This is a genomic window from Micromonospora sp. CA-248089 (assembly GCF_050948515.1).
Lineage (GTDB): Bacteria > Actinomycetota > Actinomycetes > Mycobacteriales > Micromonosporaceae > Micromonospora.
Genome location: NZ_CP192016.1, coordinates 5,953,255 through 6,008,657, shown reverse-complemented (window position 1 = coordinate 6,008,657; position 55,403 = coordinate 5,953,255). Strand labels below are relative to the sequence as shown.

General features: G+C 73.1%; 57 protein-coding genes and 1 riboswitch (2 of these 58 only partly in view). Of the genes, 31 read left to right on the top strand and 26 right to left on the bottom strand.

Annotated features, from left to right (window positions below):
- Window positions 1-1,202 carry the 3' portion of a hypothetical protein gene (locus ACQP26_RS28180; protein ID WP_433494418.1) on the top strand. It extends 220 nt beyond the left edge of the window, so the window shows 1,202 of its 1,422 coding nt (coding positions 221-1,422); its start codon lies beyond the left edge, outside the window; its stop codon occupies window positions 1,200-1,202.
- 275 nt (window positions 1,203-1,477) lie between these two features.
- The gene (gene groL, locus ACQP26_RS28175; protein ID WP_018787968.1) at window positions 1,478-3,100 is read left to right on the top strand and encodes a chaperonin GroEL; all 1,623 of its coding nucleotides are present in this window, start codon (window positions 1,478-1,480) and stop codon (window positions 3,098-3,100) included.
- 69 nt (window positions 3,101-3,169) lie between these two features.
- Here groL and ACQP26_RS28170 read toward each other — a convergent pair whose 3' ends face one another.
- Window positions 3,170-3,412, bottom strand: coding sequence for a hypothetical protein (locus tag ACQP26_RS28170; RefSeq protein WP_433494417.1), 243 nt, complete (start codon window positions 3,410-3,412; stop codon window positions 3,170-3,172).
- Between the two features lie 70 nt (window positions 3,413-3,482).
- Complete coding sequence (locus ACQP26_RS28165; RefSeq protein ID WP_433494416.1) at window positions 3,483-4,409, bottom strand: GNAT family N-acetyltransferase; 927 nt, start codon at window positions 4,407-4,409, stop codon at window positions 3,483-3,485.
- 71 nt (window positions 4,410-4,480) lie between these two features.
- Here ACQP26_RS28165 and ACQP26_RS28160 point away from each other — a divergent pair, with 71 nt between their 5' ends.
- Window positions 4,481-4,999 (top strand): DUF1877 family protein, encoded by a 519-nt coding sequence (locus ACQP26_RS28160; protein WP_433496214.1) that lies wholly within the window; start codon window positions 4,481-4,483, stop codon window positions 4,997-4,999.
- 58 nt (window positions 5,000-5,057) lie between these two features.
- Here the strand turns inward: ACQP26_RS28160 and ACQP26_RS28155 are convergent, their stop codons facing one another.
- Both ACQP26_RS28155 and ACQP26_RS28150 read right to left on the bottom strand, forming a co-directional pair.
- Window positions 5,058-6,389, bottom strand: a complete 1,332-nt coding sequence (locus ACQP26_RS28155; protein ID WP_433494415.1) for a hypothetical protein — start codon at window positions 6,387-6,389, stop codon at window positions 5,058-5,060.
- A gap of 751 nt (window positions 6,390-7,140) precedes the next feature.
- Window positions 7,141-9,546, bottom strand: coding sequence for a S8 family serine peptidase (locus ACQP26_RS28150; protein WP_433494414.1), 2,406 nt, complete (start codon window positions 9,544-9,546; stop codon window positions 7,141-7,143).
- A gap of 68 nt (window positions 9,547-9,614) precedes the next feature.
- Between ACQP26_RS28150 and ACQP26_RS28145 the strand changes: the two genes are divergently transcribed.
- Entirely contained in the window at window positions 9,615-11,432 is a 1,818-nt protein-coding gene (locus ACQP26_RS28145; RefSeq protein ID WP_433496213.1) for a glycerol-3-phosphate dehydrogenase/oxidase, read from the top strand.
- A gap of 66 nt (window positions 11,433-11,498) precedes the next feature.
- Window positions 11,499-11,996 carry a hypothetical protein gene (locus ACQP26_RS28140; RefSeq protein ID WP_433494413.1) on the top strand — a complete coding sequence of 166 codons (498 nt, stop codon included), beginning with the start codon at window positions 11,499-11,501 and terminating at the stop codon, window positions 11,994-11,996.
- Here ACQP26_RS28140 and ACQP26_RS28135 read toward each other — a convergent pair.
- Window positions 11,993-13,393: an FAD-binding oxidoreductase gene (locus ACQP26_RS28135; RefSeq protein WP_281579640.1), complete on the bottom strand. Its 1,401-nt coding sequence runs from the start codon at window positions 13,391-13,393 to the stop codon at window positions 11,993-11,995. The genes ACQP26_RS28140 and ACQP26_RS28135 overlap by 4 nt on opposite strands.
- 33 nt (window positions 13,394-13,426) lie before the next feature.
- Between ACQP26_RS28135 and ACQP26_RS28130 the strand changes: the two genes are divergently transcribed.
- Window positions 13,427-13,759 (top strand): DUF4031 domain-containing protein, encoded by a 333-nt coding sequence (locus ACQP26_RS28130; protein ID WP_433494412.1) that lies wholly within the window; start codon window positions 13,427-13,429, stop codon window positions 13,757-13,759.
- Here ACQP26_RS28130 and ACQP26_RS28125 read toward each other — a convergent pair.
- Window positions 13,685-14,320 (bottom strand): HD domain-containing protein, encoded by a 636-nt coding sequence (locus ACQP26_RS28125; protein WP_433494411.1) that lies wholly within the window; start codon window positions 14,318-14,320, stop codon window positions 13,685-13,687. The two genes, ACQP26_RS28130 and ACQP26_RS28125, sit on opposite strands and share 75 nt — an antisense overlap.
- A 69-nt stretch (window positions 14,321-14,389) precedes the next feature.
- Between ACQP26_RS28125 and ACQP26_RS28120 the strand changes: the two genes are divergently transcribed.
- Window positions 14,390-15,643, top strand: a complete 1,254-nt coding sequence (locus ACQP26_RS28120) for an FUSC family protein (protein ID WP_281579954.1) — start codon at window positions 14,390-14,392, stop codon at window positions 15,641-15,643.
- A 136-nt stretch (window positions 15,644-15,779) separates the two neighbouring features.
- On the opposite strand, the gene ACQP26_RS28115 is transcribed toward ACQP26_RS28120, so the two are convergent.
- Window positions 15,780-17,042 (bottom strand): aminotransferase class V-fold PLP-dependent enzyme, encoded by a 1,263-nt coding sequence (locus ACQP26_RS28115; protein ID WP_433494410.1) that lies wholly within the window; start codon window positions 17,040-17,042, stop codon window positions 15,780-15,782.
- Window positions 17,043-17,087: 45 nt separating this feature from the next.
- A riboswitch (SAM riboswitch) is annotated at window positions 17,088-17,210 on the bottom strand.
- A 23-nt stretch (window positions 17,211-17,233) separates the two neighbouring features.
- On the opposite strand from ACQP26_RS28115, the gene ACQP26_RS28110 reads away from it, so the two are divergent.
- Window positions 17,234-18,757 carry a PrsW family intramembrane metalloprotease gene (locus ACQP26_RS28110; RefSeq protein ID WP_433494409.1) on the top strand — a complete coding sequence of 508 codons (1,524 nt, stop codon included), beginning with the start codon at window positions 17,234-17,236 and terminating at the stop codon, window positions 18,755-18,757.
- 18 nt (window positions 18,758-18,775) lie between these two features.
- On the opposite strand, the gene ACQP26_RS28105 is transcribed toward ACQP26_RS28110, so the two are convergent.
- Both ACQP26_RS28105 and ACQP26_RS28100 read right to left on the bottom strand, forming a co-directional pair.
- A complete protein-coding gene (locus tag ACQP26_RS28105) occupies window positions 18,776-18,943 on the bottom strand; it encodes a hypothetical protein (protein ID WP_013288841.1) in 168 nt (55 codons plus the stop codon).
- Window positions 18,944-19,038: 95 nt separating this feature from the next.
- Complete coding sequence (locus tag ACQP26_RS28100; protein WP_013288840.1) at window positions 19,039-19,386, bottom strand: GroES family chaperonin; 348 nt, start codon at window positions 19,384-19,386, stop codon at window positions 19,039-19,041.
- A 127-nt stretch (window positions 19,387-19,513) separates the two neighbouring features.
- Here ACQP26_RS28100 and ACQP26_RS28095 point away from each other — a divergent pair, with 127 nt between their 5' ends.
- Entirely contained in the window at window positions 19,514-20,842 is a 1,329-nt protein-coding gene (locus ACQP26_RS28095; RefSeq protein ID WP_269703814.1) for an AI-2E family transporter, read from the top strand.
- A gap of 52 nt (window positions 20,843-20,894) precedes the next feature.
- On the opposite strand, the gene ACQP26_RS28090 is transcribed toward ACQP26_RS28095, so the two are convergent.
- Window positions 20,895-23,039, bottom strand: a complete 2,145-nt coding sequence (locus ACQP26_RS28090; RefSeq protein WP_281579644.1) for an ATP-dependent DNA helicase — start codon at window positions 23,037-23,039, stop codon at window positions 20,895-20,897.
- Between the two features lie 124 nt (window positions 23,040-23,163).
- Here ACQP26_RS28090 and ACQP26_RS28085 point away from each other — a divergent pair, with 124 nt between their 5' ends.
- The gene (locus ACQP26_RS28085) at window positions 23,164-23,670 is read left to right on the top strand and encodes a DUF402 domain-containing protein (RefSeq protein WP_269703816.1); all 507 of its coding nucleotides are present in this window, start codon (window positions 23,164-23,166) and stop codon (window positions 23,668-23,670) included.
- A gap of 6 nt (window positions 23,671-23,676) precedes the next feature.
- Here the strand turns inward: ACQP26_RS28085 and sigJ are convergent, their stop codons facing one another.
- Entirely contained in the window at window positions 23,677-24,630 is a 954-nt protein-coding gene (gene sigJ / locus ACQP26_RS28080; RefSeq protein ID WP_433494408.1) for an RNA polymerase sigma factor SigJ, read from the bottom strand.
- Window positions 24,631-24,819: 189 nt separating this feature from the next.
- Between sigJ and ACQP26_RS28075 the strand changes: the two genes are divergently transcribed.
- The 3 genes from ACQP26_RS28075 to ACQP26_RS28065 all read left to right on the top strand — a co-directional run bounded on the left by ACQP26_RS28075 (window position 24,820) and on the right by ACQP26_RS28065 (window position 27,555).
- Window positions 24,820-25,770, top strand: a complete 951-nt coding sequence (locus ACQP26_RS28075; protein WP_433494407.1) for a PPK2 family polyphosphate kinase — start codon at window positions 24,820-24,822, stop codon at window positions 25,768-25,770.
- Between the two features lie 149 nt (window positions 25,771-25,919).
- The gene (locus ACQP26_RS28070; RefSeq protein ID WP_030504473.1) at window positions 25,920-26,546 is read left to right on the top strand and encodes a DUF47 domain-containing protein; all 627 of its coding nucleotides are present in this window, start codon (window positions 25,920-25,922) and stop codon (window positions 26,544-26,546) included.
- Between the two features lie 4 nt (window positions 26,547-26,550).
- Window positions 26,551-27,555 (top strand): inorganic phosphate transporter, encoded by a 1,005-nt coding sequence (locus ACQP26_RS28065; protein WP_269703819.1) that lies wholly within the window; start codon window positions 26,551-26,553, stop codon window positions 27,553-27,555.
- 60 nt (window positions 27,556-27,615) lie between these two features.
- On the opposite strand, the gene ACQP26_RS28060 is transcribed toward ACQP26_RS28065, so the two are convergent.
- The 3 genes from ACQP26_RS28060 to ACQP26_RS28050 form a co-directional block, all read right to left on the bottom strand.
- Entirely contained in the window at window positions 27,616-28,584 is a 969-nt protein-coding gene (locus ACQP26_RS28060) for a Gfo/Idh/MocA family protein (RefSeq protein ID WP_433494406.1), read from the bottom strand.
- 61 nt (window positions 28,585-28,645) lie between these two features.
- Window positions 28,646-29,233, bottom strand: coding sequence for a DinB family protein (locus ACQP26_RS28055; RefSeq protein ID WP_433494405.1), 588 nt, complete (start codon window positions 29,231-29,233; stop codon window positions 28,646-28,648).
- Window positions 29,234-29,734: 501 nt separating this feature from the next.
- Window positions 29,735-30,424 carry a class I SAM-dependent methyltransferase gene (locus ACQP26_RS28050; protein WP_433494404.1) on the bottom strand — a complete coding sequence of 230 codons (690 nt, stop codon included), beginning with the start codon at window positions 30,422-30,424 and terminating at the stop codon, window positions 29,735-29,737.
- Window positions 30,425-30,506: 82 nt separating this feature from the next.
- On the opposite strand from ACQP26_RS28050, the gene ACQP26_RS28045 reads away from it, so the two are divergent.
- Entirely contained in the window at window positions 30,507-31,346 is an 840-nt protein-coding gene (locus ACQP26_RS28045; RefSeq protein WP_269703823.1) for an NUDIX hydrolase, read from the top strand.
- Here the strand turns inward: ACQP26_RS28045 and pstB are convergent.
- The 7 genes from pstB to ACQP26_RS28010 form a co-directional block, all read right to left on the bottom strand.
- A complete protein-coding gene (gene pstB / locus ACQP26_RS28040; protein ID WP_269703824.1) occupies window positions 31,327-32,103 on the bottom strand; it encodes a phosphate ABC transporter ATP-binding protein PstB in 777 nt (258 codons plus the stop codon). The two genes, ACQP26_RS28045 and pstB, sit on opposite strands and share 20 nt — an antisense overlap.
- Window positions 32,104-32,123: 20 nt before the next feature.
- Complete coding sequence (gene pstA / locus ACQP26_RS28035) at window positions 32,124-33,212, bottom strand: phosphate ABC transporter permease PstA (RefSeq protein WP_269703825.1); 1,089 nt, start codon at window positions 33,210-33,212, stop codon at window positions 32,124-32,126.
- A complete protein-coding gene (gene pstC, locus ACQP26_RS28030; protein WP_281579648.1) occupies window positions 33,209-34,294 on the bottom strand; it encodes a phosphate ABC transporter permease subunit PstC in 1,086 nt (361 codons plus the stop codon). Before pstC ends, pstA begins: the two co-directional genes overlap by 4 nt.
- Before the next feature lie 41 nt (window positions 34,295-34,335).
- Window positions 34,336-35,433 carry a phosphate ABC transporter substrate-binding protein PstS gene (pstS, locus tag ACQP26_RS28025; protein ID WP_269703827.1) on the bottom strand — a complete coding sequence of 366 codons (1,098 nt, stop codon included), beginning with the start codon at window positions 35,431-35,433 and terminating at the stop codon, window positions 34,336-34,338.
- Window positions 35,434-35,666: 233 nt separating this feature from the next.
- Window positions 35,667-36,599: a mycothiol synthase gene (gene mshD, locus ACQP26_RS28020; RefSeq protein WP_433494403.1), complete on the bottom strand. Its 933-nt coding sequence runs from the start codon at window positions 36,597-36,599 to the stop codon at window positions 35,667-35,669.
- A 67-nt stretch (window positions 36,600-36,666) separates the two neighbouring features.
- Entirely contained in the window at window positions 36,667-37,521 is an 855-nt protein-coding gene (locus tag ACQP26_RS28015) for a polysaccharide deacetylase family protein (protein ID WP_433496212.1), read from the bottom strand.
- Between the two features lie 150 nt (window positions 37,522-37,671).
- A complete protein-coding gene (locus ACQP26_RS28010) occupies window positions 37,672-38,391 on the bottom strand; it encodes a winged helix-turn-helix transcriptional regulator (RefSeq protein ID WP_176722767.1) in 720 nt (239 codons plus the stop codon).
- A gap of 245 nt (window positions 38,392-38,636) precedes the next feature.
- On the opposite strand from ACQP26_RS28010, the gene ACQP26_RS28005 reads away from it, so the two are divergent.
- The 6 genes from ACQP26_RS28005 (at window position 38,637) to ACQP26_RS27980 (ending at window position 43,080) form a co-directional block, all read left to right on the top strand.
- Window positions 38,637-39,686: a hypothetical protein gene (locus ACQP26_RS28005; RefSeq protein WP_269703829.1), complete on the top strand. Its 1,050-nt coding sequence runs from the start codon at window positions 38,637-38,639 to the stop codon at window positions 39,684-39,686.
- 79 nt (window positions 39,687-39,765) lie between these two features.
- Window positions 39,766-40,548, top strand: coding sequence for an LmeA family phospholipid-binding protein (locus ACQP26_RS28000; protein WP_433494402.1), 783 nt, complete (start codon window positions 39,766-39,768; stop codon window positions 40,546-40,548).
- Window positions 40,549-40,643: 95 nt separating this feature from the next.
- Window positions 40,644-40,721, top strand: coding sequence for an Ms5788A family Cys-rich leader peptide (locus tag ACQP26_RS27995; RefSeq protein ID WP_311202345.1), 78 nt, complete (start codon window positions 40,644-40,646; stop codon window positions 40,719-40,721).
- Window positions 40,722-40,927: 206 nt separating this feature from the next.
- Entirely contained in the window at window positions 40,928-41,776 is an 849-nt protein-coding gene (locus ACQP26_RS27990) for a sulfurtransferase (protein ID WP_433494401.1), read from the top strand.
- Entirely contained in the window at window positions 41,776-42,114 is a 339-nt protein-coding gene (locus ACQP26_RS27985; RefSeq protein ID WP_269703832.1) for a DUF1416 domain-containing protein, read from the top strand. The genes ACQP26_RS27990 and ACQP26_RS27985 overlap by 1 nt, the downstream gene beginning before the upstream one ends.
- Window positions 42,115-42,228: 114 nt before the next feature.
- The gene (locus ACQP26_RS27980) at window positions 42,229-43,080 is read left to right on the top strand and encodes a hypothetical protein (RefSeq protein ID WP_269703833.1); all 852 of its coding nucleotides are present in this window, start codon (window positions 42,229-42,231) and stop codon (window positions 43,078-43,080) included.
- A 2-nt stretch (window positions 43,081-43,082) separates the two neighbouring features.
- Here ACQP26_RS27980 and ACQP26_RS27975 read toward each other — a convergent pair whose 3' ends face one another.
- The 3 genes from ACQP26_RS27975 to ACQP26_RS27965 all read right to left on the bottom strand — a co-directional run bounded on the left by ACQP26_RS27975 (window position 43,083) and on the right by ACQP26_RS27965 (window position 45,983).
- Window positions 43,083-45,161: an amylo-alpha-1,6-glucosidase gene (locus tag ACQP26_RS27975; RefSeq protein WP_281579651.1), complete on the bottom strand. Its 2,079-nt coding sequence runs from the start codon at window positions 45,159-45,161 to the stop codon at window positions 43,083-43,085.
- The gene (locus ACQP26_RS27970) at window positions 45,158-45,547 is read right to left on the bottom strand and encodes an SCP2 sterol-binding domain-containing protein (protein WP_269703835.1); all 390 of its coding nucleotides are present in this window, start codon (window positions 45,545-45,547) and stop codon (window positions 45,158-45,160) included. Before ACQP26_RS27970 ends, ACQP26_RS27975 begins: the two co-directional genes overlap by 4 nt.
- A 73-nt stretch (window positions 45,548-45,620) precedes the next feature.
- Complete coding sequence (locus ACQP26_RS27965; RefSeq protein WP_121686554.1) at window positions 45,621-45,983, bottom strand: DsrE family protein; 363 nt, start codon at window positions 45,981-45,983, stop codon at window positions 45,621-45,623.
- 23 nt (window positions 45,984-46,006) lie between these two features.
- Here ACQP26_RS27965 and mtfM point away from each other — a divergent pair, with 23 nt between their 5' ends.
- Both mtfM and ACQP26_RS27955 read left to right on the top strand, forming a co-directional pair.
- Window positions 46,007-46,111 (top strand): small membrane protein MtfM, encoded by a 105-nt coding sequence (gene mtfM, locus ACQP26_RS27960; RefSeq protein WP_013288813.1) that lies wholly within the window; start codon window positions 46,007-46,009, stop codon window positions 46,109-46,111.
- A gap of 55 nt (window positions 46,112-46,166) precedes the next feature.
- Window positions 46,167-46,757 (top strand): FABP family protein, encoded by a 591-nt coding sequence (locus ACQP26_RS27955; protein ID WP_026268511.1) that lies wholly within the window; start codon window positions 46,167-46,169, stop codon window positions 46,755-46,757.
- Window positions 46,758-46,836: 79 nt separating this feature from the next.
- Here the strand turns inward: ACQP26_RS27955 and ACQP26_RS27950 are convergent, their stop codons facing one another.
- Complete coding sequence (locus ACQP26_RS27950; RefSeq protein WP_433494400.1) at window positions 46,837-47,688, bottom strand: aminotransferase class IV; 852 nt, start codon at window positions 47,686-47,688, stop codon at window positions 46,837-46,839.
- Window positions 47,689-47,779: 91 nt separating this feature from the next.
- Between ACQP26_RS27950 and ACQP26_RS27945 the strand changes: the two genes are divergently transcribed.
- The 4 genes from ACQP26_RS27945 to ACQP26_RS27930 all read left to right on the top strand — a co-directional run bounded on the left by ACQP26_RS27945 (window position 47,780) and on the right by ACQP26_RS27930 (window position 51,300).
- On the top strand, window positions 47,780-48,187 hold the full coding sequence (locus ACQP26_RS27945) for a Fur family transcriptional regulator (RefSeq protein WP_269706987.1): 408 nt from the start codon (window positions 47,780-47,782) through the stop codon (window positions 48,185-48,187).
- The gene (locus ACQP26_RS27940; protein WP_433494399.1) at window positions 48,184-49,293 is read left to right on the top strand and encodes a YgfZ/GcvT domain-containing protein; all 1,110 of its coding nucleotides are present in this window, start codon (window positions 48,184-48,186) and stop codon (window positions 49,291-49,293) included. The genes ACQP26_RS27945 and ACQP26_RS27940 overlap by 4 nt, the downstream gene beginning before the upstream one ends.
- Window positions 49,294-49,403: 110 nt before the next feature.
- Window positions 49,404-50,246 carry a 3-keto-5-aminohexanoate cleavage protein gene (locus ACQP26_RS27935; protein ID WP_433494398.1) on the top strand — a complete coding sequence of 281 codons (843 nt, stop codon included), beginning with the start codon at window positions 49,404-49,406 and terminating at the stop codon, window positions 50,244-50,246.
- Between the two features lie 94 nt (window positions 50,247-50,340).
- A complete protein-coding gene (locus ACQP26_RS27930) occupies window positions 50,341-51,300 on the top strand; it encodes an asparaginase (protein ID WP_433494397.1) in 960 nt (319 codons plus the stop codon).
- A 172-nt stretch (window positions 51,301-51,472) separates the two neighbouring features.
- Here ACQP26_RS27930 and ACQP26_RS27925 read toward each other — a convergent pair whose 3' ends face one another.
- Window positions 51,473-52,270 carry an alpha/beta fold hydrolase gene (locus ACQP26_RS27925; protein WP_433494396.1) on the bottom strand — a complete coding sequence of 266 codons (798 nt, stop codon included), beginning with the start codon at window positions 52,268-52,270 and terminating at the stop codon, window positions 51,473-51,475.
- Between the two features lie 114 nt (window positions 52,271-52,384).
- Between ACQP26_RS27925 and ACQP26_RS27920 the strand changes: the two genes are divergently transcribed.
- The 5 genes from ACQP26_RS27920 to ACQP26_RS27900 form a co-directional block, all read left to right on the top strand.
- Window positions 52,385-53,011: a helix-turn-helix domain-containing protein gene (locus tag ACQP26_RS27920; protein ID WP_433494395.1), complete on the top strand. Its 627-nt coding sequence runs from the start codon at window positions 52,385-52,387 to the stop codon at window positions 53,009-53,011.
- Window positions 53,008-53,808 carry a hypothetical protein gene (locus tag ACQP26_RS27915; RefSeq protein ID WP_433494394.1) on the top strand — a complete coding sequence of 267 codons (801 nt, stop codon included), beginning with the start codon at window positions 53,008-53,010 and terminating at the stop codon, window positions 53,806-53,808. The genes ACQP26_RS27920 and ACQP26_RS27915 overlap by 4 nt, the downstream gene beginning before the upstream one ends.
- 72 nt (window positions 53,809-53,880) lie before the next feature.
- On the top strand, window positions 53,881-54,195 hold the full coding sequence (locus tag ACQP26_RS27910) for a DUF2516 family protein (RefSeq protein ID WP_262013214.1): 315 nt from the start codon (window positions 53,881-53,883) through the stop codon (window positions 54,193-54,195).
- Window positions 54,192-55,079, top strand: coding sequence for an alpha/beta fold hydrolase (locus ACQP26_RS27905; RefSeq protein ID WP_433494393.1), 888 nt, complete (start codon window positions 54,192-54,194; stop codon window positions 55,077-55,079). Before ACQP26_RS27910 ends, ACQP26_RS27905 begins: the two co-directional genes overlap by 4 nt.
- Window positions 55,080-55,090: 11 nt before the next feature.
- Window positions 55,091-55,403, top strand: partial view of an alanyl-tRNA editing protein gene (locus ACQP26_RS27900; protein WP_433494392.1) — the start only. It continues 425 nt past the right edge of the window; 313 of the gene's 738 nt are visible here — the first part of the coding sequence; it begins with the start codon at window positions 55,091-55,093; its stop codon lies off the right edge, out of view.

The following is a 55,403-nucleotide window of genomic DNA, read 5'->3' as shown; positions in this document are numbered from 1 at the left end:
AGCCCGGCGCCCCGAACCCGGCCGGCCAGCCCGCCTGGGGCGCCCCGCCCGGCTCGTACGCGCCGGGCCCCCCGCCGCCCGGCTCGAACGCCCCGGGCACGCCAGCACAGGGCTGGACCGCGCCCGGTACTCCGCCGCAGGGCTGGACCGCGCCGGGCACCCCACCGCACGGCTCGAGCGCGCCGGGTACTCCGCCGCACGGCTGGAACACGCCGGGAACCCCACCGCAGGGCTGGAATGCGCCGCCGGGCACCCCGCCCCCGGGCTGGGGCGGCCCCGCGTACCCGGCCTATCCGATGCCTGGCGCGGCGTACCCGATGCAGGCCGGTCCCGGCGCGTACGCCGGCTGGTTCCCCGGCATCGACCCGCAGGATCCGCTCGTCAACCCGCCGCACGCGGGCATCGGTCCCTGGTTCGCCCGCTGTACCGCCGCGCTGCGGCGCGGCTGGCGGCAGCTGCTGCCGATCGTGCTGCTCACCCAGGTGCTCCCGGCTTCGGTGATCGGAGTCCTCACGCTCGTCTTCAGCCCGGAGGGCGAGCTGGCGACCGCACCGGACGGCGCACCGGCGCTGCCGGCCGGCTTCTGGGGGCAGATGTTCGCCTTCTACGGCGTGCTCCTGGCCGCCGGGCTGGTCTTCGGCCTGCTCCAGGCGACGGGCTGGGCCGCCGGCACCTGGGTGGTCGCCCGTCAGGCGGCCGGTGAGCCGACCGGACTCGGCGCCGCCTTCCGGTACGGGATGCGCCGTGCCCTCGGCCTGTGGGGCTGGACCCTCCTGGTCTCGCTGCTGGCCATGCTCGGCACCTGTTTGTGCCTGCTGCCCGGCATCTACGTCACGTTCGCGCTGGCCCTGTTCGGCCCGGTCTACCTGTTCGAGCGGCGGGAGCCCATCGGGCGGGCGTGGCGGATGTTCCACAACCGGTTCGGCATGGTGCTGGGCCGGGTCGCGCTGGTGATCGCGGTGCTCCTCGCGGCGACGGTGCTCGACGCCGTGGTGGGCGCTATCAGCGGGGCGGCGTTCGGTGTCGAGCCGATGAACGCCGTCGGCACCGCGATCGGCGCCGTGGTGCTGGCCGTGTTCGGCGCCCTGCTGGCCACTCCGGCCTACCTGGCGCAGCAGGTCGGGCTGGTCGTCACGTACGCCGAACAGCGGGCTCAGGAAGGCCCGGTGAACGCGGCCCGGCTGGCGGCGGAACTCGGCTGAGCGGGGCTGTCGTGCTTGCACTCGGCTAGGGAGAGTGCTAAACAAGTCATTGGCACTCGCGTACGGTGAGTGCCAGAAGGTCGGGGCGGTAGGGCCACGGCCGCGCCGGTGTCCGAAGGGGCGCCGGAGCGGTACGAGGCCGGTCGTCGCGGGCTGTCCGGCCCGACCGAGGAGACGTCGTCGTCGCCAGGTGGCGACGTCCCCAAGGTGCGTACACCAGACGGCCCATCCGGGCATCCCGGGTGGCCCGTGAGTGTCCAGGAGGACAACGCCGTATGGCCAAGATGATCGCGTTCGACGAAGAGGCGCGCCGCGGCCTCGAGCGGGGCATGAACCAGCTCGCCGACGCCGTGAAGGTGACCCTCGGCCCCAAGGGCCGCAACGTCGTGCTCGAGAAGAAGTGGGGTGCCCCCACCATCACCAACGATGGTGTGAGCATCGCCAAGGAGATCGAGCTCGAGGACCCGTACGAGAAGATCGGCGCCGAGCTGGTCAAGGAGGTCGCGAAGAAGACCGACGACGTCGCCGGTGACGGCACGACGACGGCGACCGTCCTGGCCCAGGCCCTGGTTCGTGAGGGTCTGCGCAACGTGGCCGCCGGCGCCAACCCGATGGCCCTGAAGCGGGGCATCGAGGCGGCCGTGGCCAACGTCTCGGAGGAGCTGCTCAAGCTCGCCAAGGACGTGGAGACCAAGGAGCAGATCGCCTCCACCGCCTCCATCTCCGCCGCCGACCCCAGCGTCGGCGAGATCATCGCCGAGGCGATGGACAAGGTGGGCAAGGAAGGTGTCATCACCGTCGAGGAGAGCAACACCTTCGGCCTGGAGCTCGAGCTCACCGAGGGCATGCGCTTCGACAAGGGCTACATCTCCGCCTACTTCATGACCGACCCGGAGCGTATGGAGGCCGTCTTCGACGACCCGTACATCCTGATCGTCAACAGCAAGATCTCGTCGGTGAAGGACCTGCTCCCGATCCTGGAGAAGGTCATGCAGTCGGGCAAGCCGCTGCTGATCATCGCCGAGGACCTGGAGGGCGAGGCCCTCGCCACCCTGGTGGTCAACAAGGTCCGTGGCACCTTCAAGTCGGTCGCCGTCAAGGCGCCGGGCTTCGGTGACCGCCGCAAGGCCATGCTGACCGACATCGCCATCCTCACCGGTGGCCAGGTCATCAGCGAGGAGGTCGGCCTCAAGCTGGACGCGACCGGCCTCGAGATGCTGGGCCGCGCCCGCAAGGTCGTGGTGACCAAGGACGAGACCACCATCGTCGACGGTGCCGGTGACGCCGAGCAGATCCAGGGCCGGGTGAACCAGATCCGGGCCGAGATCGACAAGAGCGACTCCGACTACGACCGGGAGAAGCTGCAGGAGCGTCTGGCCAAGCTGGCCGGCGGTGTTGCGGTGATCAAGGTCGGCGCGGCCACCGAGGTCGAGCTGAAGGAGCGCAAGCACCGCATCGAGGACGCCGTCCGCAACGCGAAGGCCGCCGTCGAGGAGGGCATCGTCCCGGGTGGTGGCGTCGCGCTGGTGCAGGCCGGCAAGACCGCCTTCGACAAGCTGGACCTGGCCGGTGACGAGGCGACCGGCGCGCAGATCGTCAAGATCGCGCTGGACGCCCCGCTGCGGCAGATCGCCGTCAACGCCGGCATGGAGGGTGGCGTCGTCGTCGAGCGGGTCCGCAACCTCGACCCGGGTCACGGCCTCAACGCCGCGACCGGCGAGTACGTGGACCTGCTGGCCGCGGGCATCATCGACCCGGCCAAGGTGACGCGTTCCGCGCTGCAGAACGCCGCCTCGATCGCCGCGCTGTTCCTCACCACCGAGGCCGTCGTGGCGGACAAGCCGGAGAAGACCCCGGCCGCCCCGGCGGGCCCGGGTGGCGGGGAGATGGACTTCTGAGTCCAGCTCCATCCAGTACGCCGAAGGGGGCGGGCCGCGTCAGCGGTCCGCCCCCTTTCCGCGTACGCGTCAGGTGGGCAGCGGGCGCTGGTTGCGCCGCTTGTGCGCCCTGTCGTACGGCGGTGGCAGCCGCCTCGGCTCGTCCACCGGTTGCCGTGGCTCCTCAATTGTTGGCCCGTCGGCGCCGGTCAGCTCGGCGAGCTGTTCGGCGTCGCCGATGTCGAGCCGGTCGAACGGGAGCTGGCCGGGAAGCTCGTCGGCCGGGCGCCGGCCCGCCGTGGGATCCTCGGCCCGTTCGTCATTCGTGGTCATGCACCGCCTCCTCTGCTCCGACCGTAGAGCCCGGTCGATGGCGAAGGAGGCCGAATGGCGCTATTGACGTTTATGCCCTGTTAATGGCTTTCCGGTAGAGGAAGAACACCCGCTCGATCCGGGCCCCCGCCGCGTTCGAGTAGAACGGCACCGGCCCCACCCAGCCGATCTGTGCCGCGGTGATCCCGGCGGCCGCCTGGTCGCGCAGGCAGCGCCGCAACAGCACGCCGCCGATCCCGGAGCCCTCCGCCGCCGGTGCGGTGCCCATCGGCCCGAACCAGCTCGGCCGCGCCGACCCGTACGCGGCGAACCCGAGGATCTCGCCGTCCCGCTCGGCGACGTGCACTCCCGCGTCCGGCCGCCCCACCGAACCGGCCAGCTCACCGTCCCAGGTGCCGCCGAACGTGGACCGGGCGAACGCGGCGAGCGCCGGCAGGTCGTCGGAGGTGCCACGGCGTACGGTCACGCCCCGCCCGGCCAGCCGCTGCTCGGCGGCCTCGGTGGAGCGCAGCGCCGCCGACCCCTCGGCCAGCTCGGCGGTCATGTTCCAGGCGGTACGGTCCTGCCGGTAGCCGAGCCGCTGCGCGGCGCAGACCGCCGGGGTGTAGCGCACGTCGATGCCGGGCCAGACGTAGTGCGGCGGGTTGCCGGCGAGCAGCACCTCGGCGGCGCCGAGCGCGCCGAGGCGGCTCTCCGCCTCGCTCAGCAGTGCCCCGCCCACGCCCTGGCGGCGCTCCGTCGGCGCGACCGCGACCAGGTCGACGTGGCCGAGGCGCGGATCGGCCGCCGACAGCGACCCGACGAGGACGCCGACAAGCGCGCCGTGGCGGACCGCGCCGAGCATCACGACCGGGCGGTGCGCCGCCGCCCGCCCGGTGAGCGTGTCCACGATGCTCGGTGCCTCGGCCGCGTCCTCGGGCAGGTCGAGCGCTCGCCGGCACAGGTCGACGACCGCAGGCGACGGCTCGGGCGGCAGCTCGGTGATCTCCACGTTCATGGCTGCCGACGGTAGCGCCCCCGGCCGGTCGGCGGTGTCGCACCCGGCCCCTAAGCTGCGCGCTCGTGAGCATGAACGGGAACTGGCTGCGGGTGACGCCTGACGAACTGACCCGGGCCAGAGCAGACCACGACTGGGCGTACGAGTCGGCGCAGGCGGCGGCCGACGCCGAGGACGAACGGTACGCCGGCACCGGAAAGGCGTGGCAGGCGCTGGAGTTCCTGCTGGAGCGGCTCGGCGTCACGGTGCCGGTGATCACCGGGGGAGACCTGCTCGTCGCGCTGCCCGACGCGCTCCCGGAGGGCACGGACTGGGCGGAGTTCCTCGACGCCTACGACTGGGGCTACGGCCCGCCCTCCTTTCTGACCCCGGAGCAGGTGGCCCAGGCGGCGACCGAGCTGGCCGGGATCACTGAGGAGGATCTGGTGCGCGGCGTCGACCTGGCCGAGCTGACCGCGGCGAACATCTACCCGCTGATCTGGGACCGCGACGGTGAGCTGAGCTGGGTCACCCATCACCTGCCGTACGCGCGGGACTTCTTCGCCGCCGCCGCGAAGGCCGGCGACGCGGTCATCTGCTGGCTCGACTGACCGGCGGGGCACCGGGGTGGCCGGCGTGACGATCACGCCGGCCACCACCGGGTCAGGTTCAGCGCAACGTGCCGCTGACGTGCGCGGCCCACTGCCGCTCGAACTCCTGGTACGAGACGCCGAACAGTTCCTGGGTCAGGTCCTCGACCGATTTGCCCCGGTAGTTCCCGGCGACGAACTGGAAGAGCTTCTGCTCGCCGTACTTCCCGGCGATGTAGTCCATCGCCGAATGGCCCAGCAGGTAGTGGTAGTTCAACCGGCCCGCGGACGACGAATCCCAGACCCGGTTGTCGGGCAACGACACCTCGCCGCGGTCGGCGCGCAGTTGTCGCCTGCCTTCCGGAATGCTCTTGCTCGCGGTCCACGGCTTGGGCGAATAGGCCATGTACTCGGCGAATCCCTCGACCGTCCACATGGTCCGCCCAGGGTGTCCGGTTCCGGTCCTGTCGACGGCGGTGAGGGTCGCCATCATCGAGTGGGCGAGCTCGTGCCGGAAGATGATCGGCGGGCCGTCGGGGTGCGCGGCAGTGAAGTATGAGGTGTTGAGGTCGATCACCACCCGGCTGCCGGCGACGAGCGGGCCGTCCAGCCGCTCCATCTTCGCGTCGTACTCCGCGGTGGCCATGCCGATGGAAATGCCTGCCTCCGTGGGCGGCTCATCGGCCACACGCCACAATGTCCCCTGTTCCTTCCTGCCCTTCACGAGTGAGACGACGAAGCCCGACGGGACGTCACCCTCCACTCCTGCGGCCTTCCACGCGGCGATGTTCTTGACGGCCGCCGCCTCGAGGCTCGGCGCGTGACGCCGGGCCTGGGCGCGCAGTGAACCGTCGACGATCAGCAGGGTGTGTGCGGTCTTCTCGACGTGGACGTTGTCCCACTTGTCCCAGGGGGTGGGGTAGAAATCGTCGTCCGACGCCTTGAACCCGGCCGGGATCTTGTCGATCGCAGTGACCTTGAGCGGGCCGTTCCTCTCGTTCTGCACGACCTTCCAGAAGTACCTCCGCTCGATCGGCGCGCGGTCGTACTCACCGATCCGGTGGAGGAACCCCACCATCAGGTCGAAGGTGAACCCCGCGCCGAGCGGCGTGACGTCACCCATGGTCCGGTTGGCGAAGGTCGCCTCGCCGAAGGGGATCTTGGTGAGGTTGTGGAAGACCCGGGTCTGGTCGGCGACCAGCAACTTGTCGGCCGGGTCGAAGGGTGCCAGGAACGCCTTCAGATCCCGGTCCTTGAGCGCCCGGGTGTGCTCGGCCAGCAGGCGGTCGACAAGCTCCCGCTTGACCGGGTTGTTCTTCTCCTCGTAGGCGGCGGCCCGGTCGGCGGACCGTTCCAGGTTGTAGTTGCGCAGGGCGAAGGCGCCGCCCACGCAGAGCAGGACGACCGCCATGAGGGAACTCAGGGTGATCCAGATCCAGCGCTTCGACTTCTTCCGTTGCGGCGGTCCGGGGTGGTACCTACCGGGCGGGCCGTACCCGCCAGGGCCGGGCATGGCCGGCGGCGGGCCGTACGGCCCACCCGGACCGGGAGGCGGGTACGCCCCCGGCGGAGGATGGGCGCCCGGCGCCGGGTACGCGCCAGCAGGCGGATACGGGCCAGGGTGCGCGTACGCGCCGCCCGGCGGCGGATGGGCAGCCGGGCCGTGCGGGGCGGCCGGATTCGGTGGGGTCGGTATGTGTCCCTCGGTCATTCGCTCAGTCCTTGTTCGTCTCCGTACCGGCGAGGGACGCGCGAAGACACAGGCCGTCCCCCGATCGGCTGCTTCAGATCGCACCTGTTGTTCCGCCCGGTGCCAGGCGGTGGCGTCGGACGCCGTGATCCACAGGAGCCGGCCGACCGCGCAGCGCGCGGCCGGCTGATGCCGTGCCGATCTAGTGGCGCCGGCCGTCGCGCTCGGTCCGAGCGCGTGCACCGGGGTGCCTCGCGACGGTGCCCGTCGTCAAAGTCGTGCCGAGCCGGGCGAACATCGCCTGCTCAAGGTGCCCGGTATCGGTTGTCGTCGCTGGAACCGCCACACGTCTCCCCCGTTTTCGTGGATGCCGGCCCCGGCCGATCGGACTTACGGCCGGGTGCTGGAGTGCCCACATGATCAGCGGGGCACCGTCCACTGTCAAGAGTCATGCGGTGATGACGGCGCGTACTCACCGGGCCCGGGCCGCGCGCACGGCTGCGTACGCGTCGACCAGCCCGGCGCCGGAGACGTCCTGCGGTCCGCCACAGGCACCGGCTCCGGTGGGCGGCACGACCGGCTCGGCGGTGTCGCGCAGGATCGCCCGGGTCCGCTCCAGGTCACCGATCAGCGCCGGGTTCGCCGACCACATCAGCGCCACCACGCCCGCCACCTGCGGGGTGGCCATCGAGGTGCCGTCCAGGGTGGCGTACCCGCCGCCGGGCATCGCGGAGAGCACCGCGGCACCCGGGGCGACCAGGTCGGGCTTGGCCTGACCGTCCGGCGCCGGGCCGCGGCTGGAGAACTGCGTGACGCGGCGCTGCCGGTCCACCGCCCCGACGGTCAGCACGTCCGGGTACGGCGCGGGCGGGTCCGCGATCGAGCCGCACGACGGGCCGGTGTTCCCGGCCGCGGCCACCACCAGGATGCCGGCCGCGGTCAGCGCGGCGGTCGCCGGTCGCAGTGCCCCCGGATCGCACCCCTCCACCGGCGGGCAGCCCCACGAGTTGGTGAGCACGTCCGGGGCGCGCGCGGGACGGCCGTCGGTCAGCGGGTTACCGCCCGGCGGGAACGGGGCCAGCATGAACTGGAGGCAGTCGAGGTAGCGGGCCGGGCTGCCCATGTTGCGGTCGAGGTTGACGCAGCCGACCCAACTCGCACCCGGCGCCACGCCGATCCCGTCCCGGCCCACCGCGCTGCCCAGCGTGTGGGTGCCGTGGCCACCCCGGTCGGCCGGGGTGCGGCGGCCCTCCCACGGGTCGTACCAGGAGTCCTCGCCGCCCCGGAAGCCGTCCGCGAGCGCCGGGTGCCGGCCGTCCACCCCGGAGTCGGAGCTGCCCACCACCACGCCGGACCCGGTGACCCCCAGCTCCGACCAGACCCGGTCCGCGCCGATCAGGGAGACGTTCCAGGCCGGGCCGCCCGGCGCCGGCTGGTCGCCCCGCGCCTCCGGTGCGAGTGCGGGCAGCGGGCGCACCCGTTGGCTCACCAGAACCCGGGCCACCTCGGGACGGCTGGACAGCCAGGCCCGTACCGCCGGGCCGCCGTCCGTCTCGATGGCGTTGACCAGGTAGTACGGCGTCGGGTTCAGCCGCATCCGGGTCAGCGTGCCGCGCAGGTCGCCCTGCGTGCGGTCGGCGGTGGCCACCAGCCGCCGGTAGACCTCCGTCGCCCGGGCGTCGCGCCCGGCCCGGCCCGGCGTCCCGGCCGGCAGGCCGGTCAGGTCGGCCTGTTCGCGCAGCACCACGAGGAGCCGCTCGCCGTACAGCCCGGGCTGGCCGGGGACGACGTACACCACGGCGACGGCGGCGAGCAGCGCGGCGGCGGCCAGCGCGGCCGGACCGCGCCGGGGCGCGCGGGCGCGGGACCGGGCGAGCAGCACGCCGTACCCGACGGCGAGGACGACCGCGACGGCGAACGCCACGCCGGTGCCCACCGCGACCCAGAACGGCACGTCGCGGGTGGCGGCGAGCAGGATGCTGATCTCCTCCGGATCGGTGAAGGCGAGCGGCCCCAGCAGGGCGAGCCCGACCAGCAGGCGCACCGGTGCGGGCCCGGCCGGCCGGCCGGCGTGCCGCGCCGCCGCCTCCAGGGCGGCCGGCACGAAACCGAGCGGCGGCAGCAGGACCAGCGCCGGCAACTGCACGCCCGACTGCCCGGCACCGGCCGCGAGCGGTGTCAGCGCGACGCCCGCGACCAGGCCGCCGACGAGCACCAGCCGGGCCGGTCCGGGCCCGAAGGCGGCCCAGAAACCGGTGCCGAGCAGCGCCCCGGCGAGCGCACCCAGCGCGGCGGCGGCCAGGCCGGCGAGCAGCGTCTCCAGCGCTCCGCCCAGCGCGCCCACCCACGCCCAGGGCAGCAGCACCGCCAGACCGGCCGCGATCGCCAGCAGCGACACCGTCCCGAACCGGCCGTCCGGGACCGCGTCCACGACGACCGGCGGCCGGACGCGGCCGAGACGGACGGCGACGAGCGCGAGCACCGCGGCGGTCAGCGCGAGCGCGCCCAGGTACGCCTCGTGGTGCACCGGCGGCACCGTTCGCAGCAGCGTGGTCGCGCCGAGCGCGACCACGGCGGCGGTCCAGGCCCGGCCGGTGACCCGCAGCGCGGGGGACCGGGGCGCGAGCGCCAGCGTCAGCGCCGGGGCACCGGCCAGCAGGACGGTGGCCACCGCGACCACCGGCCAGGCCGCCACCGGGCGGTTCGCGCCGATGACCAGCGCCACCTGGTCGACCAGCCAGCCGGTGATCTGGCCGGGCACGGTGAGAAGCACGATCCACACCCCGGTCGCCACCGCCGCGACGACCGGCCACGGCCCGGTCTCGCGCGGTGCCGACGGCGGTACGGGGGCGGGCGGCGGACCGGTCAGCATGGTCATCACGGTACGGGCGGGCCGTGTCGCCGCGCGTCCAGGACGGTTACCGTGGACTGGTGCGTGACCCGAGTGTGTCCCGATCCACGGCCGGCCAGCTCTCCGCCGAGCGCCGCGCCGACGACCTGCGCCGTCTCCGGGCCGAGCGGTTCGACGTGCTGGTCATCGGCGGTGGCGTGACCGGAGCGGGCGCGGCACTCGACGCCGCCTCCCGTGGGCTCAAGGTCGCCCTGGTCGAGGCGCGTGACTACGCCGCCGGCACGTCCAGCCGGTCCAGCAAGCTGATCCACGGCGGCCTGCGCTACCTGGAGCAGCTGGAGTTCCACCTGGTCCACGAGGCGCTGACCGAGCGCGGCCTGCTCGCCACCCGGCTCGCGCCGCACCTCGTCCGGCCGGTGCCGATCCTGGTGCCGCTGCCCGCCGAGGGCGGTGCGCGTGACCTGCCCCGGCGGATCTTCCGCCGCTCCTACTACGGCCTCGGCGTGGCCGCGTACGACGCGTTCGCCGGGATCTTCGGCGGCGGGCGTGGCATGCCGCTGCACCGGCACCTCACCCGCGAGGGCACCCGCCGGATCTTCCCCAGCCTTCGGCCGGACAAGCTGGCCGGCGCGATCCGCTACTACGACGGCCAGGTCGACGACGCCCGCCTGGTGGTGACGCTGGCACGGACCGCGGCGAGCCTCGGCGCGACAGTGGTGACCAGCGCCCGCGCGGTCGGCCTGACCCGGCAGGCCCGGGAGGTCACCGGCGTGCGGGTCCGCGACCTGGAGGCGCCCGCCGGCTCGCCGGACGCCGAGTTCGAGGTACGCGCCCGCACCGTGATCGCCGCCACCGGCGTGTGGAGCGACGACATGTCGCGGATGCTCAACGACGTCGGGCTGCGCCCGAAGCTGCGGGTCCGGGCCTCCAAGGGGGTGCACCTGGTGGTGCCCCGCTCGGCGATCGTGGGCGAGACCGGCCTGATCCTGCGTACCGCGACGAGCGTGCTGTTCGTGATCCCCTGGGGCGGGCACTGGATCATCGGCACCACCGACACGGACTGGCAACTCGACAGGTCCCACCCGGCCGCCACCGCGAGCGACATCGACTACCTGCTGTCGCAGGTCAACATGGTGCTGGACCGGCCGCTGACCACCGCCGACATCGAGGGCGTCTACGCCGGGCTGCGTCCGCTGCTCGCCGGCGAGGCGGACTCCACCTCCAAGCTCTCCCGGGAGCACGCGGTGGTGGAGCCGATGCTCGGCCTGCTGCTGGTGGCGGGCGGGAAATACACCACATACCGGGTGATGGCCTCCGACGTGGTCGACCGCGCGATGCACCGGCTCGGCCGGACCCGCCCCTCGCGTACCGCCGACCTGCCGCTGCTCGGCGCCGACGGGTACGCGGCCATGTGGCGGGACCGGGCCGACCTGGCCCGCCGGCACGGGGTGGCGGTCGGGGTGGTCGAGCACCTGCTGGAGCGCTACGGCACCCTCACCCTGGACCTGCTCGCCCTGGTCGACGCCGATCCGCTGCTCGGCTCGCCGCTGGCCGGCGCACCGGAATACCTGGCCGCCGAGGTGACGTACGCGGCCCGCGCCGAGGGCGCGCTGCACCTGGAGGACGTGCTCACCCGGCGTACCCGGATCTCGATCGAGACCAGCCACCGCGGCCTGGAGTCGGCGGAGCACGCCGCCGAGCTGATGGGCGCGGTGCTCGGCTGGGACGAGGCGACCCGGGACCGGGAGGTCGCCCACTACCGGGCGCGGGTGCTGGCCGAGCGGGAGTCGCAGCTCATGCCGGACGACATCGCGGCCGACGCGGCCCGCCTCGGCGCGCCCGATGTGCGTGGATTCGCAGCAGACCGTGGGACCGACGGCCCGGGCGTTGAACTTCCGGCCTCCCCCAGGTAGTGGATCCCCGACCCGGGCCACTCGGCCGGTAGTGCGCGCTACCTACGGAAGTGTAGGTTTCCCCGCGTGGTTCGCCCGTCCTGGTTGCGCGTCCCCGCTCTGTCCGTCGTCGTCCTGCTGGCGCTGACCGGCTGTTCCTTCGGCCGGGCCGAGGGTGCCACCACGCCCGGAGCGGCCGGCACGGCCGGCCCGACACCCGCGGGTAAGCGCGTCTCCCTGGTGCAGCGGCTCGGCGACGGCCCGGTCCGCAACCTCGACGTCGACCCGTCCGGCCGCTGGCAGTGCCGCGACTGCGCCGGTGACGGCGTGGACGCCACCGGCACGCTGACCCCGGAGCAGACGAAGCGGCTCCAGCGGATGCTCGCGGACCCGGCGATCGCGAAGGAGACCGACCAGGCCCGCAGCTACAAACAGGGCTGCATCGGTGTGCTGACGTCGACGCTGCTCGTGCCTCCGGACCTCACAGTCACGATCCAGGACTGCCCGGGCGAGCCCAAGCCGAAGGTGGCCTACGACGTGCTGCTGCTCGTCACCCAGGCCACACCGGCGGTGGACAAGAGCTAGAACACCTTGCCGGGGTTGAGCAGCCCGGCCGGGTCCAGCGCCGCCTTGATCGCCTGGTGCACGCGTACGCCCACCGGGCCGATCTCGCGGGCCAGCCAGTCCCGCTTGAGCAGCCCGACGCCGTGCTCCCCGGTGCAGGTGCCGCCCAGGTCCAGCCCCAGCCGCATGATCTCGTCGAAGGCCCGCCGCCCCCGGGCCAGGCTCGCCGGATCGGCCCGGTCGACCACGATGTTCGGGTGCATGTTGCCGTCGCCCGCGTGGCCGACCACTCCGATCGGCACCTGGCACGCCTCGGCGATCCGGGCCACCCCGTCGAGCAGCTCCGCCAGCCGGCCGCGCGGCACGGCCACGTCGTCGATGACCAGGCCGCCGTTGCCACCCGGGAACGTCTCGGCCGCGAACCGCTCCATCGCCGGGTGGGCCAGCCGCCGCGCCTGAAGCAGGGCCGCGGCCTCGGTCGCGTCGGTCGCCGCGTAGACCTCGTCGGCGCCCGCCGCGGTGCACACCTCGGCCAGCCGGGCCAGGTCGTCGGCGGCCCGGGCGCCGGTGTCCACCGCCGCGAGCAGCAGCGCCTCGGCGTCGGTACGCAGACCCATCGGCCGGTACGCCTCGATCGCGCGCAGATGGGTCCGATCCAGCAGTTCCAGCAGGCTCGGGGTGAGCCCGCGCTCGGCGATCCCGGCCACCGCGCCGCCGGCCGTCGCCACGGTGGGGAAGACCGCTACCAGCGTCAGGGACTCCTCCGGGGCCGGGCGCAACGCCACGGTCACCTCGGTGATCACGCCGAGCGTGCCCTCCGAGCCCACGAACAGGCGGGTCAGGTCGTACCCGGCGACGCCCTTGGCGGTGCGCCGCCCGGTGCGCAGCACCTCGCCGGAGGCGAGCACCACCTCCAGGCCCAGTACGTACTCGCTGGTCACGCCGTACTTCACGCAGCACATGCCACCGGCGTTCGTGGCCACGTTGCCGCCGATCGTGGACGACTCCCAGGAGCCGGGGTCCGGCGGATACCAGAGGCCGTGCTCCCGTACCGCGCGGGCGAGCGCCGCGTTCACCACGCCCGGCTGCACCACAGCGATCCGGCCGACCGGGTCGATCTCCCGGACCGCGTCCATCGCCACGGTGCTCACCACCACCGCACCGGCGACCGCGTTCGCCGCGCCGGCCAGCCCGGTCCGTGCGCCCTGCGGCACCACCGGTACGCCGTGCCGCCCGGCCGCCCGGACCACCGCCACCACCTCGTCGGTGTCGCGGGGACGCACCACCGCCAGCGGGGTGCCGGAGTCGCACAGGTCGGCCTCGTCGCGCTCGTGCCCGGCCAGCAGGTCCGGGTCGGTCAGCACGGCGGCGTCACCGAGCGCGGCCCGCAGGTCGTCGAGGAGGGGATGGGCGGCCATGCGGGGAAGGCTACCGGCGTACCGTCTGTTGCCGTGCTCTACCTGGACCCGCCCGCCGTGCCCTGGCGCGGCCGGCTCTGGTCGCACCTGATCAGCGACGTCTCGTACGCCGAGCTGCACGCGTTCGCCGAGATGCTCGGCGCGCCCCGGCGCGGCTTCGACCGGGACCACTACGACGTGCCCGCCGAGCGGTTCCGGACGGCGGTCTGGCTCGGCGCCACTGTCGTGTCCTCGCGGGAGATCGTCCGGCTGCTGCGGGACGCCGGTCTGCGCCGCCCGAAGCACCGCGTCTCAGGCGAGACCGGCCAGCTCCCGGGACAGGTTGGCCCGCGCCCGGGCCTCCCAACGGGCGTGCGGCTCGGGTAGGCGGTAGAGCGCCGGCAGGGCGAGCAGGTGCCGCAGCACCGCGGCCCGTCCGGCACGGAAGTCCGGTTCGGGCACGTGCGCGTACTCGGCGCGGATCGCGTCGGCGTACCTGTCGTAGCGCTCCGCCGGGGCGGCCAGCACCGCCAGGTCCGCGTCGCAGAGCAACGCGCCGTCCGGGTCGTCCGGCCCGACCACGTGACCTGCGGTGAGCAGCACCAGGCGGCGTACCCCGGTCACCGTCGCGGCCGGGAGACCGGCGGCGGCCAGCAACTCGGCGGCCAAGTCGGCGCTGGCCCGCTCGTTGGCGTCGCCCGCCGCGCGCGGGTCGTAGACCGCGTCGTGGCACCACGCCGCCAGCCGGACCAGGCCGGGGTCGCGGGCCAGACCGGCGTACGCGTCGACCACGTCGAGCACCGCCCGCAGGTGCGCCTCGTCGTGGTAGCGCCGGTGCGGCTCCCGCCAGCCCGCCAGCAACCGGGCGCCGGCCCGGTCGACTCCCGCCGGATCGGTCGCGCCCGCCGCCCGCGCCGTCTCCCGCCACCGTGCCGTCAGATCGTCCACCGGGTGCAGTCTGCCCCACTCCGGCCCGGGCGCAGGGATTCAGCCGGGGTGGTACGGGTAGTACCGGCCATGGGCCGGGACGGACGTCTGCAGTTCTTGCGTCGTGGAAAGCTGCGTGACGGGGAGGCCGACCGTGACGGGCAGCGGATCGCCTCCGCGATGGAGGAACTCCGGCACCGGGGCAAGGCGACCCTGCACGACCGGCTGCACCGGGTCCGGACCGCGTTCGGCCTGGCGGTGCAGGCCGGGCTCGCCGCCGGCCTGGCGTACCTGGTCTCCCACCGGCTGCTGAAGAACCCGCAGCCGGTCTTTGCCCCGATCTCCGCTGTCGGCACGCTCGCCGCCTCGGTGGGGCAGCGGTTCCGCCGCACCGTCGAGCTGATCGCGGGCGTGGCCGTCGGCGTGCTCGTCGGTGACGCGCTCATCTACTTCGTCGGCACCGGCGCGTGGCAGCTCGCGCTCGTGGTGACCTCGGCGATCCTGCTGAGCATCTTCGCCGGGGCGAGCGTGGCCATCGTCATCCAGGCGGCGGCCACGGCCGTGCTGATCGTGACGCTCAGCCCGTCCACCGAGAACCTGGAGTTCCCCCGCTTCATCGACGCGCTCCTCGGCGGCGGCATCGCGCTGCTGGTCACCGCCGTCCTGCTGCCGCTCAACCCGCTACGGGTGATCAACCGGGCCGCCCGGCCCGCCCTCGACCTGCTCGCCGACCAGCTCGACGCGGGCGCCGAGGCGCTGCGCAACCGGGACCGGGGCGCGGCCCAGCGGGCCCTGTTCCGGCTGCGCGAGAACAAGGAGGAACTGGCCGCGCTCTCCGAGGCGATCGAAGGTGCCAAGGAGACGAGCACGCTCTCCCCGGCCCGCTGGCACCGGCGCGGCGAGCTGACCCACTACGCCGAGGCCGCCGAACCGATCGACCGGGCCATGCGCAACAGCGGCACGCTGATCCGCCGCGCCGTCACCATGATCGAGGACGACGAGCCGGTCCCCGAGCCGATGCCGGACGCGGTCGGTCACCTGGCCGAGTCGGTACGCCTGCTCCGGCAGGAGTTCGCCGCCGGGCAGGAGCCGGAACAGGCCCGGGAACGGTCGCTGCGCGCGGTGAGTGAGGCCGGCCGGGCGTACGCCGAGGGGGTGGGCTTCTCCGGGAGCGTGGTGATCGCCCAGGTACGGACCACGGCGAGCGACCTGTTGGTGGCCTCCGGGATCGAGCAGGACGAGGCGAACCGGCTGGTGCGGCAGGCGTTCGGCGAGAACCGTCAGGGCGAACCCGCCGCCCAGAACCCCGCCGCCCACCCACCCACCGCCCCACCCGTCGGCTGACCCACGCTGTCGCCCCCTTCCGGGCCTCTGTGCGGTGATCATGAGGTTGGCTGGCGGGAGAGCGTTTTCCGAGACGGTCAACTTCATGATCGACGGGGCGGGCGGTGCGGGCGCGGCGAGATTAGGGGGCGCAGGGCTAGGGGAGGGTGGTCAGGGCCGCCAGGAGGGTGTCTACCTCGGCCTCTGTGGTGCCCAGGCCCAGGCTGGCTCGCAGGGCGGTCGGTGGCAGGTCGGTGCGGCCGGTACGGGCGGCGGCCTCGGCCAGCAGGCGCCGGGTCAGCGGGTGGGCGCAGAACAGCCCGTCCCGTACGCCGATCCGGTGCCGGCTCGCCAGGTGGGCGGCCACCTCGGCGGAGTCCCGTCCGGCGACCACGAAGCTGACGATGCCCACCCGGGGTGCTTCGGGGGAGAACATGCGCAGCTCCACCACGTCCGGCAGCGCGGCCAGCCCGGTACGCAGCCGGGCCAGCAGCGCCTGCTCCCGGGCGTGCAGCGCGTCCCGGTCGGCCGCGCCGAGGGCCTCGCAGACCGCGGCGAGCGCCACCGCGCCGAGCAGGTTGGGGGTGCCGGCCTCGTGCCGTGCCGGGCCGGTCGTCCAGCGCACGTCGTGCGTCGCGGCGCCGACGTGGCTGGTGGCGCCGCCGCCGACCAGGTACGGCGGGGCGGCGTCCAGCCAGTCCGCGCGCCCGGCCAGCACGCCCGCGCCGAACGGGGCGTACAGCTTGTGCCCGGACACTGCCACGTAGTCCACGTCCAGCGCGGTCAGGTCGACCGGCGCGTGCGGGGCGAGCTGCGCGGCGTCGACCAGGATGCGGGCACCGTACCGGTGGGCCACCCGGGCCAGCTCGGCGACCGGCAGGCACTCGCCCGTGACGTTGCCGGCGCCGGTGACCGCGACCAGCACGGGCAGGCCGGGGCGGGCGTCGCGGGCGAGTTCGCCGAGCGCCGCCGCGAGGGACCGGACCGCTCCCGCCGGGCTGTCCGGCACCGGCAGCCGTACCGAGCCGCGCGGCCAGGGCAGCAGGTTGGCGTGGTGCTCGCCGCCGAACGTGATCACCGTGGTGCCGGCCGGCAACGCCCGGGCCAGCAGGTTCAGCGCGTCGGTGGTGTTCCGGGTGAAGATCACATGGTCGTCGGGGCGGGCGCCGAGGAAGTCGCCGACCGTCTGCCGGGCCCGCTCGTAGGCCAGCGTGCACCGCCGCGACAGCGCGCCCGCGCCGCGATGCACGCTCGCGTACCAGGGAAGAAGCCCAGCCACCGCGTCGGCCGCGGCTCGCGCGCACGGCGCGCTTGCGGCGTGGTCCAGGTTGATCTCCCCCGGTACGCCGAGCACGCCGAGCGGGTCGGGGCGCACCGGCGCGGGCAGCACGGACAGCGGGGGTACGAGGGTGAGGGTCATGCCGGAGCCTCCCGGGTCACAGGGGACCCCGGGGTGCCGGGACGGGGTCCGCGCTTGCCCGGAGCGCGGAGCGGCACCGGGCCCGGTCATCACCCGGGGCACCCCACCGCGAACCTCGACGAGGGTTGCCGGCCAGCAAGCCGGGGCTTGACGCTGGCGCTCGTGACCTGTTCGGGAGCATAACGGCCTCGATGCGACCGGACCAGTGGGTCGTGGGTGACTACGCTGACCGCATGGCCGACACCCCGCCCGGCGCAGCGCCGCCGCCACCGCACGCGCCGTTCGCCCCGCACGCGGGGGCGCCGACGCCCGGGATGCCGCGGCGCCGGATCGGCTGGCGGCGGGTGCTGGTGCTGGCCGGGGTGGTGCTGCTGATCGCGGCCGGGGCGCTGTTCATGGTCTTCACGCTGGGCGAGAGCCTGGGCGCGGAGGCGCTGCTGGTGGGCCTGGTCGCGGCGATCCTGCCGGTGCCGGTGCTGGTCGCCTGCTTCCTGTGGCTCGACCGCTACGAGCCCGAGCCGCTGAAATATTTGATCTTCTGTTTCGCCTGGGGTGCCTTCGTCTCCACCGCGATCTCGCTGCTGGTGAACACGACGGGCGCGCGGCTGTTCGACGACTGGGGGCTGCCGGCGGCGCTCACCGCGGTGCTCGTCGCCCCGTTCATCGAGGAGCTGACAAAGGCGGCCGGCCCGCTCCTGGTGCTGATCTTCCGGCGCCGGGAGTTCTCCGGGATCACCGACGGCCTGGTCTACTGCGGGCTCTCCGCGGTCGGCTTCGCCATGGTCGAGAACATCCTCTACCTGGGCGGGTACGGCTACCGCACCGGCGTGGAGCAGTACGGTCCGGCGACCGGCGCGCAGCAGGTGATCGCGATCTTCATCGTCCGGATCCTGCTGTTCGGCTTCGCCCACCCGCTGTTCACCTCGATGACCGGCGTCGGGCTTGGTGTCGCCGCGCGTACCGCCGACCGCCGGGTGCGGGTGCTCGCGCCGCTCGCCGGGCTGCTGCTGGCGATGATCCTGCACGGCACCTGGAACCTGCTGCCCTCGCTGGCCCAGGCCACCGGACAGACGGTGATCGTGCTGTACGGCTACATCGGCGTGATGGTGCCGATCTTCTTCGCCATGGTGGGGCTGGCGATCTGGCTGCGTGCCTGGGAGGGCCGGCTCACCGAGCGCACGCTGCCCGACTACGTCCGCGCGGGCTGGCTCACCCCGCCCGAGGTGGCGGCGCTGGGCAGCCTTGGCCGCCGGCACGCGGCGCGTACCTGGGCCCGGCGGGTCGCCGGTGACGGGGGAGTACGCGCGATGCGCGGCTACCAGTTCGCCGCGACCCGGCTGGCGCTGCTGCGCGACGGCATGCGGCGAGGGCTCGACCGCAAGCCCGCCGAGCAGGAGCGGACGGCACGGGAGGAACGGGAGCTGCTGGACGCGATCACCGCGTACCGGTCGTTCTTCGTCGGTCGTGACCCGCAGGCGCCGGTCGGGGTGTGGGACGGTCAGCGCTACCACCTGCGGTTCCCGGACGGTTCGCAGCGGCCGGTCGAGGCGCCGGACGACCCGGTGGTGCCGATCCCGGTGGTGCTGGCCCCGCCGCCCGCCTTCCCGCCGAGCGGCTACGGCCCCGTTGGCTGGCCCGGTCCGGGTGCCGGCCACGGCCCGGGTGCCGGCCACGGCCCGGGCGGCTGGCCCGGTCCGGGCGCGCCCTGGCGCTGAGAGCAGGTCCGGGGCCGGTCAGCTCATCAGGCCGGTCAGGAAGTCGCCGAGACCCTGGGCGATGGCCATCAGCGCGCCGCCGATGCCCTTGAACACCTGCGCCGCCCCGTCCGGCCGGAACGCCATGAAGTAGATCAGGAACGCGAGGAATCCCCAGGCGAGGATCTTCTTGATCACTACCGGCATGGTGTCCCTCCCCAGGGCGCGCTGAGGTGCCTGGGCTTCCCGCCGGGCAGCGCCGCAAACGGCGCCGCCGGAGAGCTACCGGTGCCGCCGCGCGGCTACAGGTAGAGACCGGTGGAACCGGCGGCGGTGCTCTCCACCCGCTCGGCCGCCACGGCGTGCACGTCCCGCTCGCGCAGCAGCACGTACGCCCGGCCGTGCAACTCGACCTCGGAGCGGTCGTCCGGGTCGAACAGCACCCGGTCACCGGCCACTATCGCGCGGACGTTCGGCCCGACGCCGACCGCTGTGGCCCAGGCCAGGCGCTTGCCCACGGCTGCCGTCGCGGGGATCACGATGCCGGCGGTCGAACGGCGTTCCCCCTCCGCGCCCTCGGTACGCACCAGCACGCGGTCGTGCAGCAGGCGGATCGGCAGCCCGGCGTCGAGACTCTGGTCGGCGGTCACGCGAAGACGCTACCGCGTGGCCGACTGTCGATCCCGGCGTGGTTGGCGCGAGTGCCGGGCGGGCAATGTGTGGCCGAGTCGCCCTAGGGTGGGGCGTACGGACGTATCCTGTGCCCCCTGCGACCTGATGGGGCCGACTTTGCCGGAGGTGCGCTTGAGCCGCATGGAGCGGATGCGCGGACGGCTCCGCCGTGCGTACGAGTCGGGCCGGGAGGCGACGCGAACCCGGCGGGCCGCGGCGGAGGCGGCGGAGGCGGCGGACGGGGGCGTGGCCACGCCGGCAACCCCGGGGCCGCCCGCCGCGCCGGAAGCGACGGTGGTGGGCGCCCAGCCGCCGGCGGCGATGCACTCCTCGACGGTGAGCCGGGACGACACGGAGGTGCCGCACGCGCTGCGCATCGCCGCCGCGTGGTGCTGGCGCCTGATCGTGATCGGCATCGTCACCTGGGCCCTGCTCAAGATAATCGGCACGATCAGCATCGTGATCATCCCGCTGACCGTCGCGCTGCTGCTCTCCGCGCTGCTCGCACCGGCGGTCGGCTGGCTGCTCCGGGCCCGGCTGCCCCGCTCGCTGGCGACAGCGGTGGTGCTGGTCGGTGGCCTGGCCGCCGTCGTCGGCACGCTGACGCTCGTGGTGAACGAGTTCATCAAGGGCGTACCGGAGCTGAGCCAGAAGTCCTCCGAGGGCGTCCGGCAGATCCAGGACTGGTTCAAGACCGGGCCGCTGCACCTGTCCGACAGCCAGCTCGACCGCTACATCAACGAGGCGCAGAACTGGATCAACGGCAACACCGAGCGGTTCACCAGCGGTGCGCTCAGCACCGCCGCCACGCTCGCCGAGGTGCTCACCGGCACCGTCCTGGTCCTGTTCGCCACGTTCTTCTTCCTGCGCGACGGCAACAACATCTGGCGGTTCCTGGTCCGGCTGCTCCCGGTGGCCGCCCGCTGGAAGGTCGACGACGCCGGTCGCGCGTCCTGGGCGACGCTCGGCGCGTACGTGCGTGCCACAGTCCTCGTGGCCTTCATCGACGCGGTCGGCATCGGCATCTTCCTGGTGCTGTTCGACATCCCGTTCGCGTTCCCGCTGGCCGCACTGGTCTTCCTGGGCGCGTTCATCCCGATCGTCGGTGCGTTCCTGTCCGGCGTGGTGGCCGTGCTGGTGGCGCTGGTCGACAGCGGCCCGGTGACCGCCCTGATCATCCTGGGCGCGGTGATCGGCGTACAGCAGGTCGAGGGCCACGTGCTCCAGCCGCTGATCATGGGCCGCGCGGTGGCCATCCACCCGCTCGCCGTGATCATCGGCATCGCCGCCGGAGTGGTGCTCGCCGGCATCGCCGGCGCGCTGGTCGCGGTGCCGCTGATCGCCGTCCTGAACACCGCGGTGCGGCGGCTCGCCGCGCGTACTGTGCCGGACACCCCGCCGGACGCGGTGGTGGTCGCCTCCCAGGCGCCCTGACCCGCCGGCACCCCTTGACGCCCGCGTCACCCCATCCGGGGAGGCGCGGGCGTCAGCTCTTGGCGAGCCGTTCCAGCGCGCCCCGGGCCACCTCGGGACGGGTGGTGTACCAGAACGGCGGCAGCGAGCGGCGCAGGAACGGGCCGTACCCGCGAGCCGTCTCCAGCCGCGAGTCGAGCACCGCCACCACGCCCCGGTCGCCGGTGGCCCGGATCAGCCGGCCGACGCCCTGGGCCAGCCGCACCGCCGCGATCGGCACGCTCACCGCCGCGAAACCCGAGCCGCCACCGGCGTCCACCGCCGCCGCCCGCGCTGCCGCGAGCGGCTCGTCCGGGCGGGGGAACGGCAACCTGTCGATCACCACGAGCTGGCAGGCGTCGCCCGGCACGTCCACGCCCTGCCAGAGCGACATCACCCCGAACAGGCAGCTCTCCCGCACCTCGCGGAACCGGCGTACCAGCAGCGGCAGTGCCTCCTCGCCCTGGAGCAGCACCGGCAGGTCGGTCCGCGCGCGGACCAGCTCCGCCGCTTGCTGCGCGGCCCGTCGCGACGAGAAGAGCCCGAGGGTACGACCACCGAGCGCCTCGACCAGCGCCAGCAACTCCTCACCGGCCGGGCCGGGCAGCCCGGAGACGCTGGGGCGGGGTAGGTGCGCGGCGACGTACAGGATGCCCTGCCGGGCGTAGTCGAACGGCGAGCCGACGTCGAGCGAACTCCAGCCCGGCCCCTCGGTGGCCGGTACGGTGCCGATCGACGCCCGGCTGCCCTCGGTGGCGGCCACCGGCGGCGTGACCGGGGACCGGCCCGCGGCGGCGGCTGTCGCCAGCGCGGCGGCGGCCGGGGACGGCGGTGCGGGCGGCGGCGCGTCCAGCCCCAGCGCCCGGGCCACCGTGTCGAAACGCCCGCCCAGCGCCAGCGTCGCCGAGGTGGCGACCACTGTGCGCTCGTCGTACAGGTGGGTGGCGAGCGTGCCCGCCACCGACAGCGGCGCCACCACGAGGGCGCGGCGGCTGCCGTTGTCCGGCTTCTCGACCCAGGCGACGTCGTGGTCGGCCTCCTCCAGCAGCCGCTGGGCGGTGGTGGACAGCTCGTCCAGCACGGCCTTGGCCTGCTGCTTGCGGACCGGGTCGGGGTCGTCGGACTTCACGTCGCCGATCGCCTCCAGCGCGGCCCGGGTCGCCGAGTCCAGCAGCGTGCACGCCTCGCGCAGCGCCGGCGGCAGACCGGCGGTGAGCCGCCCGGCCGGTGCCTCGGCCAGCCCCACCGCCAGCGCGTCACCGGCCTCGGTGAGCCGTTCGGCCACGTCCGGGCGCAGCAGCGGCCGGGCCCGCCGGGTGGACCTGTCGATCAACTCCGGCACCAGCTCGGCCTGGGCGGCCGACGAGACCCGGTCGGCCAGCTCGTGCGCCTCGTCGACCACGAGCAGCTTGTGCGGCGGCACGATGTGGCGCCCGGCGAGCATATCGACGGCGAGCAGGCTGTGGTTGGTGACCACGATGTCGGCCTCGCGGGCGCGCGCCCGGGACGCCTCCGCGAAGCACTCCTGCCCGAACGGGCAGCGGCTCGCGCCGACGCACTCCCGGGCCGGCATGGAGACGCTGCGCCACACCTGGTCGTCCACGCCCGGGTCCAGCTCGTCCCGGTCGCCGGTGGCGGTCTCCTCGGCCCAGTCCCGCAGCCGTTGCACCTGCTTGCCCAGGCGGCCCGCCTCACCGAGCCACTTGGTGCCGCCGTTGCCGGGGCGTGGGGCGTCGAACAGCGCGTCGTCCGGTTCGTCCTCGACCGAGCTGTCCAGCCGGGCCAGGCACAGGTAGTGGTGGCGCCCCTTCAACACGGCGAACGTGGGGCGGCGGCCCAGCACCGGCTCGACCGCGTCCGCCAGCCGGGGCAGGTCGTGCTCGACGAGCTGGGACTGCAACGCCAGCGTGGCGGTGGAGACCACCACCGGCCCGTCCACCGTCAGCGCCGGAGCGAGGTAGGCCAGGGACTTGCCGGTGCCGGTGCCGGCCTGCACGAGAAGGTGCTCGCCGGAGACGATGCTCTGCTCGATCGCCTCGGCCATCTGCTGCTGACCCGGCCGGGTCGCGCCGCCGGGAACCGCGCCGACCGCGGCGGCCAGAAGCTCCCCGGCACCGGCGCGGCCACCTCGGCGCTTCTTCGGGACGGCCGGGCCGGTGGCGGTGCGGGACGGGGTCACCGTGCGACCGTACCCGCCGCCCCCGACGGGGGTCCGGCCACTCCGGCGGCGTGGCGGGACGGCGGGTCGCGTCCGGTTACCTCCCGATCGCGTGGCGTGGCCGGAATCGGTTAGGGTGCCAGGCATGCCGAGCGATGTGGTCCGCGTGATCTACCGCAAGTACGACGGCAGCGCCCACCGCGACTACCCGGCCCGCCGGCTCGCCGAGGACGACCTCGGCGTCTGGCTCGGCGTGCCCGCCGGCACCGAGTCCGTCTACCACGGCCGCCCGTCCGTCGAGCAGATCCCGTTCGTCCTGCTGGTGCCCCACCACGGCTGGTGGACCGGCATGTTCAACCCGCCGCCGCGCACCAGCGAGGTCTACTGCGACATCGCCACCCCGGCCCGCTGGGAGGGCGGGGAGACCGTCCACCTGATCGACCTCGACCTGGACGTGGTGCGCCGCCGCGAGACCGGCCTGGTCGAGCTGCGCGACGAGGACGAGTTCGCCGTGCACCGGGCCCGCTGGGGCTATCCGGACGACGTGGTCACCGAGGCCGAGGCCGCGTCCCGCTGGCTGCTCGGCGCGCTCGGCGACGGCACCGAGCCGTTCGCCACGTCGTACCGGAAGTGGCTGGCGCTGGTGGTCTGAGCCAGCTCACCAGCGCGGCGGCCAGGCGGCGTCCGGCCCCAGCGGCGGCAGCTCGCTGACCTTGGCCGGGTTGAGCTGGTTGAACACGCCGGTGACCCGCCCCTCGTGGACGGCGAACGAGGTGACCATCCGGATGGGCCGCCCGTCCCGGTGGAAGAACTCCGACTGCCACCCGAGCGTCCCGTCCACCAGCACCGGCCGTCCGCGCAGGCCACCCCGCTGCCGGGCCTGGCCGTACAGGCCGAGGAGCAGGCGGGCGACCGAGTCGACACCGACCACCGGCCGGCGCCCGGCCGGGAAGTGACCGCCGGCGTCGCCGATCGACACCACGTCCGGGGCGAGCACGCGGACCAGCTGCTCCAGCTCACCCGACTCCACCGCGGCGGCGAACGCGGCGAGCACGCGCCGCTGCTCGGCGAGGTCGGCGCTGTGCCGGGGCACGTCCGGCCCGTGCACCGCCCGCCGGGCGCGCGACGCCAGCTGACGGGCCGCCTCCGGCGTCACCGCGAGCACGTCCGCCACGTCGGCGAACGGCACCGCGAACACGTCGTGCAGCACGAACGCCACCCGCTGCTCCGGCGTCAGCCGTTCCAGTACCACCAGCAGCGCGGTGCCGAGCTGATCGGCCCGCACGGCCCGCTCGGCCGGGTCGGGCGCGAACCCGTCCGCCACCGGCACCGCTGTCACCACCGGCTCGGGGAGCCACACTCCCGGGTACGCCTCCCGGCGCACCCGGGCGGAGCGGAGCACGTCCAGGCAGATCCGGGAGCAGGTGGTGACGAGCCAGCCGCGCAGGTCGCGTACGTGGGCGCGCTCCTCCGGGTCGCTCAGCGCGCCGGAGAAGCGCAGCCAGGTCTCCTGCACCGCGTCCTCGGCCTCGCTGCGGCTCCCCAGCATCCGCTGGGCGACCGCCAGCAGGCGCCCTCGTTCCGCCTCGAACTCCCCCGCAAGCTCCTCCACACCCCCATTCTCCCGCCCCACCCCCCACCCCACCGCCCCCGCGCCCTTACCTGGGCTCGCTGATCTTGCACTTGCCGCCCCGACAAAGGGTGCTTTCCGGGCGTGCAGGGGGCCGCAACTGCAAGATCGGCGGGCCGGGGCAGGGGCGTGGGGTGAGCGGGGAAGGGCGCTGGGGGTGAGGATCGGGGGATGAGTGAGGTGGTGGGGCCCGAGGGCGGGCGGATGCGGGAACTGCTTCGGGTGGGGCCGGGAGCGGTGGACCTGACGGCGATCGACCCACGATCGACGCCGGGGCTGCCGGCGGCGGCCGGGCGCGGGCCGGCGCGCAAGGAGTGGGCGCGCGCGCAGGTCGAGCTGGTCGGCGCGGAACTGGGCCGGCAACAGGAGATGCTGTACGCCTCGGCGCAGGGCGCCGCCGGACCGGGCAGCGCCACCAGCGCGCCGGCCCAGGCGGACGCCCGGCTGGACGGCGACCGGCCGCGCCGGGTGCTGCTGGTGCTCCAGGCGATGGACTGCGGCGGCAAGGACGGCACCGTCAAGCGGGTGGCGGGCGCGATGAACCCGCTCGGGCTGCACATCCGCTCGTTCGGGCCGCCGACCGAGGAGGAGTTGCGGCACGACTTCCTGTGGCGGGTACGCCGGGCGCTGCCGCCACCCGGGTACGTGGGCGTGTTCAACCGCTCGCACTACGAGGACGTGCTCATCGCCCGGGTCGAAGGGCTGGTCGACGAGGCGACCTGGCGGTCCCGGTACGCGATCATCAACGACTTCGAGCGGGAACTGACCGAGCAGGCGGTCACAGTGGTGAAGGTCATGCTGCACATCTCGTACGCCGAGCAGGGCGAGCGGCTGATGGAGCGGCTCACCGACCCGGCGAAGTTCTGGAAGTTCAACCCGAGTGACCTGGACACTCGGGCACGTTGGGACGATTATCAGGCCGCGTACGCCGAGGCCCTGGAGCGTTGTGGCACGGACGCCGCGCCGTGGTTCGTGGTGCCGGCGGACCGCAAGTGGTACCGGGACTGGGCGGTCGCCCACCTGATGCGGGAGACGTTCGACGGCTTGGATCTGGGGTATCCGCCTGCCGATTTCGACGTCGAACGGGAGCGTGACCGGTTACGGAACCAACTCAGCCGGTGATCAGGTGAACAGAAGGTGAACGAGCGGTGAATCGGGCCTGACCAGGGGTGGGCCGATCGAAAGTGGGTTCGGCGCGGTCCCTAGCATGCGCAGAGCAGACGCCCGGGCGGCGACGGCCACCCTTCCACCGACACGACGAGGTCCGTGCTGTGAAGTTTTCCTTCCGTCCCACCGAGGGCGCCTTCTACGAGCTCTTCACCAGGGCTGCGCAGAACCTGGTGAAGGGGACCGACCTGCTCAACGAGCTGGGTCTGCCCGGTGCCGACGTGCAGTCGATCAGCGAGCGGCTGACCGACATCGAGCACGACAGCGACCAGATCACGCACGAGCTGTACAAGAAGATCAACTCCACGTTCATCACGCCGTTCGACCGCGAGGACATCTACCGGCTGGGCTCGCTGCTCGACGACGTGATGGACCACCTGGAGGCGGTCGGCAACCTCCTCTACCTGTACGGCCTGACCAAGCTCCCGTCGCTTCCGCGCGAGCTGCACGAGCTGGTGAACGTGCTCGACCTGCAGGCCAAGCTCACCGCCGAGGCGATGCCCCGGCTGAAGTCGATGAAGGATCTCGAGGACTACTGGATCGAGTGCAACCGGCTCGAGAACGACGGCGACCAGGCGTACCGGATGCTGCTGGTACGCCTCTTCTCCGGTGAGTACGACGCGCTCACGGTGCTGAAGATGAAGGAGGTGGCCGACGAGCTGGAGGCCGCCTGCGACGCCTTCGAGCACGTCGCGAACACCGTCGAGACCATCGCGGTCAAGGAGTCCTGATCCAGTGAGTCCCGAACTCATCGCCGTGCTGGCGGTGATCGCGGTCGCCATGGCGTTCGACTACACGAACGGCTTCCATGACGCGGCCAACGCGATCGCCACCAGCATCTCGACCCGGGCGCTGACCCCCCGGATCGCGCTCGCGCTGGCCGCCGTCGGCAACTTCGTCGGCGCGCACTTCGGTGCCGGCGTGGCCAAGACGGTCGGCGACGGCCTGGTCACGTTGCCGACCGGGGTGGAGAGCCTCGGCGTGGTCTTCGCCGGCGTTCTCGGCGCGATCATCTGGAACCTGATCACCTGGTACTTCGGCCTGCCCTCGTCCTCCTCGCACGCCCTCTTCGGCGGACTGGTCGGCGCCACCCTGTTCGCCGCCGACGGCATCGTCCAGTGGGCCACCATCATCGAGAAGGTCCTCATCCCGATGGTGCTGTCGCCGGTGGTCGGCCTGGTGCTCGGCTTCCTGGTGATGCTGGCGATCATGTGGCTGTTCCGGAAGGGGCAGCCCGGCAAGCTCAGCCGCGGCTTCCGCTGGGCGCAGACCGCGTCCGCCGCCGCCATGTCGGTCGGCCACGGCATGCAGGACGCCGCCAAGACCATGGGCATCATCGTGCTGGCGCTCTACACCGGTGGCTTCCAGGAGAGCAAGACCCACATCCCGGGCTGGGTCTTCTGGACCTCGGCCGCGATGCTGGCGGCCGGCACGTACGCGGGTGGCTGGCGGATCATCCGGACGCTTGGTCGGAAGATCATCGACCTGGGGCCGGCGGAGGGCTTCGCGGCCGAGACCGTCGCCAGCGCGGTGCTCTACTTCAACGCGCTGGTGCTGAAGGCGCCGATCTCGACCACGCACACGATCACCTCGGCGATCATGGGTGTGGGCGCGACGAAACGGCTGTCCGCGGTGCGCTGGAACGTGGCGGGCAACATCGTGATCGCCTGGATCATCACGTTCCCGGCCGCCGCCGCGATCGCCTGCCTCGCGTACCTGCTGGTCCGGCCGCTGTTCTGAGCTCCTGTCCGCGCTCCGCGCGACGACGTCGAAGGGTTCCCCGCCGTGGCGGGGGACCCTTCACGCGTAGGAGACGCCGATCCGGGCCTTGATGTCGTCGATGAGGCCCATCACCTCGAGCGTGGCGGCGTGCGGCACCAGCGGGCTCTCCGTCAGCCCGGCGGCCAGGCAGCGCTGCACCTCGATCGCCTCGTACTGGTAGCCGCCGCCGGTCAGGTCCGCCGGGATCGTCTCCGGTTCGGCGCCAGCCCGGTGCAGCACCGCGTGCGCCGGCCGGAAGAACAGCTCGGGCAGGTCGATCCGGCCGGTGGTGCCGGTGATCGACGCGGTGATCGCTGTCGCGCCGACCATGCCGCAGCTGAGCGTCGCCACCGCGCCGGAGTCCCAGCCGAGCACCATGCCGGTGTTCTCGTCCACCGCCTCCGGGGTCAGCTTGGCCCACGCCTGCACGTGCTGCGGCACGCCGAGCACCAGGTGGGCCAGGCTCAGCGGGTAGACGCCGAGGTCGAGCAGCGCGCCGCCGCCGAGCGTGCGGGCCCGCATCCGGTGCTCCGGCGGGAACGGCCCGGCCACGCCGAAGTCGGCCCGTACGTGCGTCACCTCACCGATCGCGCCGTCGCGGATCAGCTCCAGCACGCGCAGGATCAGCGGGTTGGTCCGCATCCACATGGCCTCCATGAGGAACAGACCCCGGGCGCGGGCCGTCTCCACCAGGTCGGTGGTGGTCGGCAGGTCCAGCGTGCAGGGCTTCTCCACCAGCACGGCCTTGCCGCCGGCCAGGCACGCCAGCGCCGCCTCGTGGTGCGCGGCGTGCGGGGTGGCCACGTAGATCGCGTCCACGTCCGGGTCCGCGGCCAGTTCCGCCCATGAGGCGTACGCACGCGGCACCTCGTGCCGGTGCGCGAACAGTTCGGCGCTCTCCCGGGTACGCGAGCCGACCGCCACCAGTTCGGCGTCCGGCACCAGCCGCAGATCCTCGGCGAAGCGAGCGGCGATGTTTCCGGTGGCCAGGATTCCCCAACGCGTCATGCCCGGCACGCTATCCCGTACCGCTCGGAGGCCGGGAGGGTGATCCACCGGTCGGGACGGCTCAGCCATGGGCGTCGGCGGCGGCCCGCGCGGCCCGTTCGATCATCGCCCGCCGCGTCGCCAGCGTCGGCGGTTCCGGTTCCAGGTGCGCGTACGCGGCCCACGCCCCGATCGAGCCGTCGAGCTGCTCCCGCAGGATGTCGGCGTGCCCCGCGTGCCGGCTGGTCTCGGCCAGCACGTGGACCAGGATGTTGAACAACTTGACGTCCGGGCGGGGCCACCACGGCACGTGGCCGGGAGCGTCGATGGCGAGGGCGTCGATCGTCGCATCCGCGTGCTCGGCCACCCGCCGGTAGCGGCCGAGCACCTCCTCGCGGCTCTCGTGCTCGGTCGCCCACATGTCGGCGCCGTCCGGATCCGGGTCGTCCCACCGGGGCAGCGGCTCCGGGAACGGCCTGCCGAACACCTCGCCGAAGTACCGGGCCTCCCCGAAGGACAGGTGCTTGACCAGGCCGAGCAGGTTGGTGCCGGACGCGGTCAGGGGGCGGCGTACGTCGTACTCGGACAGCCCGTCGAGCTTCCACAACAGCACCTCGCGGATCTGGCGCAGGTCGTTGTGCAGGTACTGCTTCGCGAAGTCGTCGATCACAGGTCACCACCCTGCCAGGCATGGCCGGCCGCCGTAGCCCCGTGCCGGCGGCCCGCTGGGCCGCCCGGAGGTGCGCGACGGTCTCTGTCGCTGAGCCCTCGAACCGTCCATCTGAACGTCGGACCGGCAACACGGAGCGTGCAGATTGCACAGCGTCACGGCGGTTGTCTGTCACTCGTCAGGCCGAGTGTCCAGAAGGGACTTACCGGGCATAAACCCACCTGGCTCCCAGCTCGGTGAAGGTCCTCCCGGCCCCTTTGCTCTGCAGCCTTTTGCGCACCGCTCGCGGAGGGTCACCGTTGCGGATTCGGCTGCAGAGCAAAGGCGGGGGAGGAGTGTGCCAGTGGCTGGGCGAAAACTACCCAGTGTGATTGGGGCGCCGGTGTGTGGAGCGCGGGTTCCGCGGGTGCCGGCGAGCACGGCCGGACTGTCCACCGCGTCATGCCCGGCACGCCACCGCCTCGTGCACCGGAACCGGCGGGTGATCCACCCGTCGGGCCGTCAGGCGTCTCCCGTGCCATCGCGCCCGGCCCTGGATGCTCCGGGCTGCGGCGTGGACACCAACCGCTGGCTCGCGCGGGCCGGACGGCCGTTCATCGTCTCCACCGCGACCTCGCGGCTGGCGACGAGATGGAAATCGCCGAACAGATGGTCCAGCCAGTCGGTGGTGTGGTGTCGGCACACCGCCCCGTCGTCGGTCTCGAAGATCCCGTAGGTGCCGTACTTGGCTGCGAATCGTTCGTACCGGGAACGGTTACGGTGATCCTCCTGCAGGCACAGGTCACTGACGTAGATGAGCCCGCCCGGCCGTAGCACCCGACGCAGCTCCGTCACCAGCTCCCGCTGTCCGGCGTCGTCGGGTATGCACGTCAACACCGCGAACAGCAGCACCAGGTCGACGCTGTCCGCCTGGTGATCGAGCTGCGGAGGATTGGTGAGAACCGTGAATCGCGCGCCGGGCTGCTCCTTCTTGGCCCGGCTGACGAGACGGGGCGCGACATCCACCCCCTCGACATTCTCGAAGCCCTGCTGCACGAGCAGCCCTGCCAGCCGGCCGTAACCGCACCCGTAGTCGAGAACGCGTGCCCGCCGATCGATGCCGTCCAGCCACGAAAGTGCGACCGGGTGGCCGAAAGTCTTCGCGGCACCCTTGGAGTTCCAATACCCCGCCTGGTTGTTGAGATCCGTCATCCGAGGAGTATCGGCGCAATCGGAGGAGGGCGGCGTCGGGCGGCGGGGCGGCGTCGCCCGTTACGGCACTAGGCTCGGGCGCATGACGATCGACGGCTTCGCCGCACCCCCCGCCCTGGTGGAGCACGCCCGCCGATTCCGGGCCGAGGGCGCCGTGCCGGCCGTGCCCCGGGTCGCCGCCACCGTGCTGCTGCTCCGGCCGTCCGGCGACGGATTCGAGGTCTACATGATCCGCCGGGTGGCGGCGATGACGTTCGGCGGCATGTACGCCTTTCCCGGCGGCGGGGTGGACCGCTCCGACTCGGAGGCGCACCTCGGCTGGGCCGGCCCGGAGCCGGCGGTCTGGGGGGAGCGGCTCCGGCTCGATCCGGCCGCTGCGCAGGCGGTGGTGTGCGCCGCCGCCCGCGAGGTCTTCGAGGAGGCGGGTGTGCTGCTCGCCGGGCCGGACCCGGACAACGTGGTCGGCGACGTGAGCGGCGACGACTGGGAGGCAGCCCGGCAGGATCTGGAGGGACGGCGGGTCGGCTTCGCGGACCTGCTGGCCGGGTGCGGCCTGACGCTCCGGTCCGACCTGCTGCTGCCGTGGAGCCGCTGGATCACTCCGGAGTTCGAGCCGCGCCGCTTCGACACGTACTTCTTCGTCGCCCTGCTGCCCGAGGGGCAGCGGACCCGGGACGTGTCCGGCGAGGCCGACCACACGCTGTGGCTGCGCCCGGCGGACGCGCTGACCCGGGCGGAGGCCGGCGAGCTGACCATGCTGCCGCCGACCATGGCCACGCTCGCCGAGGTCGTCGCCGCGGGCGACCTCGACGGCGTGGCCCGCGCCGCCGCGGAGCGCGATCCGGGTACGCCGATCCTCCCGTACATCGAGGGACTGGACGGCGCCGAGCCCAGCTTCCGCCTCAGCCGAAGCGGCCGGTGATGTAGTCCTCGGTCTTCTTCTGGCTCGGGTTGCTGAAGATCTTCTGGGTGTTGTCGTACTCGATCAGGCGGCCCGGGTCGCCGGTCTTCTCGATCGAGAAGAAGGCGGTCCGGTCCGACACCCGCGCGGCCTGCTGCATGTTGTGCGTGACGATGATGATGGTGAACTTGTCCTTGAGCTGGAACATCAGGTCCTCGATGGCCAGCGTGGAGATCGGGTCCAGCGCCGAGCAGGGCTCGTCCATCAGCACGACCTGCGGCTCGACAGCGATGGTGCGGGCGATGCAGAGCCGCTGCTGCTGACCGCCGGACAGGCCCGCGCCGGGCTTGGCGAGGCGGTCCTTCACCTCGTCCCACAGGTTCGCCGAGCGGAGCGCCCGTTCGGCCGCCTCCTCCAGGATCGACTTGCGCCGTACGCCGTTGAGCCGCAGGCCCGCCACCACGTTCTCGAAGATGCTCATGGTGGGGAACGGGTTCGGCCGCTGGAAGACCATGCCGATCATCCGGCGGACCGCGGTGACGTCCACGTCGCGGTCGTAGATGTCCTGGTCGTCGATGGTGAGGTTGCCCTCGACCCGGGCGCCGGGCAGTACCTCGTGCATCCGGTTGATCGACCGCAGGAAGGTGGACTTGCCGCAGCCGGACGGGCCGATCAGGGCGGTGACCGTCTTCGGCTCGACGGTCAGGTTGATGTTCTCGATCGCCTTGAACCCGCCGTAGTAGGCGGTCACGTTCGTGGCTTCGATGCGCTTGGCCATGGTGGCGGTACCTCCGGGGTTCATCGGCCGAGCCGGTTGCGACGGGACAGCAGCTTCGCCGCCACGGTGAGGACGAGGACGAGGGCGACCAGGGTCAGCGCCGCGGTCCACGCCCGTGCCGGCGAGTACCTCGACGCCTCACCGGCCTGCTGGTAGACGAAGAGGGCCAGCGACGACTGGTTGTTCTCGAACGGGTTGAAGTTGATCGCCGCGCCGCCGCCGGCGACGAGCAGCACCGGCGCCGTCTCACCGGCGGCCCGCGCGATGGCGAGCATGATGCCGGTGACGATGCCGGGCAGCGCGGTCGGCAGCACGACCCGCAGGATGGTCTTCCACTTCGGTACGCCCAGGGCGTACGCGCCCTCGCGCAGCGGCGCCGGCACCAGCCGGAGCATCTCCTCGGTGGAACGGACCACAGTGGGCAGCATGAGCACGCTCAGTGCCAGCGCGGCGGCGAAGCCGGAGAAGCCCGGCCGTCCGTCGTTGAACCACGGCGAGACGATCAGCACCCAGAATGCCAGCACGAACAGGCCGGTGACGATCGACGGGATGCCGGTCATCACGTCCACGAAGAAGCGGATGGTGAACGCGAACCGGCCCCGGCCGTACTCGACGATGTAGATCGCGCAGAGTACGCCCAGCGGCACCGTGATCAGCGTGGCGATGCCGACCTGCTGCAACGTGCCGACGATCGCGTGGTACGCGCCGCCGTTGGCGTCCCGCGACCCGATGTTGTTCATCGAGGTGCCGAAGAAGTTCGCGTCCAGTCGCTCGGAGCCCTTGCTGACAAGCGTCCAGACCACCGACGCCAGCGGCAGCACCGCCAGCACGAACGCCGAGTGGATCAGCGCGCTCCAGGTGCGGTTGCGGGCCGACCGGCGGCCCTCCACCGCGTTCGCCGCGACGAACAGGCCGGCCAGGTAGAGCAGCGCGCCGACCACCACGACCAGGACCGGGCCGCCGATGCCGGCGCCGTACACGATGCCCGTCGCGAGCAGCAGCGCCGCGACGGCGACGGCCGGAGCAGCGTACGCGGGAAGACGCTTCGCCCGCAGCGTGGCCGGCTGGGCCGGCGGGCGCGGGCGGCGGGGGGTGAGGGTGGTGGTCATGCGGCCGACTCCGTGAACTCGCGCCGCCGGTAGATGATCGCCCGCGCGGTGATGTTGACGATCAACGTGATCGCGAACAGCACCAGGCCGGAGGCGATCAGCGCGCCCCGGCCGGTGTCGTTCGCCTCGGCGAACCGGTTGGCGATGTTCGCGGCGATCGAGTTGCCGCCGCTGGCCAGGATGTTGAACGAGATGGCGTACGTGGATCCGAGCGTGAGCGCCAGCGCGATGGTCTCGCCCAGCGCCCGGCCCAGGCCCAGCATCACCGCGGCGATGACGCCCGGACGGCCGTACGGCAGGACCGCGGTGCGGATCATCTCCCAGCGGGTGGCGCCGAGCGCGAGCGCCGCCTCCTCGTTCGCGGTCGGGGTCTGCCGGAACACCTCGCGGGACAGCGAGGTGACGATCGGCAGCACCATGATGGCGAGCACCACCGAGCCGAGCAGGATCGAGTTGCCGTACGGGCCGTCGCCGAAGATCGGGATCCAGCCGAAGTACCTGTTCAGCCACGCGGACACGTCGGCGACCGGCTGGGCGAAGTAGTCCCGCCCCCAGAGGCCGAAGACCACGCTCGGCACGGCTGCGAGCAGGTCGATCAGGAAGCCCAGGGCGTTGCCGAGCCGCCGGGGCGCGTAGTGCGACAGGTAGAGGGCGATGCCCAGCGCGACCGGCACCGCCATGAGCAGCGCCAGCAGCGAGCTCAGGACGGTGCCGAAGGCGAGCGCGCCGATGCCGAACTGCGGCGGGTTGTCGTTCGGGAACCAGCCCTCGAACGTCCAGAACGACTCGGTGTTCGCCCGCAGCGCGGGGACGGCCTTGGCGACCAGGAAGATCGCGATGGCCGCGATGACCACCAGGACGGTGGTGCCGGCGGCCAGGGTCAGGCCGCGGAACGCCCGTTCCGCGCCGAAGGCGCGGGCCCGGGGGAGGGCGCCGCCGCCGCCGAGGCCGCCGTCGGGGCGGCCCGGGTTACCGGGGCGCTCGGCCACACGCGCCGAGGCACCGGCGGGTCCCTCGTGGCTCGTGGCCACGGGAGTCCCGCCGGTGCCGGCGTGGGCCGAGCGCTGAGGGGTGTCACCCATCTGCTCGCTCGCTTCGTGTTGAGGAGGTGTCGGCCGGAGCGTCAGGAGAGGCTCTGGACCGCGGCCTCGACCTTGGTGCGGACGGTCTCGGGCAGCGGCGCGTAGCCGAGCTCGACCAGCTCCTTCTGCCCCTCGGCGCTGGCGGCGTGGCCGAGCAGGCCCTTGACCAGCGGCAGCTTGTCGGCGGCGAGGCCCTTGCTGCAGACGATCTCGTAGGTCGCCAGGACGATCGGGTACGCCCCGGCCTCCTTGGTGTTGTAGTCGATCGACATCTTCAGGTCGTTGCCCTGACCCTCGAACTTGGCGCCGGCGATGGTCTTGCCGGCCGAGTCGCCGGTCAGCTCGACGAACTCGCCGTTGCCGTTCTTGATCTTCGCCATCTTCAGGTCGGAGTTCTCGGCGTACGACCACTCGACGTAGCTGATGGTGCCGTCGGTGCTCTTGACCTTGCTGGCCACACCGTCGGACTTGGCCGCGCCGACGCCGCCCGGGGCCTTCCACGCCTTGGAGTTGCCGAGCGTCCAGTCCGCCTCGGCGGTCTTGGAGAGGTACTTGGTGAAGTTGTCGGTGGTGCCCGACTCGTCCGAGCGGTGCACCGCCTGGATCGCGGTCGACGGCAGCTTGGCGTCCGGGTTGTCGGCCTTGATGGCCGCGTCGTCCCACTTGGTCACCTTGCCGGCGAAGATCTTCGCCAGGGTGGCCGGGCTGAACTGGAGGTTGTCCGCGCCGCTGACGTTGTAGACCACGGCGACCGGGCCGATCACCATCGGCAGGTTGAGCGCCTGGCCGCCGACGCACTTGGCGTCGGCCTGCGGCTGCTCCTCCGGCTTGAGGGGGGAGTCCGAACCGGCGAAGTCGGCGGTGCCGGCGATGAAGGCCTGGATGCCGGCGCCCGAGCCGCTCGGCTCGTAGTTGATCGTGGTGCCGGCGCACTTCTGCTGGTACGCCTTGATCCACTCGGCCATGGCGTTCTTCTGGGCCGAGGAGCCCTGCGCGTTCAGCGTGCCCTTCGCGCAGTCCACCGCGGCGGTGGAACCGGAGGCGCTGGCAGGCTCGTTGTTGTCCGAGCCGCAGGCGCTGAGACCGAGAACCGCGGTAAGAGCGAGACAGGCGATGGCGCCGTGCCGCTGGAGCTTCACTTCAGGGGTTTCCCTTCACGTCTTTGGTCAGGTCGCCCGGAGTGCCGGGGGCCGGCGCTGACCGGCTGACACGAAAGGTAGGAGGGCCAGGTGGACGGTTCGCCGGACGTAAGTGAACGCGCGGTGAACACGTTCAGCCGACGAGATGGCCGCACGCTGAGGAAGGGTTGTCCATTTCGTGAACTAGCAGCCCGGTATCGCCTTTGTGGCGGCTTTCCGGGGCCGGAGAGCGCTCAGCCCAGCTGGTAGTTGACGTGCGCGGACCAGCGCGCGAAGCCGAGGCGCTCGTAGAGCGCGACAGCGGCGGTGTTGCTCTCGTCCACGTAGAGCATCACCCGGTCCAGCCCGCGCTCGTCGCGCAGGTGGGTCAGGCCGGCGGCGGTGAGCACCCGACCCAGCCCGCCCCGGTGCGCGGACGGGTCGACGCCGAGCACGTACACCTCGCCGATGCGGGCCGAGCCCGGCTGCTCGTGCACCTTGGTCCAGTGGAAGCCGAGCAGCCGTCCGGTGGCGGAGTCGACGGCGAGCAGGAATCCGGCGGGGTCGAACCACGGCTCGGCGATGCGGACGCGCAGGTCGTCGAGCGTCCACCTGCCCTGCTCGGGGTGCTGGGCGAAGGCCGCGTTGTTCACCGCCAGCCAGGTCTCGTCGTCCTCGCCGGGACGGAACGCGCGCAGCGTCACGCCGTCCGGCACCACCGGCGGCGGCAACTCGGCGGTCAGCGGGCGGCGCATCTGCCAGAGCACGCGCGCCCGGGAGAAGCCCAGGTCGACAGCGAGCGCGGCGGCCGACGGGTGGTCGCCGTGCGCCCAGGCGCGCAGCGGTCCGGACGCGGCATCCACCACGCCGAGGGCAAGCGCCCGGCCGGAACCCCGCCGCCGGTACGCCGGGTGCACGACCATCTCCACGCCGACACCCTCGGCCGGGGCGGTGGTGTCGAGGTGCGCGTACCCGGAGAGGGTGCCGTCGGTGGTCCGGGCGGTGAGGTGCACGGCGGGCGCCTCGGGGTCGCGCAGCCGCAGCAGCACGTGCTCGTCGAGCGGGTCGGCGCCGTCGGCGTCCCCGGCGGCGCGGGCCAGCGCCAGCACCTCGGCGACCTCGTCCGGCGTCAGGCGGTCCGCCCGTCCGATCCGGTCGGCCGCGGTCGTCGGCTCGGTGCTGCTCATCTGAGTCACGGTAGCGGCAGGCGGGCCGGGGTTCGCGCCGGACGACGACCGGGATCGGTGGCGCTCGTCACGGGTTGCCGACGGGCAGCGGCTCCAGTTCGAACCGGCTCACCATCTCGGGCAGGAGTTGCTGCAACGCCGTGACGGTGCCGGAGCGGTCCCCGCCCGCGTCGTGCATGAGCACGATCGCGCCCGGGCCCATCTGCGTGCGGATGGTCGCCTCGATCGCTCCGGGTCCCGGTGCCTTCCAGTCCGACGGGTCCACGCTCCAGTGCACCGGGGTGAGGCCCAGGTCGGCGCAGGCCGCCATGACCGAGGGCGTCCAGGCCCCGCCCGGCTGGCGGTAGTACGTGATCCGCGCGTCGGGCGCGGCGGCCAGGATCGCGTCGTTGGTGCGCAGCAGGTCGGCCCGGATCGTCGCCGGGGAACGCTTGCCCAGGTTGACGTCGTGCTTCCAGGAGTGGTTGCACAGGGTGTGGCCCTCGGCCACTATCGACCGGACCAGATCCGGGTGGGTCTCGACGTTCTCGCCGACGACACAAAAGGTCGCCCGTACGCCGTACTGGGCCAGCAGCGCGAGCACCTGCGGGGTCCAGCGGGGATCGGGGCCGTCGTCGAAGGTCAGCGCCACCCGGGCGGAGCCGGTGGCGAGCATGGCGCCGTACGGGCCGTCGCCGTCCGGTGGAACGGGTGCGGCGTCCGGCTCGGTGTCGGGGCTGGGCCGAGGGCCGGCCGTGCCGCCCGGGAAGTCGGTGCTCGGTGGCTGGTCGCCGTAGCGCGGCCCGGTGAGCGACGTGGCGACTCCGGCGGCCGACGGATGCGGGTCCGGCACCAGGCTGCGGCCCAGCGCGAACGCCGAGCCGAGCAGGCCGGCCAGGACGACGGTCACGAGCCCGGCGGCGCGCAGCGTCGAGCCCCGCATCAGCGGCACCGGCCGTTCGTCGCCCCCGTGTTCACCGCACGCACCGTCGCCCCCTTAGCCCGACAATTCCGGCAGTCAGGATATGGCTGACTGATCGGGCAAAAAGGGCATACGCGAAAAGTGCCCTCTAGCGGGGTGGCGCGTGGGCGGTCAGACCGGCAGCGGGGCGGGCTCCGACTCCGGCAGCGAGCGCGACGGCGGGACGACGAACTTGTAGCCCACCTGGCGGACGGTGCCGATCATCGACTCGTACTCCGAGCCGAGCTTGGCGCGCAGCCGCCGCACGTGCACGTCTACCGTCCGGGTGCCGCCGAAGTAGTCGTAACCCCAGACCTCGCGCAGCAGCTGGTCCCGGGTGAACACCCGCCCCGGGTGCTGGGCCAGGAACTTCAACAGCTCGAACTCCTTGTACGTGAGGTCGAGCGGCCGGCCCTTCAGCTTGGCGGCGTACGTGTCCGGGTCGATGTTCAGCTCGCCGGCCCGGATCGAGCCGCCGGCGCCGGCGGTGGCGTTGCTGAGCCGGCCGACAGCGAGCCGCAGCCGGGCCTCCACCTCGGCCGGCCCGGCGCCGGCCAGGATCACGTCGTCGACGCCCCAGTCCGCGTTGAGCGCGATCAGCCCCGCCTCGGTGACGACAGCGACGAGCGGCACGCCGAGCCCGGTGGCGTGCAGCATCCGGCAGGTGGCCCGCGCCTCGCTCAGCTCGGAGCGGGCATCCACCAGGACGGCGTCCGGCGTGGGGCCGGAGACCAGCGTGCGGACGTCACGGGGTGCGGTGCGAACCGAGTGCGGCAGCAGGTCGAGCGCCGGCAACACCGCCGACGGCTCACCGGCCCGCGCAGTCACGAGCAGCAGGAGCTCCACGATCACCTCCGTCCCGGCGGCCCTTCGGCCGCGCGCGACCAGCGACACGCCCGGGTGGGGGCGGCACTGTGAACTTGCGTGGGTCCCGGCGTCGTCGACGGGCGGGTAACGGCCTGAGCGTAACCGATGGACCGGGCGTCACCTTCGCGCGATTTACCGTTTGCCCTTTCTGCCCTCGATCGCGGTGCAGGTTTTAACGTCGCCGAAACCGGGACCTCCGCCGAGCCGCCCGGGTCTGGCACGATCGGGGCGTGTTTCCCTCCACCTCGCGCGACACCGGCCGTGACCCGTGGACCGACGAGCCGCCTACCGGCGCGTCCGCCCCCGCTCGTGGCTATCCGCCCGCCCCGCGCACCGGTCCCGCTCAGGAGGAGGGCGACCGGCCGGAACGCAAGGGCCCACGCCGGCTGCGCAAGGGCGGGCCCAGCCGGCGTCCCGACGACGAGTCCGACGAGGAGCCCGAGGAGGAGGTGCCGCCGGTCCCGGTCCGCCGCCCGTTGGCGCTCACCGTCGCCGGCTTCGCCGCGCTGCTCGGCGTCGGCCTGGTGCTCGGCGCGCAGACCTCCGGTCCGGGGCACCGGCTGCCGTTCGCCGCGATCATCTTCGGCGTCCAGCTGCTGTTCGTCCTGGCCTGGACGATGGCCATGCGACCGCCCGCGCTGCTCGTCGTCGCGCTTGTCAGCGCCGCGACGGCGGCGATCGCCGACGTCTCCGCCGTGCAGTCGGACATCGCCGGCCTGGCCCCGCTCGGCTACGCCGCGGCCGCCGGGCTCCTGCTCGCCGTGCTGGGGCAGCTCGTGCGGCGGGTGGACCGGGTCCGGGTGACCGACTCGCTCGGCGGCACCCTGCTCATCGTGGTGGGCGTGGTCGCCTTCGCCACGCTCATCGTGCTCAGCCGGATCCCCAAGGGCACCCAGGCGATCACGGTCTGCCTCACCGCCGCCGGTGTGGCGTTGCTCGTCGCCCGGCTCACCGACGCGATCGCGCCGTGGCCGCGGCTTGCCCCGCAGGTGCCACGCGGCGCGGCCGGCGTGGTCGTCGGCGCCATGCTCGGCACGCTCACCAGCGCCGTGCTCGGCAGCTACCTGGTCGGTTTCACCCCGACCAGCGCCGCCCTGGTCGGGGTGGTCAGCGCGGCCACCGCCGTTCTGGCCGACCTCGCCGTCGGGTACGCCGAGGCGGGCCGGCTGATGGCCGGTGAGCCGCCGACGATGTGGGTGGCCCGGCACATGCAGGGACCGCTGGGCGGGTTCGCGCTGGCTGCGCCCGCCGCGTACGCCATGTGCGTGCTGTTCCTCTGACGCGGTTGGGGAAGATTCGCCTCGGGTAAGTACGGTTGCGCCGCGAGGCGCGGTGACGGCGGCGAGGACGGGAGGCGGCGTGGCAGAGGCGTATCCGGCGGAGGGCCGACCCCGGCGACGGGGCCGGAAGGTGCTGATCGGCTTCATCGTCCTGCTGCTGGTGCTGGCCGGACTGCTCGTCGTCGCCGACCGGGTCGCCGCCGGAGTGGCCGAGCGGGCCATCGCCGACCAGGTCCGGCAGGAGATCGCCAAGCAGGACGCGCAGTCCGCCGCGCCGCAGGTCGAGGTGGGTGGCTTCCCGTTCCTCACCCAGGTGCTCGACGGCCGGTACGAGCGCATCTCGATCCAGCTCACCGACGTGCGCGGTGACGTGCAGGGCGACGCCGTCGAGGTGCCGAAGCTCGACGTGGACGCGCGCAACGTTACCGCCTCGCTGGACACGCTGCGCTCCGGCCGGGGCGACGTGGTGGCCGAGAGCGTGGACGGGCGGGGCACCGTCACCTACGAGAGCCTGGCCAAGCTGCTGGACCGTCCCGGGCTGACGCTGGGCGAGCGCAACGGCAAGCTCGCCGTCACCGCCCCGGTGGACATCCTCGGCATCAAGCTCACCGTCAACGGCACCGCCGACGTCACGGTGGCCGGCAACAAGGTGGCGCTGCGCTTCAACGACCTCAGCGCCGACGGCCTGCCGAACGTGCCGCTGGCGCGGGCCGCGCTGACCCGGTACGCCCAGGGCATCTCGATCGACGTGCCGCTGCCGGAGCTGCCGTTCCAGCTCAACCTGCGCAAGGTGGAGCCGACGCCGGAGGGCTTGGTCGTGACCGCGGACGCGGCGAACGTGCCCATCAACTCCGCCGGCTGAAAGCCGCACGCGGCCGGCCCGGGGAGCGGGCCGGCCGTCCCGGATGCTGGTCGGCCTGGTGGCAGCTGTTGCCCGGGCTGGTAACCTCCCTGCCCATGGGGACCCTCCTCACCAAACGGCGCGCGGTCGACCTGTGCCGCGTGGCCACCTGCCTGTGTCGCCCCGTCATCTGACGGCGGGGCTGTCTCCGGCCGCCTGAACGGCGGCCACCCAGGGTCCACGAACCTTCCCCGGTTCCCCCTCCTCAACGCCCGGCAGCGGCGCCGTCGCACGTACCCGTGATCCGTTCCTAGCTCAGGGTCCGCGTGTGGTGCGACAACCATCGGCATCGATCTCCACGCGCAGACTCACCAAACCATCCTCACCAGGGAGTGATCTGATGAGTCGCGACACCGCACTCGTCTCGGCCGAGTGGGCCGAGAAGAACCTCGGCGCCCCGGGCGTCGTCTTCGTCGAGGTCGACGAGGACACCTCGGCCTACGACAGCGGGCACATCGCCGGCGCCGTCAAGCTCGACTGGCGTACCGACCTGCAGGACCAGGTCCGCCGGGACTTCGTCAACAAGAGCCAGTTCGAGGCGCTGCTGTCCGACCGGGGCATCGCCAACGACGACACCGTGATCCTGTACGGCGGCAACAACAACTGGTTCGCCGCGTACGCGTACTGGTACTTCAAGCTCTACGGCCACGGCGACGTCAAGCTGCTCGACGGCGGCCGCAAGAAGTGGGAGCTGGACGCCCGTCCGCTCGTCACCGACACGGTGGAGCGGCCGAAGACGCAGTACGTCGCGCAGGAGCCGGACACCTCGATCCGCGCGTTCCGCGATGAGGTGGTCGCCGCGATCGGCACCAAGAACCTGGTCGACGTGCGCAGCCCCGACGAGTTCGCGGGCCGGCTGCTCGCCCCCGCCCACCTGCCGCAGGAGCAGGCGCAGCGGGCCGGCCACATCCCGACCGCGATCAGCGTCCCGTGGTCCAAGGCGGCCAACGAGGACGGCACGTTCAAGTCCGACGACGAGCTGCGCAAGATCTACGCCGACGCCGGGCTGGACGACAGCAAGGAGACGATCGCGTACTGCCGGATCGGCGAGCGCTCCTCGCACAGCTGGTTCGTGCTCCAGGAGCTGCTCGGGCACCGCAACGTGAAGAACTACGACGGTTCCTGGACCGAGTACGGCTCGCTCGTCGGCGTGCCGGTGGCGCTCGGCGACGAGCCGGGGGAGGCCTGATGACCGCCGCTTCCGCCGCCTCGACGGCTGCCGCCGGCTGCGCCGCGCCGGACCAGTCCGCCCCCCTCCCGGCGAGCCTGGACCTGGAGAAGGAGACCGTCATCACCGGCCGCGTGCTGGCCGAGTCCGGTGAGGTCGTGCCGGGCGCGTACGTGCGCCTGCTCGACTCGACCGGCGAGTTCACCGCCGAGGTGGTGACGTCGCCGGCCGGGCAGTTCCGGTTCTTCGCCGCGCCGGGCTCGTGGACGCTGCGCGCGTTGTCCCGCCACGGCAACGGCGACACCGCCGTGGCCGCGGCCCGCGGGATCAACGAGGTGACCGTCTCGGTCGCCGCCTGACCCACGCTGGAGATCGTGGCCCGCCGCCCTCCCGGGTGGCGGGCCACGAGCCGTTGCGGGGCAGGTGGCCGAGGTGCGGCCGGGCACCTCGCGGACGCGTGACACCATGGCCGGGTGACTGCCGTCGAGACGGGCTACGCCCCGCCCACCCCGCCCGGCCGGCCCGGCCCCGGTGGCCGACGCGGGCTGCGCCGGCTGGTGGCCGCCACTGTGGCGTGGGCCGTGCTGCTCGCCGGCCTGACCTGGTGGTCGGTGCGTACCGACCCGCCGACGGTCAAGGAGCAGCGTTCGCTGGACCAGGCCGGCCCGGTGGTGGACCGGGCGATCGGCGAGCTGACCGCCGCCGTCGGCGTCGCGGGCGTACCGGCGCTCCTGCCGGACCGGCTCGAGCGTGGCTGCCGGATCACGCCCATGGACGACGGCGTGACGCTGGAGCGCGGCGTGGAGGTGGCGGTCGGCGGCGGCGACGTACGCGAGGTGCTGCGCGGCATCGCCGACCGGTTGCCGGCGGGCTGGCGGGCCGGCGTGTCGACGCTCGACGGCGAGCCGCTGCTGCGCGCCGACGCGGGCGAGTTCGTCGCGGTCGAGGGCCGGGCCGGTGGTCCGGGCCGGGTGCTGCTCACCGCCGCGACCGGCTGCCGCCCGACGGGCTCCGGCTACCGGGCCCCGTCCGCCGACGCCGCCGCCGAGTCGGCGGTGCTGGCGTCGGCGCTGGGCCGGTGGGGTGGCGCGACCGGGCCGGTGCGGGTGCTCGCCGCGCCCTGCCCTGGTGGCGGGACCGTCCGCACGGCCCGGGCCGAGGCGACCGTGCCGGCCGATCAGCCGCTGGCCGCCGCGTTCGGCGCCGGCGCCGCCCCGGTGGTGGACTCGGCCGACGCGTACGCCCGCCCGGGCGACCCGGCGGTGCTGGCGCAGCGGGCCGGCGAGCGGGTCCGGGTCGCGGCGACCACGCCCTGCCCTGCCTGACGTCAACCGCCGGGCAGGGTGAGCGCCGGTGGTGACGGCTGTTCGGAGTGCGGCTCCCGGCTGCGGCCCAGCGCGTCCACCCGGCCCCAGCGGCCCGGGATGTCCAGCAGTTCCACCCGGCCCATCCCGGGCGGCACCGCCGGGTCGATGATCAGGTGCTCGCCCTGCGGTTCCAGGCCCAGGATCACCCGGAGCAGCAGCAGCGGGGTGCCGGCGGACCATGCCTGCGGGCTGCACGCGGTGGGGTACTCCACCGGGTAGTCGGTGAGGCCGCGCTCGTAGCCGGCGAACACCTCGGGCAGTCGCCCGTCGAAGTAGTGCGACGCGCTGAGCAGGGCGTCGCAGATCCGGCCGGCCTCCTGCCGGAAGCCGTACCGCCACAGGCCCCAGGCGATGATCGAGTTGTCGAACGGCCACACCGTGCCGACGTGGTAGCCGACCGGGTTGTATCGGCCCTGGTCGTCGGCGAGCGTGCGGACGCCCCACCCGGAGAACAGGCGCGGGCCGAGCAGGTGGGCGGCGACGGCCGGGGCCCGTGACTCGTCGACGATGCCGCTCCACAGCAGGTGGCCGATGTTGGACGTGAGCGCGTCCACCTGGCGGCCCCGCGGGTCGAGCGCCAGCGCGTAGTACTCCCGGTCCGGGATCCAGAAGTCACGGTTGAACCGTTCCTTCAGCGCCGCCGCCTCGTGTTCCAGCCGGTCGGCGTACGTCGGGTCGTTCCAGTAGGTGCGGGCCAGCCGGGCGCCGCGCAGTTTCGCGTCGTACGCGTACCCCTGAAGTTCGCACGTGGCCCGGGGGAACTCGGGCATCTGCCCGTCGGCGTAGGAGATCGCGTCCGGAGAGTCCTTCCAGCACTGGTTCGGCAGGCCGGTCTCGGGGTTGCGGGACATGTACCAGACGTAGCCGGTGCCGAGCAGGTCGCCGTACGTGTCCAGCCAGGTCAGCGCCGCCCGCGTCTCGTGCTCCAGCTTGCGCACGAGGTCGGCGTCCCCGGTCCACCGCTCGTACTCGTCGAGCAGGATCACGAACAGCGCCGTGGTGTCGGCCGCCCCGTAGTACGGCGAGTGCGGCTGCTCCTCGAAGCCGGCGGTCTCGCCGTAGCGCAGCTCGTGCAGGATCTTGCCGGGCTCCTCGTCCCGGAAGTCGTCGACCCGGCTGCCCTGAAGGCCGGCGAGCATGACGATGGTGGGCTTGACCATCTCGGGCAGGAACGGCAGCACCTGCAGCGAGGTGAAGATGCTGTCCCGGCCGAACAGCGTCATGAACCAGGGCAGGCCGGCGGCGAGCAGCCGGACGCCGAGCGTGATCGACTCGTACCGGAGGGCGGCGAGGTCGTTGAGGCTGCGCCGGTACGCCCCGGCCAGCGGCTCGCAGTCGCAGCCGAGCTTCGGCGCGCGACTGATCAGGGCGCTCTGTTCCGTTTCGATGTCGGCCGCCGTGCGTTGGCCGCCCAGCGGCAGGATGGCGCGGATGTCCTCGCCCCGCGCGCCGTAGATGACCGTGTCGATGTGCAGCCGGGTGGTCCACTCGCCGTGCGGGCCGACCCGGATCCGGAACGTCATCCCGCTCTCGTCGACCTCGGCCGGCGCGCTGCTGGTCACCAGCGTCTCGCGGTGGAACGCCTGCCGGCGGTAGGTCAGCCGCAGCGCGTTCGTCTCCACCGTCGGCGTGGTGCGGCCCTTCTTGTCCCGCTGGTGCTTGATCTCGAACAGGTCGGCGAAGTCGGAGCCGATCTCCAGCCGGAGGTGGAACTCCATCTCCTGCTCGGAGTGGTTGAGCAGGGTCAGTTCCTCGTCCAGGCTGCCGCCGATCGCGCGGCTGCGGATCACCGAGACCTTCGCGTCCAGGTAGTGCGTCGGCTCGCCGGGGACCAGGAAGTACCGCGTCTTGTACGACAGCGAGTCGTCGATGGAGAGGGCGTGCAGGGGTTGCCCGTCGAGGGTGAGGATCCAGGTGGAGAGGAACCGGGTGTCGAAGGAGAACAGCCCGGTGGGGAAGTCGTACGACGGCCGGATGTTGCCGCGATCGTCGCTGACCAGGAACGTGTTGCCGTCGAGGATGCTGACCCGGTCCTTCACGCCAGCCGCCGGACGTGTTCACGGGCGGCGTCGCGCGGATCCCGCACGTCGGGCCGGGCCGGCAGGAACCGGCGGAACGCCAGGAACAGCACGACGTGCCCGCTGAACGTGGCCTCGTTGCGCAGCACCGCGGCCATGCCGGCCTCCCGGCCGGTGACCAGCTTCTCGAACAGTTCGGTGGAGAGGGTGAGCACGCCGTCGGCCGGCCGTTGCTCCTCCCGGCTCACCTGGGCCGATCCGGGGGCCAGCGTCACGTACCAGTGTTCGGTGCGGTTGCCGTCGGCCAGGTCGATCTGGAGCGTGCCGCCGATCGGGCTGTTCAGCACTGACGCGGCGCGCGCCGGCAACGACGCGAAGAACTGTTGGATCGCCTCACTCACGTTCACATAGTAGGCGCAATCCGGACATGTCGGGTCAGGATCGGCTCACCGGTCAGAGTGGACGAACCGAGTGGGTCGCTCAGTAGACGAGCGCCTGCGCGCCCTCGGCCATCGCTTCCTCGACGAACACCGCGGCGCCCGCGATGCGCACTCCGGGGATGACATCGTCCGGGCCGATGTCCCGCCGCGCCGCGCACTGGGTGCAGGCGGTCACCCGGCCCGTGGTCAGGACCACGTGCAGCAGCTCGCCCAGCGGCGCGGAGTGCGGCAGCTCGAACGTCTCCGCCCGCCCGGGGAGCGCGAACCAGGTGGATTCACCGGTGAGCCAGAGCGACACGTCCACCCCGGCCGCGGCTGCGGTCGAGGCGACTGTGAACGCCTGGGCGCAGCGTTCCGGGGAGTCCGCGCCGGCGGTGGCCTTGACGACGAGAGTGCGCGCCATGCCGCCAGCATAGGATGGTCCGGATGGTTACCGAGATCGGGTTCGTCAGCCTGCTGGTCGCCGGCTTGGGCGCGCTCGCCGGTGGCCTGGTCTATGTCGCAGTGCGAATCGCTAGAGGTAAATGGTGAGCGCGAGGAGTGAGCCGGTTTTGCGAGCCCCGCAGTCGCGAACGAAGGTGGCGCTGTGAATAGTGAGAATCCGCTTCAGCCGCCGTGGTTGAACGCGCCGCCGGTCGAGGAGTACCCGTACGAGGAGAGCCACGACTTGCGCGTCGGCCCGAAGCTGCACCCGAGCCTGGACGGCCTGCTGCCGTACATCGGGGTGTGGCGTGGCCGGGGCCGGGGTGGGTTCCCGACGATCGAGGACTTCGACTACGCGCAGGAGATCCGGATCAGCCACGACGGCCGGCCGTTCCTGTTCTACGAGTCGCGGGCGTGGATCCTGGACGAGCAGAGCCGCCCGGTGCGTCCCGCCGGCCGTGAGGTGGGCTGGTGGCGTCCGGTGCTCGACGGTGAGCGGGTGACCGACGAGCTGGAGGCGCTGATGACCACGCCGACCGGTGTGATGGAGCTGCACATCGGCAAGCGCAAGGGCACGCAGATCGAGTTCGCCACCGACGCCGTCGTGCGTACCGCCACGGCGAAGGAGGTCACCGCCGGTGCCCGGCTGTTCGGCATCGTCGAGGGCGCCCTGCTGTACGCCCAGGAGATGGCCGCGGTGGGCCAGCCCCTGAGCCCCCACCTCTCCGCCCGCCTGACCCGGGTAGCCGGCTGACCGCCCCCCGCCTCCTTGTTCTCGTCGATCATGAAGTTGGCGGCGACGAACCGGGCACCCGGCGCCGCCAACCTCATGGTCAACGGGGTGGGGGGAAGTTCAGGAGGGCCTGGATGCGGGGGGTCAGGGGGGAACTCGGACGGGGGGTTCCGTTCAGGGCCGTGACCTCGGCTCCGCCGCGGAGGGAGCTGGTCAGCCAGATCGCCTCGGCGTCGTGCAGGTCCGCCACGGTGGGCAGGTGTTCGGCGGGGGTGAGGCCCAGCTCCGCCGCCCGTTCCAGCAGGTGGTTCGCGGTCACGCCGGGCAGGATTCCGGTCGCCGCCGCCGGCACCGTGCAGAGCGTCCCGTCGCGCAGCCACACCACGTTGGCGGTGGGCCCCTCCAGCACGTAGCCGTCCGTCGAGACCCAGAGCACGTCGTCCACGCCGGTCCGCTGCGCCCACCGCCGGGCGGCGGTGCTCAGCGCGTACGAGGTGGACTTCACACCGCTGGGCAGCCACCCCAGCTCGGGGCGGGACCGGGCGGCCACCCCGAGCGGCAGCGTGGCCACGGTCACCCCGTCGCGCCGGGCCAGCCGGGCGGACGCGGGCACCTCGCCGAGCGTCGCGTACACCGTGGGCGGCCCACCGCCCTCCGGCCCTCGTGTGCAGATCAGCCGCAGCGCGCCCTCGGTCCGGGCGGGCCAGCCGGCGCAGACCGTGTTCAGCAGCTCGACGAGCGCGGCGTCCGGCGGCAGCGGCAGGTCGATCGCCGCCGCACCGGCCCGCAACCGGGTCAGGTGGGCCTCGCGCAGCCAGGGACGGCCGTCACGCAGGTGCAGGGTCTCGAACAGGCCGTCGCCGTGCAGGACGCCCCGGTCGTCGCCGCGCAGCACCGGCTCACCCGCCGGTACGAGCCCTCGGCCGAGCACCGCCACCCGTGTCGTACCCACTGGCGCAGCGTAGTGGCGTACCCCGGCGGCGGACCGCGTGGTGCGGCGGCCGAACTATGATCGAAGGGTGTCCGAATCCTCCCTCGCGGAAATGCTCCGCTCGCGCGGGCTGCGGCTGACGGCGCAGCGGCAGCTGGTGCTCCAGGCCGTCCTCGACCTGGGGCACGCCACCCCGGAGCAGGTGCACACGGCGGTGCGCGAGGTGGCGGCCGGCGTCAACATCACCACCATCTACCGCACGCTCGAGCTGCTCGAACGGCTCGGCCTGGTGACGCACACGCACCTGTCGCACGGCTCGCCGACCTACCACGCGGCCGGCGAGCACCAGCACGTGCACCTGGTGTGCCGGGAGTGCGGGGCGATCGACGAGATCTCACCCGAGATGCTCCGCCCGCTCGCCGACCAGCTGGCCGAACAGCGGGGGTTCACAGTCGACATCGGGCATGTCGCGCTCTTCGGGGTCTGCGGCCGCTGCGCACAGAACGGGGAACGCACATGATCGACATCGCGGGCGCGGTGACCACCGACGCCATCGACGACCAGACCCGGGACCAGCCGGAACCGGCCCACCGGGCGGCGGGCGTCGGCCCGGTGGCCGCCCACTACGGCGACCCGATGCGCGAGCAACGGCTCCTGGCCACCGGCGTGGGCCTGGTGGACCGCTCGCACCGGGGCGTGATCGCGGTACCCGGCGAGGAGCGGATCAGCTGGCTGCACACCCTCACCAGCCAGCACCTGGCCGCGCTGGCGCCGTGGCAGGGCACCGAGCTGCTGGTGCTCTCCCCGCACGGGCACGTCGAGCAGCACGCGATGGTCGCCGACGACGGCGAGACCACCTGGCTGGACACCGAGCCGGGAATGACCGAGGGCCTGCTGTCGTACCTGGAGAAGATGCGGTTCTTCAGCAAGGTCGACCCGCGCGACGCCACCGCCGAGTTCGCGCTGCTGTCGCTGGTCGGGCCGGAGACGCCCGGCGCGCTCGACACGCTCGGCGTCACCGGGCTGGCCGCCCCCGACGTGGCAGCGGTGCCGGGTCCGAAGTTCCGTTCCGGTGAGCTGCCCGCGCGGCCCTCGGTGGTGTACGACGTCAAGCCGCTGCCGGCCGGCGGATGGGCGCGGCGGGTGGCGCTCGGCGTCGACCTGCTGGTGCCCCGCGCGGCCATGGACGGGGTGGTGGCGGAGCTGCGGGGCGCCGGAGTGCCGGTGGCGGGGCTGTGGGCGTACGAGGCGATCCGGGTGGCTGCCAAGCGGGCCCGGGCCGGGGTGGACACCGACCACCGGACGATCCCGGCCGAGGTGGACCTGATCGCCCCGGCCGTGCACCTGGACAAGGGTTGCTACCGGGGGCAGGAGACGGTGGCCCGGGTGCACAACCTGGGCAAACCCCCTCGCCGGCTGGTCCTGCTGCACCTCGACGGCGTGGCGAGCGACCAGCCGCCGGTGGCCGGTACGCCGGTGACGCTCGACGGGCGGACCGTCGGCTTCGTGGGCACCGCCGTGCAGCACTTCGAGCTGGGTCAGGTGGCGCTGGCCGTGCTGAAGCGCAACACGCCCGACGACGCGCGTCTGCTGGTGGGCGAGAGCGCCGCCGCCATTGACGTGTAAGGAAGGGCCCCCTATTAACGCCTCCGGTAGAGGAAGGGTCCCTTCTTAACGCCGCTCGCACCGGAAATCCTCCGGTCGACCCGGCGTCGGGCGCCGTCTAGGATCCGGGCATGACGACAGGGACGTTGATCACGGTTGCCCCCACCGGCGCGGAGTCGGCGAAGGCGGAGGTGCCGGCGCTGCCGGTGACGCTCGACGAGCTGCTGCTGACCGCCAAGGAGTGCGAGGCGCTCGGCGCCGCCGTGATCCACGTCCACATCCGCGACGACGACGCGCGGCCCACGCTCGACCAGGGGCGGCTGCGCGACACGGTGGCGGCGCTGCGGGAGAGCACCGACCTGATCGTGCAGCTCTCCTCCGGCGGCGCGGTGACCGACCCGGAGTCGGCCCGGCTGGCGGTGCTCGACGCCGCGCCCGACATGGCCTCCTGCACCATGGGCACTGTCAACTTCGGCGACGACGTGTTCCTCAACCGGTGGGAGTTCATCGTCGACCTGCACACCCGGATGCAGGAGCGGGGGGTCGTCCCCGAGTACGAGATCTTCGACCTGGGTCACCTCACCGCGTTGCAGCGGCTGCTCGGCAAGTACGGCCTGCCGCACGGCGGGCACGTACACGTCGACTTCGTGATGGGCGTACCGGGTGGCATGCCCGGCACCACGGCGACCCTGGTCGCGGCCCAGCAGATGCTGCGTGACCTGCCCGAGGGCACCACGTTCTCGGCCACCGGAATCGGGCGCAGCACCATCCCGGTGATGCTGGCCTCGCTGTCGACCGGCGGTCACCTGCGTGTCGGCATGGAGGACACGGTCACGTACGCCAAGGGACGCCCGGTGGAGTCCAACATGCAGCTCGTCGCGCGGGCGGTGGGCTTCGCCCAGCTCGCCCAGCGCCCCCCGCTGACCACCGCCGAGGCCCGTACGCTGCTCGGCGTCCCGGCTACCGCCCGGTAAGCGGCGCACCCGGCTCCGACCCCGTACCGCCCCGGTCGACGTCGCAGGTCACCCCGCCGCCGACCGGGCCCGTCCCCTCGGTACCGTCCATACCGTGGGAAAAACGTACGAGGGCGGCGTGCCGCTCGCCGAGGTGGTCCGGTCCGGCTTCGTGGAGGGCGTCCACCGGGGTTCCGTGGTGGTGCTCGACGCCGCCGGTGAGCCGGTCGCCGGGGCCGGCGACGTCACCTCGCCGATCTTTCCCCGCTCGTCGAACAAGCCGATGCAGGCGGTCGGGATGCTCCGGGCCGGGTTGCCGCTGACCGACCCGGCCGACATCGCGCTGGTCGCGGCCAGCCACGCGGGCGAGGAGTTCCACGTCGAGCGGGTCACCGCGCTGCTGCGGGACGCCGGCCTGACCGAGGAGGCGTTGCACTGCCCGCCGGACCTGCCGTTCGGTGAGGCCGCCCGGGAGGCGGTGCTGCGGGCCGGCGGCGGTCTGGCACGGGTGCTGATGAACTGCTCCGGCAAGCACGCCGGCATGGTGCGCACGTGCCTGGCCGCGGGCTGGCCGTTGGACGGCTACTGGCGGCCCGAGCACCCGCTCCAGCAGTGCCTGACCGCCACGATCGAGGAGGTCACCGGTGAGCGGGCGGCGGCGGTCGGGGTGGACGGCTGCGGCGCGCCGGTGCTGGCCGTCTCGCTGACCGGGTTGGCGCGGGCGTTCCTGCGGCTGGTCGACGCCGAGCCCGGCACCGTCGAGCGGACCGTGGCGGACGCGATGCGCACGTACCCGGAGTTGGTCGGCGGCACCCAGGCGGAGGACACCCGGCTGATGCGGGGCGTACCCGGTCTGCTGGCCAAGATCGGCGCGGAGGGTGTGATCGCGGCGGCGATCCCGGAGGTCGGCGCCGTCGCCTTGAAGATCGACGACGGCGCGGCCAGGGCTCGCATGCCGGTGCTGGCGTCGGCCCTGACCCGCCTGGACGTGCGCGCCCCCATCCTCACCGAGTACGCCGAGCCACCCCTGCTGGGCGGCGGCCTCCCGGTAGGCGCCCTCCGCCCGCTGTGGTGACCCCGGCCCCGCCCGCCTCGCCTCGGTGATCTTGCGCTTTCGGCCCTCGGTCTGCCGCTGATGCCCGGTTTGCCGGGGCAGCAAGTGCAAGATCGCGCGAGCCGAGCCGAGCCGAGCCGAGCCGAGCCGAGCCGAGCCGAGCCCGAGGCGAGGCCGGCGGGCGGGCGGGGGATCAGGGGAGGAAGGACTGGAGGGCGGCGTTCGTCTCGGTGGGGCGCTCCAGGGGGAGCAGGTGGGCCGCGTTCGGCACGTCGGGCATGCGTACGCCCTGGGGGGCCTCGTCGGCGATGCGGTCGGCCAGGCGGCGGATGTCGGCCAGGTCGTCGGCGCCGGTGCCGACCAGCACCGGTACGCGCAACTCGCCCAGCCGGTCGATTGCCGGCGGGTCCAGCTCACCCACCTCGATCGCGCTCAGCGCCTGCTCGGCGGCGAGCGCGCGGCGGTCCATCTCCTCGGCGAACCGGATCAGCTCCGGGTCGACGTCCTCCGGGCGGCGGGTCGGGCCGACCACCCAGAACCGCACCTCGCCGGCGGCGGTGGCGGCGAAGTCCTCCGGGTCCACGTCGCCGACCAGTTCCTCCCAGAGCTGCTCGGTCTCCTCGGACCACTCGTTGCCGGAGACCGGGGCGCCGAACAGCGCCAGCGCCGAGACCCGCTCCGGGTGGGCCAGTGCGGTGTCCACCGCGACCCGGCCCCCGAACGAGCAGCCGACGAGCGCGGCCCGCTCGATGCCCAGCGCGTCGAGCAGCCCGATCACGTCGTCGTGGTGGGCGAACGGCGTGGGCGGTAGCTCCGACTCGCCGTAGCCACGCAGGTCCAGCGCGATCACCCGGTGCCGCTGGGCGAGTGCCGGGACCTGCCCGCGCCACATCCGCCGGTCGGCGATGCCGGCGTGCAGCAGCACCACGGCGGTGCCGGTGCCGCTCTCGTCGTACGCGAGCTGGGCGCCGTTGATATCGATCTTGGTCACGGGAGGGAACGGTACGGACCGGACATGCCCCTCCGCAACCCGTCTTCGGTGACCCTGCTAACTCTGGCTAGCGTTTTGCTTGCAGGAGTTAGCGGCCCGAGCTAGCGTTGAGTCATGGCCACCAGCAAGGACCTTCCCGATGTCGGCGGGTTCATTCGCGACCTGCGGCGCAACGCGAAGATCTCGCTGCGTCAGCTCGCCGAGCAGGCGGGCGTCAGCAATCCCTACCTGAGTCAGATCGAGCGCGGGCTGCGCAAGCCGAGTGCCGAGGTGCTCCAGCAGCTCGCCAGCGCGCTTCGGGTCTCCACCCCGGCGATGTACCTGCGTGCCGGGCTGCTGGACGACAAGGAGGGCCAGGGCGTGCTCGCGGCGATCGCCGTCGACCCCGAGCTGACCATGGCCCAGAAGCAGTCGCTCACCCAGATCTACGAGACGTTCCGGCGCGAGAACGCCCGCCTGGCCGAGGCGACCGAGGCGGCCACGACGGCGGACGCGGCCACCACGACCGAGACGGCCACCACGACCGAGACGGCCACCGCGCCGGAGGCCCCGGCGACCGTGGCGGCTGCCGCGACCGGTCCGGTCACGCCGGAGGGCACCCCGACCGAGGCGGTCCTCGAATCGGTAGCCGTCACCGAAGCGGGTGCCGCGCCCGCGCCGACCACCGCCGCCCCTGAGCACACGACCGCCCGCCGGGCGGCCCGGAAGGCCGCCGGTGCGGCCGAGGAGGAACAGTCATGACCACCCAGCCGAAGACCAACCGCATCCCCGCACCCCTCTACGCCGCCGCCGGCGCCGGTGAGCTGGCCCTGGAGCAGCTGCGCAAGCTGCCCACCGTGGTCAGCGGCCTCGGCACCCGGGTCGTGACCGACCTCGGCGGCAAGGCCGTCGTCACCGGCTTCGAGCTGCGCCAGAAGGCCACCGAGACGCTGAAGACCGCCAACCAGACCGCCACCGGGCTGCGTGAGCGCGCCGTCGCCACCGACCTCGACCAGCTCCGCGAGGCCGCCAACCTGGAGAAGCTGCGCGAGGCGGCGAACCTGGAGAAGCTGCGCGAGGCCGCCAACCTGGACAAGCTGCGCGAGGCCGCCACCCGCAACGCCGCCGTCGTGGTGGCCGGGGCACACGCCGCGCAGGAGCGCGCGCTGGCCGCGTACGCCGAGCTGGTCGCCCGCGGTGAGCGCGTCGTCGGCGCCGGCGTGCTGGAGGCCGCCGACACGGTGAACGCCGACATCGCGGCCACCGAGGCCACCGGCGTCGACGTGGCCCCGAAGGCCGACGAGACCCCGAAGACCGCTGCGGCCCCGAAGGTCGACGCGGCCCCGACGGCCGCCGCCGCGACGACCGAGGTGCCCAGCCCGGCCGAGGTGGCCGAGGCGGTGGCCGCCAAGCCGGCCGCGGTGAAGCGGACCCGCGCCACCAAGGCGACCGCGACCAAGGTCGCCGGCAAGACGACCGCCGCCAAGGCCGCGAAGCCGGCCGCCCCGTCGGCGAAGCTGCCGAAGACCACGAAGCGGACCCGCCCGGCCGCCGAATGATCTGATGCTCCACCGGGACCCCGGACAACGTCCTGTCGGACGTTTCCGGGGTCTCGGCATAAGCTTGCTCCCATGGCCACCGCCGCGCCGATCTTCGCGTTCGCAGTCCAAAGCGTGATCCAGCTGATCCTGCTCGTCTTCGCCCTGGTCGTTCAGGGCGTTGCGCTGGTGCACGCGGTCACCCAGCGCGGCGACGGGTTCGCCGCGATCGGCACGCTGCCCAAGGGTGGCTGGATCGCCATCCTGGCGGTCTGCCTGGCGCTCACCCTGCTCGGCTTCGGCCCGATCAGCCTGTTCGGACTGATCGGCATCGCGGCCGGTCTCATCTACCTGCTCGACGTGCGGCCCGGCCTGCGTGACCTGCACGACGGCCGAGGGTCCTGGTGAGAGGTTTCCGCTGGCCTCCGCCGCCGGACGGCGGTCCCCGCACCTGGGGGCCCGGCCCCGGCGCGCCCCGGACCGGGCGGCCCGCGCTGCCCGAGCCGGAGACGGAACTGGTCGCCACCCCGCACGGCGTGAGCCTGGAACGGCTGGTCACCGGCGCCGGTGATCCGGTGACCGTGTTCGCGCACGGGCTGGGCAGCGGCATCGCCACCACCCGCCCGTTCGGCAGCGGCGTCACCGGGCGGCGCGTCTTCTTCCAGTTCCGCGGGCACGGCCGCTCCGACTCCCCGCCCGGGCCGTGGAGCTACCTGGATCTCGCCCGCGACCTGCGCGCCGTCGCCGACCTGAGCGGCGCCACCCGGGCGTTCGGCGCCAGCCTCGGCGCGGGCGCGCTGTGCCGGCTGCTCGCCGAGAGCCCGGAACGCTTCGAGAAACTCGTCTTCTTCCTGCCCGCCGTGCTGGACACGCCGCGCGGCGAGGCGGCCCGCGCCCGGCTCACCGGCCTGCTCGACGCGGTGGCGGACGGCGACGCCTCGGCGCTGGCCGACGCGGTGTCGCTGGAGTTGCCGCCGTCGGTGCGCAACACCCCGGCCGGCTGGGCGTACCTGCGGCAGCGGCTCGACCAGCTGCTGCGCGACGGGCTCGCGCCGGGGCTGGCCGACCTGCCCGCCCAGGCCCCGCTCGACGACGCCGGGTCGCTCGCCGCGGTCACCGCGCCGGCCCTGGTCATCGCCGCCGCCGAGGACGACCTGCATCCGGTCGCCGTCGCCGAACGGCTCGCCGCCGCGCTCCCGAACGCCACCCTGCACGTGTACGACCGCCCCGGCGTGCTCTGGACCGAACGCGCCGACCTGCGGGGGCGCGTCTCGGAGTTCCTGAACGGGTAACGTCGCCCACCATGGGCGTCACACACCACGGCCGTACGCACCGGCTCGACCTCGCCGACCCGACCCTGCGCGAGTGGACCTGCCGGGTGCTGGCGGCCGATCCGGAGCAGGGCATCGTGCTGGACCGGTCCGCGTTCTACCCCGGTGGCGGCGGCCAGCCACCGGATCACGGGGTGCTGCTCTGGCAGGGCGTACAGACCCGGATCGTCGGTACCCGCAAGGGCGACGACCTGTGGCTGATCCCGGCCGAGGGTGACCCGCTGCCGCCGGTCGGCACCGAGGTGGCCGGCGCGGTGGAGGATACCCGCCGGACCATGCTGATGC

Coding starts and splice junctions, on each gene's coding strand:
- ACQP26_RS28150 (WP_433494414.1), bottom strand. CDS start 9,546: ATGACCATGCTGACCGGTCCGCCGCCCGCCCCCGTACCGCCGTCGGCA.
- ACQP26_RS27985 (WP_269703832.1), top strand. CDS start 41,776: ATGACCGCCGCTTCCGCCGCCTCGACGGCTGCCGCCGGCTGCGCCGCG.
- ACQP26_RS28045 (WP_269703823.1), top strand. CDS start 30,507: ATGACGATCGACGGCTTCGCCGCACCCCCCGCCCTGGTGGAGCACGCC.
- ACQP26_RS28135 (WP_281579640.1), bottom strand. CDS start 13,393: ATGGCCGCCCATCCCCTCCTCGACGACCTGCGGGCCGCGCTCGGTGAC.
- ACQP26_RS28015 (WP_433496212.1), bottom strand. CDS start 37,521: ATGCGGGGCTCGACGCTGCGCGCCGCCGGGCTCGTGACCGTCGTCCTG.
- ACQP26_RS28075 (WP_433494407.1), top strand. CDS start 24,820: ATGAGTGAGGTGGTGGGGCCCGAGGGCGGGCGGATGCGGGAACTGCTT.
- ACQP26_RS28120 (WP_281579954.1), top strand. CDS start 14,390: ATGGGCCGGGACGGACGTCTGCAGTTCTTGCGTCGTGGAAAGCTGCGT.
- ACQP26_RS27910 (WP_262013214.1), top strand. CDS start 53,881: ATGGCCACCGCCGCGCCGATCTTCGCGTTCGCAGTCCAAAGCGTGATC.
- pstC (WP_281579648.1), bottom strand. CDS start 34,294: ATGGGTGACACCCCTCAGCGCTCGGCCCACGCCGGCACCGGCGGGACT.
- pstA (WP_269703825.1), bottom strand. CDS start 33,212: ATGACCACCACCCTCACCCCCCGCCGCCCGCGCCCGCCGGCCCAGCCG.
- mshD (WP_433494403.1), bottom strand. CDS start 36,599: ATGAGCAGCACCGAGCCGACGACCGCGGCCGACCGGATCGGACGGGCG.
- ACQP26_RS27915 (WP_433494394.1), top strand. CDS start 53,008: ATGACCACCCAGCCGAAGACCAACCGCATCCCCGCACCCCTCTACGCC.
- ACQP26_RS27990 (WP_433494401.1), top strand. CDS start 40,928: ATGAGTCGCGACACCGCACTCGTCTCGGCCGAGTGGGCCGAGAAGAAC.
- ACQP26_RS28115 (WP_433494410.1), bottom strand. CDS start 17,042: ATGACCCTCACCCTCGTACCCCCGCTGTCCGTGCTGCCCGCGCCGGTG.
- ACQP26_RS27995 (WP_311202345.1), top strand. CDS start 40,644: ATGGGGACCCTCCTCACCAAACGGCGCGCGGTCGACCTGTGCCGCGTG.
- ACQP26_RS27965 (WP_121686554.1), bottom strand. CDS start 45,983: ATGGCGCGCACTCTCGTCGTCAAGGCCACCGCCGGCGCGGACTCCCCG.
- mtfM (WP_013288813.1), top strand. CDS start 46,007: ATGGTTACCGAGATCGGGTTCGTCAGCCTGCTGGTCGCCGGCTTGGGC.
- ACQP26_RS28050 (WP_433494404.1), bottom strand. CDS start 30,424: ATGACGGATCTCAACAACCAGGCGGGGTATTGGAACTCCAAGGGTGCC.
- ACQP26_RS28105 (WP_013288841.1), bottom strand. CDS start 18,943: ATGCCGGTAGTGATCAAGAAGATCCTCGCCTGGGGATTCCTCGCGTTC.
- ACQP26_RS28160 (WP_433496214.1), top strand. CDS start 4,481: ATGAACGGGAACTGGCTGCGGGTGACGCCTGACGAACTGACCCGGGCC.
- ACQP26_RS28095 (WP_269703814.1), top strand. CDS start 19,514: ATGGGGCCGACTTTGCCGGAGGTGCGCTTGAGCCGCATGGAGCGGATG.
- ACQP26_RS28155 (WP_433494415.1), bottom strand. CDS start 6,389: ATGGCGGTCGTCCTGCTCTGCGTGGGCGGCGCCTTCGCCCTGCGCAAC.
- ACQP26_RS27920 (WP_433494395.1), top strand. CDS start 52,385: ATGGCCACCAGCAAGGACCTTCCCGATGTCGGCGGGTTCATTCGCGAC.
- ACQP26_RS28165 (WP_433494416.1), bottom strand. CDS start 4,409: ATGAACGTGGAGATCACCGAGCTGCCGCCCGAGCCGTCGCCTGCGGTC.
- pstB (WP_269703824.1), bottom strand. CDS start 32,103: ATGGCCAAGCGCATCGAAGCCACGAACGTGACCGCCTACTACGGCGGG.
- ACQP26_RS28110 (WP_433494409.1), top strand. CDS start 17,234: ATGCGACCGGACCAGTGGGTCGTGGGTGACTACGCTGACCGCATGGCC.
- ACQP26_RS28170 (WP_433494417.1), bottom strand. CDS start 3,412: ATGACCACGAATGACGAACGGGCCGAGGATCCCACGGCGGGCCGGCGC.
- ACQP26_RS28060 (WP_433494406.1), bottom strand. CDS start 28,584: ATGACGCGTTGGGGAATCCTGGCCACCGGAAACATCGCCGCTCGCTTC.
- ACQP26_RS27935 (WP_433494398.1), top strand. CDS start 49,404: ATGACGACAGGGACGTTGATCACGGTTGCCCCCACCGGCGCGGAGTCG.
- ACQP26_RS28085 (WP_269703816.1), top strand. CDS start 23,164: ATGCCGAGCGATGTGGTCCGCGTGATCTACCGCAAGTACGACGGCAGC.
- groL (WP_018787968.1), top strand. CDS start 1,478: ATGGCCAAGATGATCGCGTTCGACGAAGAGGCGCGCCGCGGCCTCGAG.
- ACQP26_RS27940 (WP_433494399.1), top strand. CDS start 48,184: ATGATCGACATCGCGGGCGCGGTGACCACCGACGCCATCGACGACCAG.
- ACQP26_RS27945 (WP_269706987.1), top strand. CDS start 47,780: ATGCTCCGCTCGCGCGGGCTGCGGCTGACGGCGCAGCGGCAGCTGGTG.